General features: G+C 43.5%; 41 protein-coding genes and 2 tRNA genes (2 of these 43 cut by a window edge). 19 read left to right on the forward strand and 24 right to left on the reverse strand.

The window, feature by feature from the left end:
- A protein-coding gene (locus tag D2U88_RS04915; RefSeq protein WP_119639199.1) for a M23 family metallopeptidase crosses the window boundary here: on the reverse strand, positions 1-585 show its 5' portion. 285 nt of this gene lie to the left of the window's left edge; 585 of the gene's 870 nt are visible here — the first part of the coding sequence; the start codon lies at positions 583-585; its stop codon lies off the left edge, out of view.
- Positions 586-751: 166 nt separating this feature from the next.
- Here D2U88_RS04915 and tatA point away from each other — a divergent pair, with 166 nt between their 5' ends.
- The 3 genes from tatA (at position 752) to D2U88_RS19810 (ending at position 3,658) form a co-directional block, all read left to right on the forward strand.
- Positions 752-949: a twin-arginine translocase TatA/TatE family subunit gene (tatA, locus tag D2U88_RS04920; RefSeq protein ID WP_119639200.1), complete on the forward strand. Its 198-nt coding sequence runs from the start codon at positions 752-754 to the stop codon at positions 947-949.
- 225 nt (positions 950-1,174) lie between these two features.
- The gene (locus D2U88_RS04925; protein WP_119639201.1) at positions 1,175-3,235 is read left to right on the forward strand and encodes an OmpA family protein; all 2,061 of its coding nucleotides are present in this window, start codon (positions 1,175-1,177) and stop codon (positions 3,233-3,235) included.
- Between the two features lie 252 nt (positions 3,236-3,487).
- Positions 3,488-3,658: a DUF6747 family protein gene (locus D2U88_RS19810; RefSeq protein WP_313781659.1), complete on the forward strand. Its 171-nt coding sequence runs from the start codon at positions 3,488-3,490 to the stop codon at positions 3,656-3,658.
- A gap of 82 nt (positions 3,659-3,740) precedes the next feature.
- On the opposite strand, the gene D2U88_RS04930 is transcribed toward D2U88_RS19810, so the two are convergent.
- The 3 genes from D2U88_RS04930 to D2U88_RS04940 all read right to left on the reverse strand — a co-directional run bounded on the left by D2U88_RS04930 (position 3,741) and on the right by D2U88_RS04940 (position 7,666).
- Positions 3,741-4,742, reverse strand: a complete 1,002-nt coding sequence (locus D2U88_RS04930) for a DUF4837 family protein (protein WP_119639202.1) — start codon at positions 4,740-4,742, stop codon at positions 3,741-3,743.
- Between the two features lie 12 nt (positions 4,743-4,754).
- The gene (locus D2U88_RS04935; RefSeq protein WP_119639203.1) at positions 4,755-6,359 is read right to left on the reverse strand and encodes a lytic transglycosylase domain-containing protein; all 1,605 of its coding nucleotides are present in this window, start codon (positions 6,357-6,359) and stop codon (positions 4,755-4,757) included.
- Between the two features lie 116 nt (positions 6,360-6,475).
- Positions 6,476-7,666: a phosphoglycerate kinase gene (locus D2U88_RS04940; RefSeq protein ID WP_119639204.1), complete on the reverse strand. Its 1,191-nt coding sequence runs from the start codon at positions 7,664-7,666 to the stop codon at positions 6,476-6,478.
- A gap of 133 nt (positions 7,667-7,799) precedes the next feature.
- Between D2U88_RS04940 and D2U88_RS04945 the strand changes: the two genes are divergently transcribed.
- From D2U88_RS04945 to D2U88_RS04960, 4 genes are all read left to right on the forward strand, one after another.
- On the forward strand, positions 7,800-8,951 hold the full coding sequence (locus D2U88_RS04945; protein WP_119639205.1) for a DNA polymerase III subunit: 1,152 nt from the start codon (positions 7,800-7,802) through the stop codon (positions 8,949-8,951).
- Positions 8,952-8,965: 14 nt separating this feature from the next.
- Positions 8,966-9,361 carry a DoxX family protein gene (locus tag D2U88_RS04950; RefSeq protein WP_119639206.1) on the forward strand — a complete coding sequence of 132 codons (396 nt, stop codon included), beginning with the start codon at positions 8,966-8,968 and terminating at the stop codon, positions 9,359-9,361.
- Between the two features lie 65 nt (positions 9,362-9,426).
- The gene (locus tag D2U88_RS04955; RefSeq protein ID WP_119639207.1) at positions 9,427-10,149 is read left to right on the forward strand and encodes a YqjF family protein; all 723 of its coding nucleotides are present in this window, start codon (positions 9,427-9,429) and stop codon (positions 10,147-10,149) included.
- A gap of 31 nt (positions 10,150-10,180) precedes the next feature.
- Positions 10,181-10,756 carry a DUF7010 family protein gene (locus D2U88_RS04960; protein WP_119639208.1) on the forward strand — a complete coding sequence of 192 codons (576 nt, stop codon included), beginning with the start codon at positions 10,181-10,183 and terminating at the stop codon, positions 10,754-10,756.
- 48 nt (positions 10,757-10,804) lie between these two features.
- Here D2U88_RS04960 and D2U88_RS04965 read toward each other — a convergent pair whose 3' ends face one another.
- From D2U88_RS04965 to D2U88_RS04990, 6 genes are all read right to left on the reverse strand, one after another.
- Positions 10,805-11,311 (reverse strand): OmpH/Skp family outer membrane protein, encoded by a 507-nt coding sequence (locus D2U88_RS04965; protein WP_119639209.1) that lies wholly within the window; start codon positions 11,309-11,311, stop codon positions 10,805-10,807.
- 231 nt (positions 11,312-11,542) lie between these two features.
- Positions 11,543-12,382, reverse strand: coding sequence for a class I SAM-dependent methyltransferase (locus D2U88_RS04970; RefSeq protein ID WP_119639210.1), 840 nt, complete (start codon positions 12,380-12,382; stop codon positions 11,543-11,545).
- Positions 12,360-12,986: a hypothetical protein gene (locus D2U88_RS04975; RefSeq protein ID WP_220473485.1), complete on the reverse strand. Its 627-nt coding sequence runs from the start codon at positions 12,984-12,986 to the stop codon at positions 12,360-12,362. The genes D2U88_RS04970 and D2U88_RS04975 overlap by 23 nt, the downstream gene beginning before the upstream one ends.
- A 17-nt stretch (positions 12,987-13,003) precedes the next feature.
- On the reverse strand, positions 13,004-14,872 hold the full coding sequence (gene mnmG / locus D2U88_RS04980; protein WP_119639212.1) for a tRNA uridine-5-carboxymethylaminomethyl(34) synthesis enzyme MnmG: 1,869 nt from the start codon (positions 14,870-14,872) through the stop codon (positions 13,004-13,006).
- Positions 14,873-14,874: 2 nt separating this feature from the next.
- On the reverse strand, positions 14,875-15,294 hold the full coding sequence (ybeY, locus tag D2U88_RS04985; RefSeq protein WP_119639213.1) for an rRNA maturation RNase YbeY: 420 nt from the start codon (positions 15,292-15,294) through the stop codon (positions 14,875-14,877).
- The gene (locus D2U88_RS04990; protein WP_119639214.1) at positions 15,287-18,682 is read right to left on the reverse strand and encodes a hypothetical protein; all 3,396 of its coding nucleotides are present in this window, start codon (positions 18,680-18,682) and stop codon (positions 15,287-15,289) included. The genes ybeY and D2U88_RS04990 overlap by 8 nt, the downstream gene beginning before the upstream one ends.
- Before the next feature lie 163 nt (positions 18,683-18,845).
- Between D2U88_RS04990 and gltX the strand changes: the two genes are divergently transcribed.
- Positions 18,846-20,348 (forward strand): glutamate--tRNA ligase, encoded by a 1,503-nt coding sequence (gene gltX, locus D2U88_RS04995; protein ID WP_119639215.1) that lies wholly within the window; start codon positions 18,846-18,848, stop codon positions 20,346-20,348.
- 87 nt (positions 20,349-20,435) lie between these two features.
- Positions 20,436-21,365, forward strand: coding sequence for an SPFH domain-containing protein (locus D2U88_RS05000; protein WP_119639216.1), 930 nt, complete (start codon positions 20,436-20,438; stop codon positions 21,363-21,365).
- A gap of 64 nt (positions 21,366-21,429) precedes the next feature.
- Here D2U88_RS05000 and D2U88_RS05005 read toward each other — a convergent pair whose 3' ends face one another.
- The 4 genes from D2U88_RS05005 to D2U88_RS05025 all read right to left on the reverse strand — a co-directional run bounded on the left by D2U88_RS05005 (position 21,430) and on the right by D2U88_RS05025 (position 24,318).
- Positions 21,430-21,645 (reverse strand): DUF6327 family protein, encoded by a 216-nt coding sequence (locus D2U88_RS05005; RefSeq protein ID WP_119639217.1) that lies wholly within the window; start codon positions 21,643-21,645, stop codon positions 21,430-21,432.
- Positions 21,642-21,992, reverse strand: a complete 351-nt coding sequence (locus D2U88_RS05010) for a DUF5656 family protein (RefSeq protein ID WP_119639218.1) — start codon at positions 21,990-21,992, stop codon at positions 21,642-21,644. The genes D2U88_RS05005 and D2U88_RS05010 overlap by 4 nt, the downstream gene beginning before the upstream one ends.
- A gap of 3 nt (positions 21,993-21,995) precedes the next feature.
- Positions 21,996-22,325, reverse strand: a complete 330-nt coding sequence (locus D2U88_RS05015; protein ID WP_119639219.1) for a YtxH domain-containing protein — start codon at positions 22,323-22,325, stop codon at positions 21,996-21,998.
- A 307-nt stretch (positions 22,326-22,632) separates the two neighbouring features.
- Positions 22,633-24,318, reverse strand: a complete 1,686-nt coding sequence (locus D2U88_RS05025) for a glutamine--tRNA ligase/YqeY domain fusion protein (protein ID WP_119639264.1) — start codon at positions 24,316-24,318, stop codon at positions 22,633-22,635.
- Positions 24,319-24,583: 265 nt separating this feature from the next.
- Between D2U88_RS05025 and D2U88_RS05030 the strand changes: the two genes are divergently transcribed.
- The 7 genes from D2U88_RS05030 to D2U88_RS05060 all read left to right on the forward strand — a co-directional run bounded on the left by D2U88_RS05030 (position 24,584) and on the right by D2U88_RS05060 (position 44,820).
- On the forward strand, positions 24,584-26,845 hold the full coding sequence (locus D2U88_RS05030) for a T9SS type B sorting domain-containing protein (protein WP_119639221.1): 2,262 nt from the start codon (positions 24,584-24,586) through the stop codon (positions 26,843-26,845).
- 6 nt (positions 26,846-26,851) lie between these two features.
- Positions 26,852-28,927 (forward strand): PorP/SprF family type IX secretion system membrane protein, encoded by a 2,076-nt coding sequence (locus D2U88_RS05035; RefSeq protein WP_119639222.1) that lies wholly within the window; start codon positions 26,852-26,854, stop codon positions 28,925-28,927.
- Positions 28,928-28,937: 10 nt separating this feature from the next.
- A complete protein-coding gene (locus tag D2U88_RS05040; protein ID WP_182859104.1) occupies positions 28,938-43,148 on the forward strand; it encodes a T9SS type B sorting domain-containing protein in 14,211 nt (4,736 codons plus the stop codon).
- A gap of 19 nt (positions 43,149-43,167) precedes the next feature.
- Positions 43,168-44,118: a PorP/SprF family type IX secretion system membrane protein gene (locus D2U88_RS05045; RefSeq protein ID WP_119639223.1), complete on the forward strand. Its 951-nt coding sequence runs from the start codon at positions 43,168-43,170 to the stop codon at positions 44,116-44,118.
- 45 nt (positions 44,119-44,163) lie between these two features.
- Entirely contained in the window at positions 44,164-44,520 is a 357-nt protein-coding gene (gene folB, locus D2U88_RS05050) for a dihydroneopterin aldolase (RefSeq protein ID WP_119639224.1), read from the forward strand.
- Between the two features lie 61 nt (positions 44,521-44,581).
- A tRNA-Cys gene (locus D2U88_RS19485) sits at positions 44,582-44,653 on the forward strand.
- Between the two features lie 96 nt (positions 44,654-44,749).
- Positions 44,750-44,820: transfer RNA gene (locus D2U88_RS05060), tRNA-Cys, on the forward strand.
- A gap of 31 nt (positions 44,821-44,851) precedes the next feature.
- On the opposite strand, the gene D2U88_RS05065 is transcribed toward D2U88_RS05060, so the two are convergent.
- Genes D2U88_RS05065 through rnr form a run of 3 tightly spaced genes read right to left on the reverse strand, consistent with a single transcriptional unit; the run spans position 44,852 to position 48,433 of the window.
- On the reverse strand, positions 44,852-45,514 hold the full coding sequence (locus tag D2U88_RS05065) for a LysE family translocator (protein WP_119639226.1): 663 nt from the start codon (positions 45,512-45,514) through the stop codon (positions 44,852-44,854).
- Positions 45,515-45,516: 2 nt separating this feature from the next.
- Entirely contained in the window at positions 45,517-46,197 is a 681-nt protein-coding gene (locus D2U88_RS05070) for a head GIN domain-containing protein (RefSeq protein WP_119639227.1), read from the reverse strand.
- 52 nt (positions 46,198-46,249) lie between these two features.
- A complete protein-coding gene (rnr, locus tag D2U88_RS05075; RefSeq protein ID WP_119639228.1) occupies positions 46,250-48,433 on the reverse strand; it encodes a ribonuclease R in 2,184 nt (727 codons plus the stop codon).
- 593 nt (positions 48,434-49,026) lie between these two features.
- Between rnr and D2U88_RS05080 the strand changes: the two genes are divergently transcribed.
- From D2U88_RS05080 to D2U88_RS05090, 3 genes are read left to right on the forward strand one after another with little or no spacing between them, the layout of a single operon-like run.
- Positions 49,027-49,458: an RpiB/LacA/LacB family sugar-phosphate isomerase gene (locus D2U88_RS05080; protein WP_119639229.1), complete on the forward strand. Its 432-nt coding sequence runs from the start codon at positions 49,027-49,029 to the stop codon at positions 49,456-49,458.
- Positions 49,459-49,464: 6 nt separating this feature from the next.
- Positions 49,465-50,388, forward strand: coding sequence for a cation diffusion facilitator family transporter (locus D2U88_RS05085; RefSeq protein ID WP_119639230.1), 924 nt, complete (start codon positions 49,465-49,467; stop codon positions 50,386-50,388).
- Complete coding sequence (locus D2U88_RS05090; protein WP_119639231.1) at positions 50,388-50,828, forward strand: GNAT family N-acetyltransferase; 441 nt, start codon at positions 50,388-50,390, stop codon at positions 50,826-50,828. Before D2U88_RS05085 ends, D2U88_RS05090 begins: the two co-directional genes overlap by 1 nt.
- Here D2U88_RS05090 and D2U88_RS05095 read toward each other — a convergent pair whose 3' ends face one another.
- From D2U88_RS05095 to D2U88_RS05125, 7 genes are all read right to left on the reverse strand, one after another.
- Positions 50,829-51,305 (reverse strand): hypothetical protein, encoded by a 477-nt coding sequence (locus tag D2U88_RS05095; RefSeq protein ID WP_235855725.1) that lies wholly within the window; start codon positions 51,303-51,305, stop codon positions 50,829-50,831.
- Positions 51,306-51,420: 115 nt separating this feature from the next.
- Positions 51,421-52,662, reverse strand: a complete 1,242-nt coding sequence (gene dcm / locus D2U88_RS05100; RefSeq protein WP_119639233.1) for a DNA (cytosine-5-)-methyltransferase — start codon at positions 52,660-52,662, stop codon at positions 51,421-51,423.
- 66 nt (positions 52,663-52,728) lie between these two features.
- Positions 52,729-53,685 (reverse strand): hypothetical protein, encoded by a 957-nt coding sequence (locus D2U88_RS05105; RefSeq protein WP_119639234.1) that lies wholly within the window; start codon positions 53,683-53,685, stop codon positions 52,729-52,731.
- A 170-nt stretch (positions 53,686-53,855) separates the two neighbouring features.
- A complete protein-coding gene (locus D2U88_RS05110) occupies positions 53,856-54,344 on the reverse strand; it encodes an SMI1/KNR4 family protein (RefSeq protein WP_235855726.1) in 489 nt (162 codons plus the stop codon).
- 78 nt (positions 54,345-54,422) lie between these two features.
- Positions 54,423-56,048 (reverse strand): S41 family peptidase, encoded by a 1,626-nt coding sequence (locus tag D2U88_RS05115; protein WP_119639236.1) that lies wholly within the window; start codon positions 56,046-56,048, stop codon positions 54,423-54,425.
- The gene (rnpA, locus tag D2U88_RS05120) at positions 56,032-56,415 is read right to left on the reverse strand and encodes a ribonuclease P protein component (protein ID WP_119639237.1); all 384 of its coding nucleotides are present in this window, start codon (positions 56,413-56,415) and stop codon (positions 56,032-56,034) included. The genes D2U88_RS05115 and rnpA overlap by 17 nt, the downstream gene beginning before the upstream one ends.
- A gap of 184 nt (positions 56,416-56,599) precedes the next feature.
- On the reverse strand, positions 56,600-57,671 hold the 3' portion of the coding sequence (locus D2U88_RS05125; RefSeq protein ID WP_119639238.1) for a M1 family metallopeptidase. The gene runs 779 nt beyond the window's last position; the window shows 1,072 of its 1,851 coding nt (coding positions 780-1,851); its start codon lies beyond the right edge, outside the window — the gene reads right to left on this strand; the stop codon is at positions 56,600-56,602.

The following is a 57,671-nucleotide window of genomic DNA, read 5'->3' on the forward strand; positions in this document are numbered from 1 at the left end:
AGCCACAAGGTCAACGGCAAAATGCTTGGTCTTGGGGTCAAATCCTTGGGACAGTGTACCCGTGATCGGTGCAAAAAGAAGGGTCCCCAAGTTCTCCACGTTTCTTTCAAACAGGTTGTATTTGTCCTCCAGTTCCACTTCTTCGCGCAACAATAAATCTTCACGAATGGGTGTAAGATCCACCGATGCCGGATCTAATTTGTATTTTTCAAAAAGGGAATCCCGGTTTTGTTGGTTGTTTTCCACATCGCCCCGCAAGACCTTTCGGACATTGTCCAAATACCGGTTGGTATAGTTGAGGACGGTCACCAAGGAATCCGTTTTATAGGTAAGTTCCGTGGCCTCTCGCTTCAGTTTTGTGGAGGAATATCCTGGGATGTATTCCCGCAAGGGAGTAAAGGCAATGATCAGGGTGGTCAGTCCAATCAGCACAATGATGAACAAGGTTCCGGTAACAAAAACATTGAGCCTGCTGAGCTTGAACGATATCTTTTCCTCAAAAGTACTTTCATTGAGAATGACCAAGCGGTACTTGTGCAACAACTTCCGTCTTATCTCTTTTCTTTTCTTCTGCTCCTTTGCCATAATGAACAAAGATAATCTTAGATTTTAATATTGATGTTAAGCTTTTTAAAAAGCCCACGTAATTACAACTCGCTCTAAATGATGACAATTGCTAATTTTCGTTAATTCATCGCGCTCTTCCAGTTCTTTTTACTACTTTTATCCTTCAATTAAAGGTTTTGATGTTATGATTGCTCAAACAATATTTCTTGGTGTACTAGGTCCATGGCAGATTGTTTTGATCGTTGTGGTGGTGCTTTTGCTTTTTGGAGGCAAGAAGATTCCAGAACTGATGAGAGGACTTGGTAGTGGTATTAAAGAGTTCAAGGACGCCTCAAAAGAAGAGGAAAAATTGGAAAGCGGAAGCAAGGAATCAAAGTCCTAACGCCTACCCTATCATGGATTTTGTGACGGAATAGGCCTTTTATACAAAGGGCTTATCGACAAAGAACCACATTTTTGATTCGTACACGCCACAAATCCATCCTTTCACAACAAAAAGTTATTCGCCCCTTTACCTTATCCTATTTTAGCGGTTCAAACTAAACGTTAAGCCACCTATGCTTAACCTCCAAATGGCCCAGTGGCTATTTGTGCAGATGGAGTGGTAATGAAAAGACTGATTTTGCCTCTTATTTTATTGTTGTCGATTGGGATGAGCTCCCAAGAGGTATCCCTATTGCATTTTGATGGGGAAATCTCCGGCAATTCCAAGCAGAATCGTGCAGAATCCACCACCCCTGATGAGTCCCTAAAACATTTGGACGGCCTGAGCGACAAAAAGCTTTCCCAATATGTTCGGAAAGAAGGTATTACGGAAAGGCTCATCGAAAAAGGGGATGACTATTTTAACAAGATGTGGTATGCCGAAGCGGCAAGGATCTATGACATTGTCCTTGAAAAAAGCGAGGCGAAACATACCTTGGAACTCCTTTCCAAAGCAGGCGATTCCCATTACTACAGCGGGAATATGGAAAAATCCTATAAATGGTACAACGAGCTGTATCAATTGTACACCGATGATATTCCCGAGGAGACATTTTTTAAATATACCCAAACCTTAAAGGGTACGGGAAAATACCGTAGGGCCGCCGCCCTTACCAAATTGTTCCGACAAAAAAGGGACGAGCCCCTGAATGAATTGGAAAACTTGAAGCCGATAACCTGGAAAGGTGCATCTTCGGTCAAGATCAAGAACATGGAAATCAATTCCAAGTATTCGGATTTCTCCCCCATGTTCCACAACGGTTCCGAAATCGTATATGCCTCGGCCAAGGATTCTTCCTTTTTGACCACCAGACGCTATAGATGGACCAACCAACCCTTTTTGGACCTTTATGTGGCAAAAACCAAAAACGAGGAGGGCGACCTCGTCGGATCCAGAAAATTCTCAAAAAAAATAAACACGAAGTACCACGAGGCTTCCATGGCCTTTTCACCAGATCAAAAGACCATCTATTTTACCAGGAACAATTACGGTAAAAGACTAAAACGTGGCCAAAATGGGATCAACCATTTAAAAATATACCGTTCCCGATGGATCGATGGCGAATGGACGGAGGCGGAGGAACTGCCCTTCAACAGTGACGATTTTTCCACCGGCCACCCCACCATCAGTCCGGATGGACATAAAATGTATTTTGTTTCCGACAGGCCAGGCGGTTTTGGACAAACCGATATTTATGTTGTCAACATTATGGAAAATGGCGGCTTTTCCGAGCCTGAAAACTTAGGAAGGTCCGTGAACACCAGTGCCAAGGAAATGTTCCCATACATCACCGATAATGCCCTTTATTTTTCTTCCAACCGTCCCATGAGTCTTGGTGGGTTGGATGTATACAAATCTGATTATTCCAATGGGGTATTCAGCGTGGGCATCAATTTGGGCGAGCCCATCAACAGTAGCCGGGACGATTTCTCCTATATTATTGATGCTTCCGGTGAAAAAGGCTACTTCGCTTCCAACAGAAAGGGAGGAAAAGGTGACGACGATATTTATTCCTTTCATTATACCCTTAACTTAAATGCGGTTTCCGGCTCCGTGCAAGATGCTGCAACAGGAGAGATGATGGATGGCGCCAAAGTGTCCTTATTGGACAAAGACGGTCAGTTACTGGCCGAAACTACTACGAACGACTCGGGAAGCTACACCTTTAAAAACTTAGATCCCCTATCTGAATATGGTGTAAAAGCACAACAAGAGGGTTATTTTGACGATTTGGTTCCGTTCAGAACGAAAGAAAATGTAGACATAGCGGTATCACAGCATCTAAAAAAAATTGAAAAAATCATGGCCGGGGAAAAGGTCAAAAAGCCTTTTGAACCCAACGCCGTGCATTTTGCTTTTGATAGCTACAAAATTGGGCCCAAGGCCGCTGAAGAGCTTGATAAACTGGTGGCCGCGTTGAAAGAAAACCAAGACTTGGCCCTCAAGATAGAATCCCATACCGATGCCGTGGGGAGCAATGCTTACAACAAATATCTTTCCGATAGAAGGGCAAAGGCCACACGTGATTACCTAGTCTCGCAAGACATAGACCCCTCCAGAATACTGAGTGCCATTGGCTACGGGGAGGAGCGGTTGTTGAACGATTGCTCGGACGGCAAACATTGCCCGCCGGATATGCAGCGGTTGAATAGAAGATCGGAATTTATTCTGGTTTCCAAATAAAAGCACAAAAGCCCCGAAGATTTCGGGGCTTTTTCTTTGGGTTTTATACTGTGTAATGCATTACGTCGATTTTTTGTCCCGTCCAACCGTTCACCACAATATGCATTTCATCGATCAAAGAAATGGGTTTGCAGATGTTCAAGTTTCCTTGGTTGTTTTCACCCCTGTTTTATGACCATTTGTCCTGATGTTTTCCCTTCCATCTTGCAAAGTCAAATCTTTGTCATGTCTTTAAATCTTAAAATCTGACTTATGAAGAGACTTTTACTTGTTAAGGAAATTTATTTAGAAGGGTTCCGCAACTTGGGACACATTATTATAGAAAAATATTTTAAGGTATTTGCCTGGTTTAGCTTCGTTATGTTCTTTGTCGTGCTTTACGCCTTCGTGTACAGAATCGCTACAGGCTTTGCCTTCGATTAACTAACTCCACTAAAAGCATTTAAAGAACAGAAAAGCCCAGTGAGTACTGGGCTTTTTTGATTTCTGCTTTTTTTTGAGGGTCCTAGTCAGCTGGGGCCTGAGGTTCAAAATTCACTGTCTTAAGAATCGCCTCCAACTCGAACATATAGTCCCGCTTTTCGGTAGAAGGAGCAAAGGTGAAACCCTCCAATATCATTTTTCTGTTGTGTTCCTTGTCGTTTACAATATAGGTGAGAAATGGTCCTGCCATGGGATACCCGTGTATTTCCCAAACTCCCTTCACCTCGGCTGCTTTCTTGCCTCCTATTTCCGCTGGAAAAACATAGGGGGCAAACGCCTTTTCGGTAATCATATACGTGTTTTCGTAAGGCCCGGGAATGTATTTTTCCCCTATGGAATCGCGCATCCGAACAATATCCTGTACAAAAGTGGAATCATTCTCAAAACTGTCCCAAGGCATACTGTACGCAATTATATTCATGGTCCCCTTGGGGATTTGAATGTCCATCCACACAAAGTTCTTTTCCCTCTTGCCCACCTTATAAAGCGATGGCACATCCATGGTGATACCAAACTCTTCTTCCAAGGCCTTGTCCTTACTCAATGAGCGGCTAAAGCGTTTTTGCGCTTCGGCCAGTTCAACGGCCTTAAACTCCTTGATGGCCCTTGGCGCCAATGAATCGAGATTCTTGATCATGATCTCTTCCGTAGGACCTGTGATCACGGCAACTTTTTGGGGCTTGGAATAGGCGTCCGTGCTAATATGTGCCAAGACAGTGGAATCTTTCTCCACATACAGAATAGATCGGGAATAGGTTGTGGTCCCCTTGAACACCTTGGGAGGCAATTGGGTTATGGTGAACAAGGGCTCTATTTGGGGCAGCCCTATGATCTGTGCCGCAAATTCATCGCGAATCTTATCACCCACTGGACCCTTCCAGAGCTCGGTATCCATAACAACCATCAAGGAATTTACGGGTCCCGTGGAGGGTGGGAGAAATCTTTTGTTGGAACCTGAATCGTTACAGGCTCCCAATGCCAATACAATGCTGGCAACAAGTAGTAGTGTTCCTAATTTTTTCATCTTGTGTTAAATTTACGAAGAACAATCGCACAATTTAAGTTTTGTGCCCGGTTTTAGGTTATTCCCACTAAGACCGTTCCATTCTCTTAAATTTTCCACAGAAACGCCTGGATATTTTCTTGAAATTGTCCAAAGGGAGTCTCCTTGTTGGACCGTGTGTACCTTGGAGCCACTAGCTACCGTTCCAGAGGAACTGGAAGTGTTGCTCTTTGTGTTGGTGTTACTGGCAATATAGGGCTTTCTAGGGAAAATGGTCAACCGTTGCCCAACCCTCAGGTTATTGCTCCGTAGACCGTTCCACTGCTTTATCTGACTAACACCCACCCCATATCGCTCTGCAATCTTTCCGAGATAATCCCCGCTTTTTACTTTGTAACGGATCTGATCATTGGCCGTGATCATCTGCGGAAGTGGTTTTTCCATGGAGTCCAGTTCCTGTTTCACATAGGCATAAATCTGCTCTTCATTGGCCACAAACTTACCAATTTTGCTCTTCGGCAATCTCAGGGCATAGTTCTTCCCTTCCACTTTTGGAATGATGTTGAGCTTATACGCAGGATTCAACATTTCCAATTCCTCGGTACTGATGTCCACCAGCTTCGAGATTTGATCGAACGAGATCATGTTCTTCACTTGTACCGTATCCGTTTCAAAATAGGGGCGGTCCGCCTTTTTGTAGTGAAGGCCGTGTTCTTCTGCATATTCGAAAATATACATGGTAGCCAAAAACGCCGGAAGATATCCTGCGGTTTCACGTGGAAGAAATGGTCTGATGTTCCAATAGTTCTCATAACCACCGGAACGTCGGATGGCCTTGTTCACGTTCCCTGGTCCAGAGTTATAGGCCGCAAGGGCCAAGTCCCAGTCATTGAAAATCGCATACAGTTTCGCCAAGTACTTGCTTGCCGCTTCCGTGGCCATAATGGGGTCATGGCGTTCATCCACATAACTGCTTACATCCAGCCCGTACATTTTACCGGTGCCGTACATAAACTGCCAAAGGCCTTTGGCTCCCACCCTTGATCTTGCCTTTGGGTTGAGGGCAGATTCTATGATTGCCAAATATTTGATCTCCAGAGGAAGATCATGTTTGTCCAGTTCTTCTTCGAACAACGGAAAGTAAAACTGACTGGCCGTGATCATACGTTGCATCAAATCCCTTCTTCTGGTCAAAAACGATTTGATGACCCTTTCCAAAGAGGGATTGTAGGTAATGTTGAACGGTGTTTTTTCGTTCATCCGTGCCAAACGCGCCTTTAGGGTGTCTGTGGGAAGGTCCACCATGACGATCGAATCCTGTCCGGGGCCATTTTCCACTTCCAAAAGCATATCACTGAACAAGCTGGCACTGCTATGGAGTTCCCTCAGCCAAAGACTGTCATACTTGCGGGCCTCCTCCAAATCCTGTAATTGAAACTTTCCATTTTCCTTTTGTTCCAAGGCAACAAATTCCCCGTCGATCTTCATGTCGGACATTTGTATGGCCGGGGTTTCTTCAACGGAAAGCAAAACGGAATCCTGCTCCGTTGATGGGGTGGAATCCACTTGTTGGGCCACCATAAACGGTGCTGCGGAAAGTAGCGCTGCGCATACAGCTATTTTCAATTTTTGGTTCATTTGGACAGGGTTTGATTTTTGGGGCAAACGAAAATGGTGTTTTTTTCTGAAAAAATAAAATTCCTTAACAAAAACACCATGTTAAAAACCTTCCCCAATAACTCATAACGTGTGAGTTAGTCCAATATTGCAGCAATACCGGGAAGGGTTCTGCCCTCCAGGCTCTCCAACATGGCACCACCTCCAGTGGATACGTAACTTACCTTATCCTCAAAGCCGAATTGCTTCACGGCCGCCACGGAATCCCCGCCTCCAACAAGGGAGAAAGCGCCTTTTTGTGTGGCCTCATCTATGTAATTGCCTATGGCAATGGTGCCATTGGCGAAATTTTCCATTTCAAAAACCCCGACAGGACCGTTCCAAAGGATGGTCTTGGAGGCCAAAATCACTTGTTTGAAAATTTCCAGGGTCTTGGGTCCTGCATCCAACCCTTGCCATCCATCAGGGATTTTGTCCACATCCACAAATTTGGTATTGGCGTTGTTGTCAAAAGCATCGGCCGCCAAAACATCAACAGGTAGGTATACTTTTACGTTTTTGGCATCGGCCTGTTTCAAAATATCAAGGGCCAATTCCATTTTGTCGTCCTCGCAGATAGAATCTCCCACCTTACCGCCGTGTGCCTTAACGAAGGTGTATGTCATTCCCCCACCAATGATGAGGTTGTCGACCTTGTCCAAAATATTTTCAATGATGGTGATTTTCGAAGAAACCTTAGATCCACCCAAAATAGCGGTCACCGGCTTCTCCCCGGTTTCCATCACCTTGTCGATGGCCTTGATCTCTTTGGCCAACAAGTACCCAAAGCATTTATGGTCTGGGAAGAACTTGGCCACAATGGTAGTGGAGGCATGGGCCCTGTGAGCTGTTCCAAAGGCATCGTTTACATAGATATCGCCCAATTTGGCCAATTCCTTTGAAAAAGTCTCATCACCGGCTTCTTCCTCATTATGAAAACGAAGGTTTTCCAACAGAAGGACCTCACCATCTTGAAGATCGGCTACAGCTTTTTCAGCTTCCGGACCTACGCAGTCCTTGGCGAATTTCACCTGCACCCCAATGATTTCCGAAACCGTTTCACAAATATGGGAGAGGGACATGTCCGGGTTCACCTTGCCCTTGGGTCTTCCCAAATGGCTCATCAATACCGCAGATCCACCATCTTCCAATACTTTAAGAATGGTAGGTTTTGCCGCTTCGATCCTACTGGTATCGGTCACGTTGAAATTGCCATCCAACGGCACGTTGAAATCCACACGGATCAATGCTTTTTTTCCTTCAAAATTGAAATCGTCTATCGTCTTCATGTAATGTGTTCTTTTTAAGCGTCTCAAAAGTAAAGATTTCCTGCTTTTTGGATTGGAAGGTTTCGTTATATTTTTGGGCTTTTTCATAAAAACCTGTGAAATCCAACACCCTTAAATACCGTATCTTTGAAATATGCTTTTTAAAAATGTTTTAGGGCTCGAGCATATCAAAAACCATTTGGTGACCACCGCAGAAACCGGAAGGGTGGCCCATGCCCAACTTTTTGTCGGCCCCGAGGGTTCCGGCATTTTGCCCATGGCCTTGGCCTATGCCCAATATTTGCTCTGCAACAATACGGGGGGCGAAAACGAAGGCGGAAACCCATTGTGTAATACCAAATGTGCTTCGCTGACACATCCTGACCTGCATTTTGCCTTTCCTGTTTCCAATTCGGACAAGATAAAATCCCATGCCGTGAGCGACCATTTTTTGGAGGAATGGCGACAGTTTGTAAAAGAACAGCCGTATGGCAATCTATTTGACTGGTACCGACACATCGGAATTGAAAAAAAACAGGGACAAATAGGTGTGGACGAGGCTCAGGATGTGGTCAAAAAGCTCTCCCTGAAATCCTACGAGGGCGGGTATAAAGTGCTCATCATTTGGATGGCCGAAAAAATGAACATTTCCGCAGCCAATAAATTGTTGAAGTTGATAGAAGAGCCGCCCAACAAAACCGTTTTGTTGCTATTGGCGGAAGAGGAGGAACAGATTATCAACACCATTCGATCCCGTTGCCAAATCCTTCATTTTCCTCCTTTGGCGGAGCAAGTTATAACAGATGGGTTGATCCAACGTGGTGTAGGTGCCGCGGAGGCCCACACCATTGCACAAGAAGCCAATGGAAATTTCAACAAGGCCCTGGACCTGTTGAACAAGGATTCCGAAGATCTGGTGTTCGAGCGTTGGTTTGTACAATGGGTCCGGAGTGCCTTTAAGGCCAAAGGGAACAAAGGGGCTGTTCAAGAATTGATCTTATGGAGTGATGAAGTGGCCAAAACAGGCCGAGAAGTACAGAAGCAATTCTTGAACTATTGCCTGACCATGATGCGACAGGCCCTCCTGTTGAATTATAAGGCCGATGAACTGGTCTATACCAAGATTCATGTGCAGGGTTTTGATCTGGGAAAATTTGCGCCTTTTGTCCACGAAAACAATATTTTGGATATTGTGGAAGAGTTGGAAAGGGCCATTTTCCACGTGGAACGCAACGGAAACTCGAAACTCATTTTTACAGATCTATCGATAAAACTGACTCGGCTCTTGCACGCCAAGGCCGCATAAAAAACTTACTGACCATGGAAAATTTAATTTCAAACGCTACGGAGATTTTGCTATTGGCTTTTTTGACCATTACCTTTTTACAGAGTGGTATAGACAAAGTCATGGACTGGAAAGGGAACGTGGGCTGGTTGACCGGCCATTTTTCCAAATCGATTTTTAAGGGAGGGGTTCCCTTACTTTTGGGCATCATCATGGTTTTGGAAATGCTCTCGGGGATTCTTTGCGGGGTAGGCATCTTCCAATTTTCCATAGATGGAGAAAGCTCCATTGGGCTGTATGGGTCCATTCTTTCCGCCGTTACGCTTTTGATGCTGCTGTTAGGTCAACGTGTAGCCAAGGATTATGACGGGGCCAAAACCATTGTGATTTATTTGATTCCCACGGTTTTTTTGGTGTATTTGATGCAGTGATCCTAATTTATCTTGTGTTTGTCATTCGATTTCAATCGTTATGCCTAAAATGAGTATGTTAGCCCATGAGCATTGAAGATATTCTAGGAGGTACAAAACATCGTCCTTGGCCATTACTAAATAAAAAATGGGCCTATTATCAAGAATGGAATAATGTTTTATTCTTGCATTATCAAGTTTCGCTGTCAGAACTTGAGAAGTTTGTCCCCAAACATTTAGAAATAGATTTGTTTGCTGGAAGCCCATGGATTTCTGTCGTGGTATTTACAATGGAGAAAGTCCGACTAAAAAATTTACCATACTTCCCTCCGATTTCAAATTTTCATGAAATAAATATTCGTACCTACGTCAAATTCAATAATAAACCTGGGGTTTTCTTTCTAAGTATAGAAGGAGAAAAATTACTTTCTTGTAAAATAGCGAAAGCTATATCAAATCTTCCTTATCGCTATTCTTGTATCATAAAATCAACGACAACTTGTCAATCCAAAAATGAATTGTTCGGCGATCAATTGAAATTAACCTTTGAGATTGGGGCTCCAAAAATGTATAAAAATGATTTAGATCTGTGGTTAACTGAACGATATGCACTTTTTCAAAACACAATCAATTCAATCAATACATACGATATTCACCATTTGGAGTGGCCATTAAGTGAGCTAAAATTTCAGCAATTTGAGGTAGATTATCCAAGATATAAAAAACTGTTTCAAGAAGGCCCAGAACTAGTTCATTTTTCAAAAGGAGTTCAAGTATTGGCTTGGAAAATGAACAAAGTGTTCATATAAGTAGAATTTTCTCCTGCTAATTTCTAATATCATGAAGATAGACTCAAAAAACCGTCCCTATTTATCTCAGACAAGTATTATTGAATCCCAATCCAATATGCGGAGCGGTTATGCCAATGGCGCCTTGGGTGCGCTTGTATCGGGAACGGTTTGGCTTGTTTCTGCCGTGATCGCCCATCAGGTTTCTTCACAAACTGCCGTTTGGACCTTGTTTTTTGGTGGCATGCTCATACACCCTTTAAGTCTTTTAGTATCCAAACCTTTGGGTATTCCCGGAAAACATTCCAAAGGAAACCCGCTGGGGAATCTGGCCATGGAAGGCACCTTTTTTATGTTGTTGTGCATTCCCTTGGCCCTGCTCCTTTCCCTACAAAACCACGCTTGGTTTTTTCAGGGGATGCTGCTCATTATTGGTGGGCGTTACTTGACTTTTTCCACGCTGTACGGCTTAAAAATCTATTGGTTATTGGGCGGACTACTAGGGGTTGCGGCCTTCGCTCTCTTTGCCCTAAAAGCTGATGCTGCGCTTTCGGCATTGATCGGATCTACCATTGAACTTGGTTTCGGTATTTTGCTGTTCTTAAAATTCCGGTCCCAAAAGGTATAAAAAAACCCATTCTCTCGAATGGGCTTATTCTTCTGAATGAAGTTCACACTATTTCTTGTACTTGTCGTTCAAAATCTTCAAGATGGCTTGGGTTAGATCGTTGGCCTCTTCGCCATACAGCACGGAACCACCATCGCCCCCACCCAAAATATAGGTGTACCCGTTGGCCTTGCCATATTCCTTGATCTCTTTCTTCACCTTCTTCACCAAAGAATCCATTTCCACTTGGCTGGTAGCTTGCAACTGCTGCTCTTCTTGCTGCAATTGTTGGCCAATATACTGACCGCGTTGCTGCAGCTGGCCATATTCTTCCTGGGCACTTTGTTGTGACATTTTTTGGGCCTTTGCCTGGAACGCCTGTAGTTCCATTTGGAAGGATTGGGAAATACTGTCCCTCTTTTTGGTCATGGCATCGGCTTTTGTTTTAAAACGGGCCTCCACATCCATCTTCTCTTGGTATTCGTCCATCAACTTTACGCTGTCCACAAATCCAATCTTGTTCTGTTGACATGCCATGGCCGTAACAGCAAGGGCAAGTATCATAATTTTTTTCATCATTCACTTTTTATAGATGCGCAAAAATAGAAAAGCTTTTGGAATGGTGGTCATTATCTTTTTTGGATTGAAAAATTGATCCAAGAGAAGTTATAAATAAAATTTATAGAAAACTTCCGTTAAGATTACACATCCTTATTTTATTGGCTTGCAGAAATAAGGGTTTTTAAGCGTTTCTTTTCTTGCCAATGGCCTAGGCCGCATTGATGAAAGATTGTTTAAAAGAGGCTCTTAAACTGGCTGGTTTTTCTTTTTAAGGATGTAAATGAGCGATGAATACTCTTTGGTAACAACAGCCTTTGCATTGGACCACAATCCAACGAAGAAAGCGTTCATCCAATATAGTTTGTTGCCTTTATATTTTTCGGAGAGCATGGAAACATAAAACGCATCGAACCACATCGGCTTAATGGCGGTTACCTCCATTCCATGTGGATCAAAAAGTTTGGCAATGGATGTTTTGGAGAAATGCCAAAGGTGTCTGGGTACATCATAAGCCGCCCAGTACTTTCCATAATGACTTGCATCATATGATTTGAAATTTGGGACCGCTATCACCAAAACACCATTGCTTTTCAAAAGCGAGGTTATGGTTTTAATCTGGTCATCTAAATTGGGCAAATGTTCCAAAACGTGCCAAAGGGTCACGGCATCAAATTTTTGGTCTATGATATTTTGGATTTCTTGATGAAGAGGAATGCCCTTTTGGGAAGATAGTTGTCTGGCCTTCTCGTTGGGTTCCACACCAACCACCTCAAAACCTCTCGATTTGGCGAAAAGTAGAAAATCACCGGTCCCTGCACCGATATCCAGTAAAGATTTGGGTTTATTTATCTGATTTTCAATTAATTGAATCTTATTTTTGAGGTTTTTCCTCTTTACGACCTGATACATTTTGTCCATCAGGGACTTTTCGGCATCTGTATGGGAAATATAGTCCTCACTTTCGTAATACTTGGAGAGATTTTCAGGTTGAGGTCGGGTAACCAGCATGTCCAATTCTTCATCCTTGAACAACTCAAAGGTTTCTCCTGAAACAGAAAAGTCTTTAGTTTTTAAAAACAACTTCATTATAATTATCGGTGGCCAAATATTCGTTTTTCAGATACCGAAGATAGGGCAAAACTATATCCCTTGAAACAGAACCTTCTTTTAAACAATCTTTCTCCGTATCGCTAAAAACTTCCAAAGCGATATACCAATTTCCTGTTCGAGTTGTGTAGACCTCTTCAAAAATGGGGTCCATATCTGCCGCCTGATCTAAAATACCATCAACAACAAAAGGAATTAAATTAATCGTCTTTGTCGGAATCTCAACTTCATAAAATGAAAAGAAATACGTTTTACCTTCTACCTCAAAAGGCACTTGAACATCCACATAATAGTCGTCTAGCTGAAATTTAGTATTGATGTAATTATAAAACTCATCGGCATCCTTAGGGTCTTCAAAAACAAAGATTGTTTTTTTGGGTAATCCTCTTTTAAACCTTTTTCCCTTTGTGATTTTGTAATCTTTAATGTTTGGGGCAATCCGTAATGGGATGCAAGAACTTAAAAAAATGAAGGCGAAAAAAACGAGCAGAAACCTTTTCATGATGGCTGGATTTGAACAAAAGCAAACACAAAAATTAAGCCATATATGGAGTGAAAAAGAAAATTTTAATTCATGTTCCACGTGGAACAAAGCATGTGTTATCGGCCCAAATACACCAACAAAACACTAATGTCTGCTGGAGAAACCCCACTGATTCTTGAAGCCTGGGATATGGTCACGGGGCGAATGGATTCCAGTTTTTCCCGTGCCTCGAACGAAAGTGATTTTAACTGGGAATAATCAAAATGGTCGGGTATGCGGACATTTTCCAATCGATGTAGCTTGTCCGCATTGTTCTTCTCCTTTTCAATATATCCGGAATATTTCACCAAGATCTCAGCTTGTTCCATCACCTCAGCGTCCAGTTCGTTTTCCAGAACATATCCCGAAACATCGTTTAATTGCAACATATGATCCATGGTCACTTTTGGTCTAGAAAAGACCTTAAAGAGTTTGTCCGATTGACGAACCGTGGCTGAATCCACTGATTCTAAAATCGGATTCATCTCTTCTGGATCGAAACTGGTTTTTCTGAAAAAGTCCACAAACTTTTCGGATTTATCCAGCTTCTCCTCCATTCTACGCATACGCTCCTCTTTGGCCAAACCGATTTCAAATCCTTTGGGTGTAAGTCTCAAATCAGCGTTGTCCTGTCGCAAAAGTGTTCGGTATTCGGCCCTGGAAGTGAACATACGATAGGGCTCTTCTGTGCCTTTTGTGATGAGATCATCTATCAAAACCCCAATATACGCTTCATCCCTTTTGAGGATAAAAGGTTCCTTTTCATTGATTTTTAAATGGGCATTGATACCTGCCATCAACCCTTGGGAAGCAGCTTCCTCATATCCCGTAGTTCCGTTAATCTGTCCCGCAAAATACAGGTTGTTCACCAGCTTTGTTTCGAGTGTATGCTTGAGCTGTGTAGGCGGAAAATAATCGTACTCAATGGCGTATCCAGGTCTAAAAAACTTCACGTGTTCAAACCCTTTTACCGATTTCAACGCCTTGTACTGAACATCCTCGGGCAATGAAGTAGAAAAACCGTTTACATAAACTTCGACCGTATTCCAGCCCTCTGGTTCGACAAAAATCTGGTGGGAATCCTTATCTGCAAATCGATTTATTTTGTCCTCAATGGACGGGCAATATCGAGGTCCTAAACTTTTGATTCTACCATTGAACATAGGAGAACGATCAAACCCTTCCCTTAAAAGATCATGTACCAAAGCACTGGTGTGCGTCATGTGACAATCCCTTTGCTCTTTTAAAACAGGGATATTTAAATAGGAGAATTTCTCGGGCTTTTCATCCCCGGGCTGTGGAATCATTTTGGCATAATCCAACGAACGGCCATCTACACGAGGAGGTGTTCCCGTCTTCATTCTACCACTATCAAAACCCAGTTCAACCAGTTGTTCTGTAATTCCTGTAGCCGCTTTTTCTCCTGCTCTTCCCCCACCAAATTGTTTCTCACCAATGTGGATGAGTCCATTCAAAAATGTCCCGTTGGTCAATATCACGGCCTTTGATCGGATCTCGATCCCTAGACTGGTTCTTACCCCAACAACCTTGTCGCCATCCACCAATATTCCGGAAACCATCTCTTGATAGAAATCCGCATTGGGGGTGTTTTCCAAAGCCATTCGCCATTCCTCAGCGAAACGCATCCGATCATTCTGGGCCCTTGGACTCCACATAGCCGGGCCTTTGCTTTTGTTGAGCATCTTGAACTGTATCGCGGATTTATCCGTGACGATTCCACTGTAGCCCCCTAGCGCATCAATCTCACGAACAATCTGCCCCTTTGCAATACCTCCCATGGCGGGGTTACAAGACATTTGTCCAATGGTCTGAAGGTTCATGGTAACCAATAAAGTGCTTGACCCCATATTGGCGGCAGCTGCTGTTGCCTCAGCGCCAGCATGACCTCCTCCTACTACAATAACATCATATTCCTTCTCAAACATAACTATGGTTCCACGTGGAACATTTTCATTTTTTCTTCCTCCTTCGCGCGCATTATTTTCTTGTCCTCTTCCGACTTATCGCCATATCCCATAAGGTGTAAAACACCATGGCTCATCACCCGCAACAACTCTTCGTGGAAGTCCACCTCAAAACTTTTGGCGTTCTCTTGGACCCTTTCCGTGGAAATAAAAATATCTCCGGAAATAGTCCTTCCGTTGGTATAATCAAATGTGATAATATCCGTAAACGTATCGTGATTTAAATACTCTTGATTGAGTTTCAAAAGATAATCGTCCGTACAAAATATATAGTCGATTTGTCCTAGTAAGAAGTTTTCAGATTCCAATATTCTATTTACCCAATCGGAAAAATCGGATTTATTCTCCAACAACAAATCAGACCTAAAATGAAACTCAATCATTATTGAAATATACCTTTACTTTCTTTTCAAAATTTTGCCGCAAAGGTAAAGCTTGTCTATTTAATATTTCAATGTCGTTATGGTAATCTTTTAATAGCTCGGGTTTTGTGGTAATGGGGTTCGTAAAAGTATTCTTGTTGGTCTCACTTTCACGCTCCTTTTTCTCGCCTTGTTCCAAGCTGGCATTTTCCAATTTCATCAATTGATGTTGGATGTTGTTCGCCTTGCTCATGGTTCTATTGGTAATGCCATTCTCTAGAAGGTCATTCTCAAAATCCTCCATTTGTTGGATCAGCTTTTTGGTGAGGTCCTGATCAGACTTCTTAATCATATCATTCAATTGCTCCTCCAACTTTTCCCGAAGAAACTGTTGCTCCTTGTAAATCTCATAAACTTCATTCAGGCTCATCTCTTCAAGACCATTGCCGGTTTGACCTCCTGTAGATCCATTATCACCATTCTGTCCTTCTCCCTGTTCCTTGCCTGAACCCTGTGAACCCTTCTCGCCCTGTTGCCCTTTTCCATCGTTCCCCTTCTGTTCCCCTTCCTGCTGTGATGGTTTACCTTCCTGACCTGAACCCTGCATTTTATCTTGAATATCTTGCTGCCCTTTGATGATATCCGGCAACTGGAAATTGGACCCTTGACCATTTCCCTGACTTGGGTTCATGTTCTGTTGCATATTGTCCAAAACATTGGCCAAAAAATCTGCAAGCGAATTCGTGGCATTCATCACATACTGCTGATAAGAGGCCCCTTGATAAATTTGGTTTTCAGCAATACTTTCCAGGGATTTATCGATGTTATAATAGACCTCCGTGATCTGTTCATTTACAAATTCGGACAATTCTGCCCTTCTCAAGGACAGGGCAAATAAACTGTCATCCACATGTTCAAATAACCTCCGTAGATTCTGTTGGTCTTTGACCGTTTTGGAAAATTGGGAAATATCCACATCCGCGGTTTGAAGGTTATCGAACAGGTTCTCTTGTTTGAAAGAAAACGTGACCAAGTTATCCAAAATCTGTCGCAACATTTCGGCATCTTCGGAATCCGTTTCGCCACCTCCCATAGAACTTTGCTGCATGGCCTGGCTCAATTCCCGCATCTTCTGTGCTGCTGACTTTTGTTTTTTGGACGCATTATTTCCAGCTTCTTGCTTTTGTATACTTTGGGAAGATTCATCCATTCCCTGCTGTTTGTTGATTTCCTCCAAAGCATCCTTTTGGTCTTCCTTTATATCATCGGTCTTCTTTTTATCTGTGTCCAACTCCAACGGCTTTTGTAACTTCTGATTATCCTTTTCCAATTCTCGGATGTCCTTCTCCAAACCATCAAAGTTTTCATTAAGCTTTTTTTGCTCTTTGTCACTAAAATCCTGTCCCAATTTAAGTTCAGAGAGTACCTCTTGCTTCTCGGCTAGTTTCTCTAATTCAATTGCCAACTGCGAAGCCTTTTCAGTGACATAGTAGCGTTTGGTCAATTCCAAGATCTGCTCTAGGTTCCTGGTATTTTTGCCTTGGTTTTTACCCAGTTCCTCAAGTCGCTTTTGCAATTCTTCCTTATCAATCTTATCAGCAATCTTGTTGAGTTCCTCCAAAAGCTCAGCATTCTTTTTGGCCTCCAATTCTTGTCGTTCCAAACGTTCCTGCAACATCTTTTTTAGCTCACTATCCTCGCTCCCCTTGTCGATACTCTCATTCAACTCCCTACTGAACTTTTTCATCAGGGCTTCCTGCTGCTCTTGCTTCTTCAAAAAGTTTCTGATTTCCCCCTTGTCCTCATAAGAAAGCGTTTTTTCCTCCTTCTGACTCTCAGTAATTTTAGAGAGCTCTTGCTTTTGTTCCTTAAATGCTTTCAAGGATTCATTCATCTTGTTCAGAGTAGCGTCTTGAAACTGTAACTCCTTGTTTATCAGTTCATTATTATCGTATAGCGTAGCGTTGAAAATAGGGCTTTTGGTAACTTTTCCGCCTCTAATACCATCATTATCAACCACTTCGAAAAACAACTTATAGCTCCTGCCTTCCTCCAATTGCAGTCCAGATGGAAAAGTGTAATAGAAACGATACACATTGGTATTGGGGGTTTCCAGATCCAACCGTTGAATAGCCTTGGCATCATCCGAAGGATAACAGACCAAGCGTATCCTACTTATCCCATAATCATCAGTGGTCTGACCAGTGTAGAAAGATTGGTTAGGATTCAAGGAATCCAAAAATTGTTCCACGTGGACCGTGGCATTGGCATCCTTTACAACATCCAATTGATAACCAAGTTTTTCAAAATTCTTCACATGGGAATTTGAGGTGTTCAACTCATAGGCAAAATCATTGTACAGCCTACTTTGGTATGTAAAAGAATTACCGTCTTCGTGAAACTCATAAATAGAATCCTTTGAAGACAGTTGTATGCCTTCTACATTAACTCCCTCTATCTGCCAGGTTACCCGAGTCCCTTCAGGTATCACCGCGTTACCCGTGCCCGATATCATCTCTGGTGACTTATTAAGGTATTTGGGATACAGCATCTGCATTTTAAAATCAACCAATGCGGGTGTGGCATAACTTTTAACGGAGTAGCTTCTGGAGTTCCAACCATTGGCCATTAGATAAAATGAGCTTTCCGTCACCGGTGCTTCAAAAGTATAGGTGTACTCACTACCAATCTGCTTCATCAACAATTCCTCACCATTTACTACAATACTCATATTTTCTGGCCGAATAGACCCTTCTGTGGTGGCCCTGATCGTGAGCGGTTCGTTGTCCAAAACGTCCAGCTTATCGTTCAAAAGATGAAAAGTAAACGGTGCCGGTTTTTCATAGGCCAGGTCATAATGCAACACCCTTTCATGGGAATTGAAGAACGAAACAATGTTGCCAGAAATCCAAATAAAAGCAAGAAGCACCACCGGAATCACGACATACTTGGCATAGGAATAACTTTGTTTAAAATCCACCGCCTGTGCAAAAGGTATGGGTTTTAGACTGCTAGCCCTTTGTTCAATACTGGCCAACAAAAGGTCGGTCTTCTCATTGGAATCCGAAAGTTCCAAAAGGTTCAGCAGTTTATCATCAACATTAGGAAAATGCTTCCCGATCAATACAGACGCTTCCCTGTTGGTGATTCCGCCTCGAATTCGAAATGAATATAAAAGGGGTACAACAATGAACCTATAAAATAAGAACAATTCAATCAAAACAAAGAGGATGAACAGGGTCAACCGCCAACCTTGGTTCAACCACAACAAAAACTCCAAAGATGTTATGGCAATCCAAAAAAGCATGCCGAGAGCCAAGAAAAGTAAACCTCCCTTGATCAATTTCTGGGTGTAGTACTTTTTGATGAAAGCACTCAATTTGTTCAATATTTCCTCGTAATTGCCCAATTGCTGAATTTATCTTCTACCAAAATACCTGATCCTTAACAAATCAGGAGAAAATTTTTGTTAAACCTTGACGAACAACACACCAAGAAACACAGGAAACGCATCCATCAATCCTTTTCTAATCGTAAAGCGGAGCGTATCTTTGCGCCATAAGCATAATGCCATGAGTGAAAAAGTAAGGGTCCGATTTGCGCCCAGCCCAACGGGGCCATTACACATTGGCGGTCTCCGCACTGCGCTGTTCAACTATCTCTTCGCCAAGAAAAATGGCGGTGATTTTCTGTTACGAATCGAGGATACCGATCAAAACCGTTATGTGGAAGGGGCCGAAGAATACATTATCGAAGCCCTGAACTGGTGCGGAATTCCTTTTGATGAAGGACCCGGTAAAGAAGGTGCATTTGGGCCATACCGCCAAAGTGAACGCAAAAACCTGTACAAAGCCTATGCCCTTCAGCTTATCAAAAATGGAAATGCGTATTACGCCTTTGATTCTGCCGAAAGTTTGGATTTTCACAGAAAGGACCACGAGGAAAAAGGCAAAACGTTCATTTACAACTGGCATAACCGATTAAAACTATCCAATGCACTTTCACTGTCCAAAAAAGAAGTGGATGCCAAATTGAAAGCGGGCGAAGATTATGTTATCCGTTTTAAGTCGCCACAGGATGAACAGCTTATCTTGAACGATATCATTCGGGGTGAGATAACCATCGACACCAACATTTTGGATGATAAAGTCTTGTTCAAAAGCGATGGCATGCCCACATACCATTTGGCCAACATTGTGGACGACCATTTGATGAAAATTACCCACGTCATCCGCGGTGAAGAATGGTTGCCGTCTTTAGCATTGCACCAATTGCTCTACCAAGCCTTTGGATGGGATGCCCCTAAGTTTGCACACCTGCCACTCATCATGAAACCTGTTGGAAAAGGGAAGTTGAGCAAACGCGATGGTGAAAAAGGAGGTTTCCCTGTATTTCCCCTTTCATGGAATGAATCAACGGGCTACCGCGAAGCCGGTTTCTTCCCGGAGGCTGTGGTCAATTTTTTAGCCCTATTGGGTTGGAACCCAGGAACGGAACAGGAAATATTCTCCCGGGATGAACTGGTACAGATTTTCAGTTTGGAACGCGTGAACAAATCCGGGGCACGATTCGACCCAGAAAAAAACAATTGGTATAATCAGCAGTGGCTCCAAAGAAAAACGGATGATGAATTGGCTGAAATATTTATCAAAGACATACAAGAGAGACAAATTAAAGTCGACTTTGCAAAGGTGAAAAGGGTGGTTTCCCTGATCAAGGAAAGAGCTGTTTTTGTTTCGGATTTCTGGAATTTGAGCGATTACTTTTTCCAAACACCAACCAGCTATGAGGAAAAAGCGGTAAAAAAACAGTGGAAAGAAGACACTCCCCAAATCATGGAGGAAGTTTCGGAAGTACTGTCCGGCATTACAGAATTTGAATCTTCTAATATTGAGACCCTAGTAAAGGAATGGATCTCCAAAAAAGAACTTTCCTTTGGGAAGGTAATGCCTCCATTGCGTCTTATCATTGTCGGCGACATGAAAGGACCCCATTTGTTCGACATCTTGGAACTGATTGGAAAAGAAGAAAGTATACAGCGGATCAAAACCGCCATTACTACCTTATCCAATTGACGGATCTGTAACAAAACTTGATCGATGGCGACCTATGGTGTGCAAGAGTTTCGTAAATTCCATTTCTAACATAAAAATCTAAACACTATGGGCAATTATTTCATAATACCTATCATATTTTTTGCGCTTGTCATTTTTTTCAAGTTCTTCTTTATCGTAAAGCAACAAACCGCCGTCATCATAGAACGGTTTGGTAAGTTCCATAGCATTCGCCAATCGGGACTACAGATGAAAATTCCGTTGGTGGACCGAATAGTCACCCGAGTAGGTTTGAAAATTCAACAGCTGGATGTTATTGTGGAAACCAAAACGCTTGACGATGTATTCGTGAAATTGAAAGTTTCTGTTCAATATGTGGTCATCAAGGATAAAGTATATGAGGCGTTCTACAAACTTGAATATCCCCATGATCAAATCACTTCCTACGTATTCGATGTGGTCCGTGCGGAAGTGCCCAAAATGAAATTGGATGATGTTTTTGTGAAAAAAGATGACATCGCCATCGCCGTAAAGGCCGAATTGCAAGATGCTATGTTGGAATACGGATATGATATCATCAAAACATTGGTGACCGATATCGATCCTGATGCCCAGGTAAAAGCGGCCATGAACCGTATCAATGCTGCGGAACGTGAAAAAATCGCCGCCCAGTTTGAAGGAGATGCCCAACGGATCTTGATTGTGGAAAAAGCGAAGGCTGAAGCCGAAAGCAAAAGATTGCAAGGTCAAGGTATAGCCGATCAGCGTAGGGAAATTGCAAGAGGATTGGAAGAATCCGTGGAAGTATTGAACAAGGTGGGCATCAACTCACAAGAGGCTTCCGCTTTGATCGTGGTGACCCAACATTATGACACCCTACAGGCCATTGGCGAAGAGACCAATACCAACTTGATTTTGTTGCCCAACTCCCCACAGGCCGGTAGCGACATGCTGAACAATATGGTAGCTTCCTTCACGGCGAGCAACCAAATTGGGGAGGCCATGAAGAAACAGAACAACAAGAAAAATGGTGACTAAAAACCATTAATACCCATAAAAAAAGGCTCCCATGTGGAGCCTTTTCTGTTTTTAAGATATTGGTCTAACCAATCTTTTTCAAAATTTTCTTGGCAACTATTGAAATGGCCACCTTTTGGATAATGGGTGTAAGCCCTCCCAAAATATTCACGGGATAAAGCTCCTTCTTGGTGTTTTGAAGTGCCAATTTCAATTGTTCCTCGTCTATCTGTCTTTCCAACTTCAAGATTTTAAGATCTTGATCTATGGCCTCAAAGGATGTATATTGCTTTTGTATCATAGTTCATCAAAATAAAATTTAGAAAACTTCTCCAGTAGCGGTCTTTCCAATCTTTGCCTGAAGACGAATATGATTATACCTATCAGTACATAAAATCCTCCGACCAACAAAAACCCCAAGGCGTTACTATCCAGTGAGCTTCCGATCCAAAAAGCAGCGCTTATCGAAAGGAACAAAAGGGCCATGGCCACCATTGATCCAATCAGGATGACCTTAGCGCCCATGGTAATACCCTGCATCATGGACTTAAAGCTTTTCAACCTATAAAAGTCGATGCTGTTGTTTACATAGGACTTGGCACTATGTTCCGCCTCGGAAAACTGCTCTTTGATGTCTTCGAAAGCCATGTACTATTTTTGAAGTTCTGCGTTCTTCTCTCTCAAGTCTTCCAACTTTCTTTCCAAGGCCACGATAATATCATCGGCCTTATAACTCATGTTGGAAAGCGTGTCCTCCAATTTTTCCTCGAACTCCATTTTTTTGGCTTCAGCCGTTTTATGGAATTCGTTCTTGGCATTGGATATGGTATCGGCCAAATCATTTTTTGCCTTTACGGCACTTTTTTTAATTTTCTTCCTGGTCTTGGTTCCCTTGTCGGGAGCATAAAGAATTCCGACTCCGGCTCCCACAATGGCACCGGTCAATAATGCTGTTAAAATGTTTCCTGTATCATTAGACATAATTTCTAGGTTTTAAGATTAAACTTTAGTGAAGTATCCATCGAACGTCATATCATCTTTCAAAATCATACCGTCCCATCGATACAATGCTAAGATACCCTAGTATAAAGGGGAAGCTTGATGCAATCCATATAAAGATTGACTCTTACGATGAAAAAAGGAAAATAAGAGGGTTTTATAGGGCTTTATCCCTTTGGTCGGTCAATTGGGTTCCCCAAATAAAAAAGGGCGCCAAAAAGCGCCCAATGGATTCGTTTTCTATAAAATAAACTGATTGTTATTTTTTATTCAATAAGAGATAGCTATACTAGTCTTTTTGTTCTAATTTTGCCCAAGTATCCCTTAAAGTAACCGTTCGGTTAAAAACCATTTTCTCCTTGGTCGAGTCCTTGTCCACATTAAAATATCCCATGCGTTGAAACTGGAATTGATCTCCTACTTGAGCTTCCTTTAAACTAGGTTCCAAATAGCCGGTAATTTTTTCCAAAGAATCAGGATTCACAAAATCCATGAAATCTTTGTCCTTGTGTCCATCTGGTGTGGGATCCGTAAACAGTCGATCATAAAGTCTTACTTCTGCGGTCATCGCATGTGGTATGGAAACCCAATGCAGGGTACCCTTTACTTTTCGAAGGCTTTCTTCTGTACCTGAACCGCTCTTACTTTTGGGGTCATAAGTGCATTGTACTTCTATCACATTGCCTTCACTGTCCTTGGTGCAGCTATTGGCCTGGATGATGTAACCGTTCTTCAAACGAACTTCTCCACCGAGTTTTAACCTAAAGAACTTTCTGTTGGCATCTTCCCTAAAATCCTCTTGTTCAATATATAACTCTCTAGAAAAAGGAACTTTTCTAAAGCCGGCCGATTCATCCTCTGGATTATTTTCAGCATCGAGCCACTCTTCTTTCCCTTCCTCATAATTGGTGATGACCAACTTTAAAGGATTGAGTACGGCCATGACCCGTGGCGCGATTTTGTTCAAATGTTCCCTGACATGGAATTCCAACAAGGAAACATCCACCACGTTCTCGCGTTTGGCAATTCCGATGGTGTCCGCAAAATTCTTGATGGATTCCGGGGTATAGCCCCTTCTTCTCAAACCTGAAATGGTGGGCATCCTAGGATCGTCCCAACCAGCCACCACTCCACTGGTCACCAATTGCAGTAACTTCCGTTTGCTCACCACCGTATGGCTTAAATTCCTACGGGCAAATTCACGTTGTTTTGGGCGTAGTTTATCAGTAGATACCAATTGGTCCAAAAACCAATCGTATAGTTCCCTATGTGGTAAAAACTCAAGTGTACAAAGGGAATGCGACACTTGTTCGATATAATCGCTCTCACCGTGTGTCCAATCGTACATAGGATAAATACACCAATCGGTATTTGTTCTGTGGTGGGCTTTGTGCAATATGCGGTACATGACGGGGTCGCGCATCAACATATTGGAAGAGGCCATATTAATCTTGGCTCGAAGCACGTGCTCACCTTCCTTGAATTCCCCATTTTTCATTCCTTCAAACAGCTTCAGGTTTTCCTCCGCGGAACGATCTCGATAAGGGCTAGGCTTTCCAGGCTCCGTTGGTGTCCCTTTCTGGCTGGCAATCTGCTCCGAAGTCTGACTGTCAACATAGGCTTTGCCCTGCTTTATCAACTCAACGGCCCAATTGTACAATTGTTGAAAATAGTCAGATGCATAGCATTCCGTATCCCATTCATAACCCAGCCAAGCGACATCTTTTTTGATGGCCTCCACATACTCCTTTTCCTCCTTTGCGGGATTCGTGTCGTCAAAGCGAAGATTGACAGGGGCATTGTACTTTAATCCCAACCCAAAGTTGAGGCAAATGGAACTTGCATGACCAATGTGAAGATACCCATTTGGTTCGGGGGGGAAACGGAACCTCAACTGATCCGATCCATACCCTGTTTTCAGGTCTTCCTCAATGATGTGCTCTATAAAATTCAGCGATTTAACTTCTTCCGCCATACCCAAAATTTGAAGCGCAAATGTAGCAAAATCAACCATTCCTAGCTATTATTTGCACTTTAGTGTATACAAAGTACGCGATTTCACAACACTTTTTCTGTCCCCTACAACAATATCTTTCCGTTCGACGAAATTAACAACATATTTGTTATTGGAATACTATATGAAATCGAGGCGCCTGAGAACCGCCACGAAGAACAAACACATTTAAGGGGCACAAACTAACAGGGCATTATTGCCCATAACCTCTTAAAAACTAACGGTGATGAAGAAAAGAAGTTCAACCTATGGTATTCCGTTCTTGGCCTTGGCCCTTATGCTCCTTTTTGCCTCTGGAGCCAATGCCCAGGTATTGTACAAACCTACTCCGGCGGATAACCCCAACCTTGCGGGAAATTCGGCTTGGACAGCAGCGTGTGCCTCAGCTAGTTTTAACGAATACTTTGTCAACTTTACCTGGAATCTTCCTTTAGTGGCCTCAAACAACGAGTTCATCCTAGAGCTATCAGATGCCAATGGCTACTTTAGCAATCCTGTGGAGCTTGATCGGGTAAGCGATAAGAACACGGTTTTTGATTTCGAATTTCAGTTCGCATTGCCCACGGACACTCGTGGCGAAAACTATAAGTTCAGGGTCAGGAGTACCAATCCTGCCAAGACAAGTCCTGCATCGGATGCCTTTTCGATGTATTATATCGATTACAACTCACCCTTGCTGATAAGTCAAAATGGTAGCGGTACCATTCCTTCGGGTGGAATCATCCAAATATGCGGAGGAGGTTCCGTAACCCTAAAACCCCATAACATACCCAATGCAAGCACCTATCTGTACAACTGGTACCGCAGTGGAACGCTCTTGGCAGAAAAATCGGAAAGCATCACCGTATCCGAGCCGGGAATGTACTACGTGGAACTGGATTATGGATCCGTGTGTTCGGGTTCCGCCAACACATTGTCCAATACTATTGAGATAAGTACAGGAACCAGCGCGGGTATTGCCATTACAGGTGATAGCGCTATAGCGGTTTGTCCAGGCTCCTCCCAAATACTGGAGGCCAACATCACTGGAATGGGCTATTTGTATACTTGGTATAAAGACGGTTCAAAAATTAGCGGCCCCACAGTTGAGGGAAGCACATATACCGTAAACGCCACTACTGCTGGTTTTGAAGGTTCCTATACAGTAGAAATCAGCGGAAGCGGTGTCTGTGTGGAACAATCTGCTCCTGTAACCATTACCAGCGCAGGTGATTTTGAGGTGGCTCTTCAAAGTGCAGAAAATATTGTTTTGTTGCCTTCGCAATCCAAAACCTTGTCCGTTACCACTACTGCTTCCTCACCAACCTATCAATGGTTTAAAGATGGTGTTGCCATAACCAACGCAACAAATAGTTCTTTGGTTATCAATGGAATAGGAGAGTACTATGTAGAAGTGACCGAAAACGGAGGTCCCTGCACCTCGGCTCCAAAAAACTCGGCCGTTACCACTGTGGTTGCCCCAGATTCTTTTGAGTTCGTTGTTGACTTTGTCGGTACGTATTCCTCATGTGAAAACACCGATGCCACATTAAGCCTTACCACCATCAATGCGGTAAGCGATAACGGAGCAAAGACCGATGTAACCTCTGATCTACAATCATCCTTTGCTTATCAATGGAAATTGAACGGTGCCAATATTACTGGTGAAACGGCAAAAACCATTACGGTTACTGACCAAGCCAAAAATGGAACATACACATTGACCGGAACCATTGATGCTTTCAATGCCGGTTCCAACAACCTTGAAGTTAAACTGGCTTCCAATCAAACTTTACAGATTACCGCTAATGGGACGGTGTATTGTGAAGGTGGGGATACAATCGTACTGGAAAGCTCCATGGACCTTAGTAACGAAACCTTTGAATGGAAAAAAGACGGTGCCTTAGTAAATAGTTCATCAGCCAGCCTGACCGTAGGTCAACCTGGTGTATATCAATTGGTTATTACCACGAACGATTGCCCAATTGTTTCCAACCAAGTGACCATCAATCCGTTTGATGCTTCCTTGCTTGTTCTGGACAAACCAAGCGACCTCATCATCATAGAAGGGGAGACCGGGACCATTACGGCAAGTGGTGCGGATTCCTATGAATGGTACGATGCTGGAAACAATCTGATATCAACACAAAACTCCTATGGCTTCCAAGAAGAAGGCGAATACCTTTTGGTGGCCAGCTTTGGTACTTGTACCGTAAGCAAAGTCATCACCGTAACCTTTAGGGATATGTTCGCCATACCCAACGTAATCACGGCCAACGGTGACGGTATCAATGATCTATGGGTATTGCCCAATACCTATTCAAGAGACCCTAACGTTCTCGTTACCATTTTCAACGAAAGGGGAGAACAGGTATTTAGCCAAGCAGGCTATGAGAACAACTGGCCACAATCCACCACAAGTTTCAATAAACAGAGCATGATCTTCTACTACAAGATCACAAGGGGTGGAAAAAGCCTGAAACAAGGAACCATCACTGTTATCAAATAAACAGCAATGCAAACCAAAAAACCTCTACTACTTACATTCATCTTGCTACTTGTCTTCTCCGGAATGCGCGGACAGGAAGAGGATCCTTATGTACCCTATAACGTCCCTTCCCAAAACTTGTTGAAATTCAACAGGTTCTTGATCAACCCGACGTTTTCCACGGTTCGTGAGGACAAATCCTATATCAATTTGTTCCACAGGAACCAATCGGTATCTTTTGATGACAACAATCAAGTCTACTTCTTGAGCTATAGTGGTAGGGTAAGTGATAGGAGTGGTGTAGGGGTAAGCCTTTTTACCAACAGGGAAGGGGTTTTCAACAACTTTGGTGTCCATGCCAACTATGCCTACGGGGTACGTTTAAGCCCTAAGAGCACTTTCACCTTTGGTGCCAATGTAAGTTATTACCAAAGTGCCCTTAACCAGGACCGTATCAACTCTGTTGATGTGGATCCCTACTTGAGTACGCTGGAAAGCAGTTCTTTGGTTAGTTTTCAACCTGGTTTTAATTTCTCCTTTGGGAATTTTGATATCGGTGGATTTGCCGAAAACCTGTTTGATTACAATCTAAAAACCAGCGAATCGGTTACCGATTTTACAGAAAAAACTTATTCTGGGCACCTACAATATACCCATCAGTTTAAAAATGGCGCGGGCATTATGGAAAAAGCCCGTTTAATGCCTTTGGCCAGGGTGAGAAAAGTGGGCGACCAGAACTTGGTGCTCGGAGGAAACCTTATCCTTGACCTTCCCAAATTGGGTTGGGTACAAGCAGGTTATGATGATTATTACGGTGCTTCAGCAGGACTTGGTTTCAACCTGACCAAGAACATCTCCTTGGGTTACACCTTAGAAAAAGGGTTATCCAACGATTTTGAAAACTTTGGGGTCACCCATGAGATTTCACTGGCCTATTCCTTCACCCCGAACCTTACAGAGGACCGCGTAATGCTTGAAAAAGACAATGAGGACTTGGTTTCCAATGAAGAGGAGGTTCCCCAAGACAGCCTTAACATTACCGACAAAGATCTGGAAATTGCCCAACTGAAGGACAAATTGGCCGAAAACGATGCCATTTTGGATGAACTTCTGATGCGTCAGGATTCCTTGGAGACCAACAGAAGGCAAGACTTGGAAAAGCGTTTTGAAACCGTTATGAAAATGGTGCAACGCGAGACCAGGGGACAGAACCCAGCTTTGGAAGAAAAAGCCAAAGAGGTCTATTTCGCCAATATGGACAGCACCGATATTGTGACCAGAAAAACACAGCCTTTGTCCAACCATGGGTTGACCAATAACACCTCCACCAAAAAAGTCATCAAAATAAACGAAAACAAGAACAACGGTCGATTGGCACAAACACCTGTCAATAAAGACAATACGTATAGGACTACCGCAACCAAAAGCAATAGGGCCTACTTCAAATCGCATAGCGTTCCCAATGTGGAAAGTGGACATTACTTGATTGCCAATGTGTTCAAGGATCCACACAACGTAGATCAGTTTGTTGAAAAACTTAGGGCACAAGGTATTGATGCCGACTATTTTGAAAATCCAAAGAACGGTCTCAACTATGTTTACCTAGGCGATTTCGAAAACAAAAAAGAAGCCTTAAATGCCTATCACTCCAAAATGGATGGCAAATACCAAGGGGATGCCTGGATCATGAATGTGAACGGCAGTCATGACAAAATTGGTGGGTTGGGCAATACATTGGCCAGCAATTCCGGTTCCAAATATGATAATTCGGTACTGTCCAAAAATGTGGCGAATACCGTATTGGGCCATGGAAAAATGAATATGGCCGTAAAGACTGCTTCCATAGATGGGCTTCCTTCCGGCTTTTACATCATAGCCAGTGTATTTGAAAGCTCCTCCAATGCTAGATATTTTGTAAAAGAACTGAATGCCAGAGGATTGAACGCAAGCTATTTTGTTAATCCTAATGATGGTCTACGCTATGTATACCTCAAAAAACATGAAACTTGGGGCAACGCCCTAACCTCATACTACTCCAAACTAAACGCCTCGTATGAAGACGACATGTGGATCATGCGAGTAAAACCAAACACAACCGCATAGAACCAAACCTATGAAACAATCTCTACTCAGATGGGGCATTGCCGCCTGTATTCTCTTGTTTTACTTTACAGGTGAGGCTCAGGTTAAGAACAACTTTGAGGTTCGTTATGAAAACAAACTCAAGGGCGATCTTACTTTTATTGCCAACAATATCGTCAACAGGGATGGCAGTACAACAGACCCAGAAGATCCCTATAATTCCACGGGAAGCTCATCGTCCTACAATGATGACCTCAATATGCAATATATTGATATTGATGGGGATTCGAATACCTTTAGCTCCAGTAGCGCCACCTTATCCGTACCAGACCCGGACTGTTCACTTATCCGGTATGCGGGACTTTATTGGTCCGCTGTTTATAAAGGAAGTAATCGAAGTGATTTCAATCAGGTAAAATTCCAAGTGCCCGGAGGCTCCTATGTGGATTTGACTGCTGATGAAATCCTTTTTGATGGATACAATGATTCCGACTTTGGAAACTATAGCCCTTATGCCTGTTATAAAGACGTAACTTCCTTATTGACGGCGCTCCCCAATCCTGATGGGGAGTATTTTGTAGCCAATGTTCGTGCCAGTTCCGGTAGTAGTATTACCGGGGGTATATCCGGTGGTTGGACACTTATTGTGGTATACGAAAACCCTACGTTACCCGGCAAATACATCACCACTTTTGATGGATATGCAGGTATTAAGTCCGGTCAGACCGTGGATATTCCCTTTAGCGGTTTCACAACCTTGCCCTCTCCTTTCCCTGTAAATGCAAAATTAGGTGTTGCAGCTTTGGAAGGGGACAACAAAATCTCAGGAGACCAGTTGGCCATCAAGGCCGACAGCAATGGGTCTTTTACCACATTGTCCAACACGGTTAATCCATCCAACAACTTTTTCAACAGTAATATCACCATTGAAGGTTCCATTGTAACCACAAGAAACCCTAACAGTACCAATACATTGGGCTGGGATGTGGATCTATTTACGATACCCAACCCCAACCAGACGGTTATTCCCAATGACGAGACCGGGGCGACCCTTCGGGCGTCCTCTACACAGGATAAATATGATATTTTCTTCACCTCTTTGGATGTGGAGATCATTGAGCCTTTGATGAACTTGGCCAAAACCGTCGAGGACATTGGGGGTAATGACATTACGGGACAAGGAGTACATCTAGGTCAATACCTAGACTATGTACTGAGGTTCCAAAATGTGGGGAACGATGATGCCGTGAACTACACCATCAAGGACGTACTTCCCATAAATGTGACTCTAGACGAGGCCAGTATAACCATGCCTGCAGGGGTTACCTACACTTATGATCCCTTAACCCGGACCATTGAATTCACCATACCCGACAGTATTGTTGAAGAAGGTGATCCCGCCGCAACTATTCGTATGCGGGTACAAGTGGCAGAAAACTGTTTCGACTTCATCGATGCCTGTACGGATATCATACAAAACTTGGCCTATTCCACCTATCGAGGGGCCATCAACACGGCACAAATTACGGACGACCCCAGTGTCTCCGATTTTGACGGCTGTGGATTTGGTACCCCAGGTGCCACCAACTTTTTGTTGGACGACCTAAGTGCCTGTAACTTCAGTAGAACTGTGCAGCTCTGTGGTGATGATGTTTTGTTGGATGCCGGGGATAATTTTGACAATTACATCTGGTACCGTGACGAGAACGGCAACAACCAAATCGACATTGGCACGGACACTGTGATTACCGATGCCAACTCCGATGGTGATCCAAGTACCATGTTGGTTTCTGAGGTAGGAACTTATTTGGTGGACAAACAAGTGGCCGACCCTTGTAAGGATTTTATGGAAATCATTGTAGTGGAATTGTTCGGTTCGGTGCAATCCAATCCCATAACTGCTTTGATCAATGATACTTCCAACACCATTGATGGTGATGTGATCGTTTGTCCTAATGACGGTAGTGAAACTCCGGAAATTTTCCTGTGTGGTTTGAACGACACCGAATTGATCCAAATCAACATTCCTGATGCCACCAGTATTGTGTGGGAACAATTGGACGAAGCCAGCTGCCCAGCGGTAACCGATGGTTGTGCCAACACCAATGCAGGTTGTACATGGAACACCGTTGATACTGGCAATGACTTTTTGGCCTCCAATTCAGGTCAATATCGATTGGTGATCAACTACCAAAACGGATGTTTTAGCAGGTTTTACTTCAACATTTATAAAAACCCGCTAGATCCCCAATATACCTCTAGTGACATCATTTGTAACACTCCCGGTAACATTACGGTGACCAACATGCCGTTGACCTATGAGTTCCAATTGGTGAACCAAACTACAGGTACTGTTTTGGTTCCTTACCAATCCAACCCAAGTTTTGATATCGCTACCAATGGTGCTTACATGGTGGAAATGAGACAACAGGGCGTAACCGACGGTTGTGTGTTTGTTTTGGACAACATCGGAATCTTGGATAGGGATTTTCAAGTGGATGTAACCACAAAGGACACCGATTGTAACGGTTTGGGTGAAATTTCAATTTCCATTCTCAATGTTGAGCCCCAATATTATTATGAGGTTTCTTTGGGCGGAACGGTAGTCGATACCTATGGTCCTTCAACAGACAACAATTATACGTTTGAAAACTTGAACGATGGGGTATATGACATTTCCGTATCCACTGATGATGGTTGTACCTACACCCAACAGGTAACCATCAACGATTTTACCGATCTGGAGCTAACGGCAAGGGTATCACAACACATTACCTGTAAAGAAGGTAATATTCTCATGGAATCCACAGGGGGTAAAACACCTCACACCTATGCTATTTGGTCTTATGTGGATGAAGGTGGAAACACGGTTATTTCCTATCCTTCGGTTACGGACGTACCCGCTTCTGCATTCCAGACCAGCCAAATTTTTGACATCTACGATCCGGGACAATACACCTTTATTGTGGTGGACAGGAACAACTGTTATGACATTTCCAATACTGTTACGATTGAGTTTAGACCCGCTGCCGACTTTAATGCAACCTCAACAACAGATGTGTTGTGTTATGGTGAAGCAACCGGAACTATAAATTTCAATTTGGTAAACAGCAATGGATACCAACTTACCTATTATTTATTTGATGCCACAGGTTTCGATGAGAACAATTATAACTATGCCAATGCTTTGGCAACCAATGCCTCTGGAAACTTCCCTGGATTGACCAGTGGTGACTACGTGGTGGTGATCAACCAAAGAAAAGGAAGTGCTTCCTGTGATTATTTTGAATATCATACCATATCTGCCCCTTCTTTTGCTTTGGACGCGGATGCTGTTTTGATTCAGGGGTATACCTGTTTGCAAGATGGCATTATTGAAGCCCAGAATGTGACAGGAGGAACCTCCCCTTACCAATATAGTATTGATGGTGTCACCTTTGGTGCCTCCCCAACGTTCCCTAACTTGACCGATGGAACGTATTCCATCACCGTTAGGGATGATAATGGATGTACCTTTGTTACCAACTCCATCACTATCGATCCTTTGGATCCGCCAACCGATTTGAGCTTTTCTGCCACCAATCCACTTTGTCCTACTTTCGTTTCGGATGTAACGGTAACACCTACTGGTGGTACCCCTGGCTTGGTTTACGAGATCATTTCTCCTGCCGGAAGCGCAGTGAACAATGGAAACAATGCAACCTTTGCCGGTTTGTCCCCAGGAACGTATCTGTTCAGGGTTACCGATGCAAACGGTTGTGTTTATGACGAATCATTCACCATAGACCCAGTTACCGAAATCTCGGTGGTGGGCCAATTGGTGAGCAATATTACCTGCTTTGGGGCAAGTGATGGGGAAATCCTATACACCGTAGCCAGCTTTAATACTGATTATGACTACACGGTAACCGGTCCGGCCAACTTCTCAGGAAGTGCACAGACCAATGGAACCATTTCTTTGACCGGTTTGGCCGAAGGGACCTATACCATTAGCGTTACCGATAACTTTACCAACTGTACCGACACAACCAATGTAACCATTGCGGCTCCACCAGCGGCTATTACGGCTCCTGTAACCGTGAACCAGCCAACGTGTTTGGCCAATGGCGATGCCACTATTGTGGCCTCGGGAGGATGGGGAAGTTACACCTATGAAATCACATCGGCTCCAGCCGGTTACGTGCTTACAGGACCGCAATCCAATGGATTGTTTGCTAATTTGAATATTGGAGGAACCTATACCTTCACCGTTACCGATGCCAATGGATGTGTGCTCACGGATACCTTTGATATTGTTCCGGCCGTGGCTCCTGTGTTGGCCATTGTTCCCAATGATATTTGTTATGATGATGCTGTTGGATTGACCCTTACTGCCAATGTAACTTCAGGAGGTGATGGCAATTATGAATACAGCTTGAATGGTGGTCCGTATGGAAGCAGTAATGTGTTCACAGGACTAGGACCTGGCACCTACACCATCGCCGTTAGGGATGGCAATGACTGTACCGATACCGAAACCATTACCATTGATCCCGAGTTAAGTGTGGTAGCGTCTGCTCCAAATATTACCGCTTGCACCACCGATACCGATGTGACCATTACCGCCGCTGGTGGCGATGGAAACTATGTATACGCTGTAGTGGCCAATGGGGTTACGCCTGTTGCAGGTGACTTTTCAACCACCAACCCAATATCAGTTACTGGTGCAGGTGATTATGATGTATATGTTAGGGATAATGGCGGTGCTTCAGGGTATTGCGAAGCCTCCTATGATATCACCATTACGCAAGATCCTCCTCTGGTGATTTCCGTTACCGATACGGGTATTCTTTGTAGTGGTGAATCCCAAGCACAGATTACCATTACGGCATCTGGCGGAGAGGCCCCATATATGTACAGCATCAACAATGGTGCTACCTATCAACCTTCCAATACGTTTGTGAACCAGCCTGCTGGCAGCTACAATATCAGGGTCAGGGATGCCAACAACTGTGAGGTAACCCAAATCTATACCATTACAGAACCTTTGACGCTATCGGCTTCCGCCGCAGTGACCGCTCTTGCGGAATGTTACCCTGGTATGGGCGCCGAGGTGAGGATTACCAATGCTATTGGGGGTACCGCTCCTTACGAATACAGTTTTGATGGTGGTTCCACCTATGGTGCTAGTTCCATTGGGTACCTGCTTCCTGGTACACACACCCTTTACATTAGGGATGCCAATCTGTGTAGTTATCCTATGACGGTAACCATTGACCCGGAACCAACCCCTCCAACTGCTACTACTTCTATTGACTATGAGTGTGATGGCGAAGGAACCATTACGGTGACTCCAAGCAGCACCGATTTCGATTACACATACGAAATAGATGGCAACCCCAACACGCCCGACACATCCAATATTTTTTCTGATGTGGCTGTTGGCAGCCATACCATTACAGTAAACTATACCAGCAATATAGCACCATCACCCAGTGTGTTGTTATTGGAAACCTTTGGAACCGGTCCAAATACCAGTATCCCAGAGGTAGATCCCGCCTATTGCTACGAACCTCAAAATGGTGCCGTGAACTCATGTGGTTGGGGTATTGACACCCACATTCAGGATGGCGAATATTCCGTGACCCAGACCATTGTAAATCCTTATGGTACCTGGAGGAATCCAAATGATCACTCTGGCTTGGCCAACGGTCGATTCTTGGCTATGAACGTGGGCGGTGCTGTGGGCCCCAATGGAATCATTTACGCCAAAAGAAATATTGAAGTGGTTCCCAACAGGGACATTACTATTTCCCTTTGGGCATTCAACTTACTAAGAACGGGAACCAGTGGTGCCGATCCTGATATCGACATTCAATTGGTAGATGGTGGCGGAACCGTTATTGCGAGCACTACCACAGGAAATGTTCCCAAAAACAACGATGCCAACGATTGGCAAAACTACACAGTGACCCTTAACCCGGGAGCCAATAACAATCTTGACATCGTAATAAGAACCAATTCTGCCGTAACGGGTGGAAACGATATCGCCATAGATGATATTGAAGCTTTCCAAACCCCAGAAGTTTGTACAGATTCTTTGACTCTGAACGTAACCGTGGAAGATGGTCATGCTTTTGATGCTGCCATTACCAACTTCACCAATCTTACTTGTAACGGTGCGGCTGATGGTTCAATCACTTTTGAAGCTGAAAACTTTGATCCGGCCACCGGATTTACCTATCAAGTGGATGGAGGTGCTGTTTCTACGGCTCAATTTGCCAGCCCTATTACGGTAAATGGTCTTGCCGCCGGCAACCATACCATCACCATTGTAGATCTTAGAGATCCTGCGTGTTCCGTGGTGCTCAACCAAACGTTGACCGAACCTGCGGTATTGGATGTTACGGCCTCCATTACTACCCAACTGACCTGTACCAACGGAGGAGCTGTCATTACGGCTGCTGCCACAGGGGGTACGCCAACCTATCAATACCAATTGGAAGATGGTGTTGGCGGTATTTTGGTGGCCTTCCAATCATCAACCGTTTTCAACGGCCTTACTGCAGGTGATTATGTGGTAAGGGCAAGGGATACCAATCTGTGCGAGGATGTTATGACTGTGATGACCGTAGTGGCCCCGACACCCATCGTGTTCACATCGACCCCAACAGCATGTTATAGCGGGAATAATGACGGAAGCATTCAAGTGGATGTGACCAGTGGAAACGGAAACTATCAATTTAGCTTGAACGGAGGCCCTTGGATGACCCCAACGCCTGCAACCGGAACCACTTATACTTTCGGAAATCTGACTGCTGGCACTTACACCATAGATGTTCGTGATCAATACGGATGTCTTGGTGTACAACAGAACGTGACCATCGTGGATGCGTTGGTTGCCCAAGTGCAAGTAGTGGACGTTTCCTCTTGTGCGGATGGAAGCATCACTGTAACTGCTTCAGGTGGATCGCCCACTTTGCAATACGCATTTGTATTGACGGGAGGTGACCCGACCGGTTTGTTTGCCGCATCCAACGTATATGCCGTAACTACTGGTAATGATGGTACCTATGATGTGTACGTAAGGGATAATTCGGCCACTAGTCCCTATTGTGAATATATGGAAACGGTGACCGTTAATCCTGGAGTGCCATTGACCATGACGGCCACACCAACAGATCCGCAGTGTCATGACGGTACAGGCTCTATTTTTGTGGACATCACATCAGGTTTGGCTCCATACACTATCCAGATTATCGATTTGGACAATGGTGGTGCGTCCAACCAAACCAATACCAATGTACTGGCTTCAACCAGAACGTATTACAACCTAATGCCGGGCAACTATACCATTAATGTTACCGATGCTGCTGGTTGTACCGTGACCGATACACAAACCATCAATAATCCCGATGAACTTACAGGTGTGGTTTCTGGAATTACACCCCCAACCTGTACTGGCTTAGCAAGTGATTTTGGTTTTGGCTTCTCCGGATACCCTACAACTTTAGGCACCATTGAGTTTAGTGCTGATGGTGGTACCACTTGGATCGGGGATAATTCCAATCCTGGTGTATCCGATCAATTCACAGGTTATAATTCAGGTGATACCGTATATCCTTCCATGAGAACCGTGGACGGATTGGGTAACACGCTCTGTCAAACGGATTTGCCTCCATTCATCATTCCATATCCATTGGATGATCTGGACATTACCATTTCTGCTTTGGTGGTAAATTGTAATGAACTACAGGTAACCGTACAAGGTTCTGAAGGTTCTCCCGGATATGATTATGCCTACTCGGATGATCCGGCAAACTTTAACCCTGCAACCGCAACCTGGTTTGCCGGTGGAAGTGTTGACAATTTGGGCAACCCAGTTACCGCAGGATATGGTATGTATCAATGGACAGGCTTGGTTCCCGGGAGAACATATGTTTTCTACGTAAGGGATAGTGGCGGTTGTGTTAGACAAAGTAATGTGAATGTCAATGATTTGATTACCGTTCCTTTGGAAATCACCTCGACCATCACTCCAAGTTGTTTTGGTTTGAGCAACGGAAGCATTACCTATACCGTAACCGATAACCAAGCTCCATTTGAAACACAATTCAGATGGAACTTCTACGATATGAGTTCTGGTTCCCCTGTTTTGGTAAGCAGTAGTGGCATTGTTCCCTATGCTTCCCCACAAGATATTACCCTAACAGGACTACCTGCAGGAAACTACTATATTGAAGTAATTGAGGTTGATGGAAGCAATGTTGACAGTTGTGTGGGAGCCACTGAAAATGAACTATTGGAGGAATTGGACCCATTATCTGGAACACCTATGGTCCTACAGAATATTAGTTGTAATGCCCCTGGTCTGATTCAAATCCAAAACCCACTTGGCGGTGGAGGCATTTATACCTACACCGTAACTGGGCCTGCCGGATTTACTACCATAACCGCAACTACCGACAACCCTATTGAGATACCTGCCAATTCACCTGCCGGAAACTATGATGTGACCATGCAAGACCAATTTGGTTGTGGGGTGAATTTGGGCACGGTTCCATTGACCTTGACCCCAAATCCAACTATTGACAGCGTTGTAATTGACAATTGTGCCACTCCGATCACGGTGACCATCAATGCCACCAGCGCCGCTGCCCAAATCTTCTATTCTTTGGATGGTGGGGCTACTTATGTGGACAATGGCGGGGTATTCAATAATGTGGCCCCAGGCTCCTACAATGTTGCTATCATCGACAGCAACGGATGTATGGATACGGATACCATTGTAGTACATGCTCCATTGGAGTTCACTGCGATCCAAACCGTTGCATTGGATTGTGAGCCAGGCTCCGCTGCCAATGCTGAAATTGAAATAACCGTAATTGCCGGATCAGGAAATTACGAGTACATGATTGATGGTCCGGGAACGAACGATCAGGCTAGGACTGTGCTTCCATCCAATCCATTTACGTGGACGAATGCCGCCGCCGCCGGTAGCTATAGCGTTATCGTATTTGATATGGGAACCGCTCCACCAAACTGTTCCAAGACCATTACCATTGACGTACCCGATGCACCCCTACCTTCCTTTACGGAAACCCATATGGACGTTACCTGTAATGGAGGAAGCGATGGTAGTATCACCCTGCACGAAGTGGATAATGGTGTAGGTCCACTGACATTTACCTTAAGTCCAATGCCAGCGGGGGCTGTATTGAACGGTACCACTTTTGAAAACCTTCCTGCGGGCACTTATAGTGTTCGCGGTGTGGGCACCAATAGCTGTTTTGATGATATTTTCAATATCATCATTGGCGAGCCTGCAACTATTGTGGTTCCTGCTCCAACGGTTGTTGAATTCGGATGTACTGCCGGGAACAATACCAACAACGCCACGATTACTGTGGATACTGCTTCCATCACTGGAGGTAGTGGAACTTATGTCATCTATGAGTTTATCAACGATGCCGGTTCTGTGGTAGTGCAGTCAGGAAGCAACCCTGTTTATACGGAAACCAACATCAATGGTGGCAGCTATACCATCAATGTATATGATGAAAATGGCTGTTTGGGCACAACTACAGCGGTAATTGCTCCGTTTGATAGTTTGGATTCTGCCAATATTGTTGTGGATGCCGTTGCTACTTGTGTAACGGGTGAAGATATTACCATTACGGCCATCGGTTCCATCACCAACTCAACTACGGACCCTGCAAATTATGAGTTCAGGGAGTTGCCTTCTGGCACTTTCCAGGCATCTGGAAGCTTTACGGGTCTATCTGTTGGTGTTCATACCTTTGAGGTGAGAAACACGGTTACAGGATGTATCCTTACCGTTTCCCACGAAGTGGCCGACCCAGAAATACTGGATCTACTCGTTGTGGGTACCACCAACATCACTTGTTATGGTGATACGGATGGCACCGTGGAATTGAACTTGGTGGATGCATCCAATGTGACCTACCCAAGCGCAACCAGCTATACCTTGTATTACGACATTAACCATACGCCGACCAACTTGGCCGATGACGTAGTGACCACTGGATCTGATGCCGATGGAAGCTTTACCATCACCGGTCTTGCGGCAGGTACGTATTATATAGAAGTAACCGATACCAACCCTCCGGGTTCTGCTTGTGTGTACAGCGAATCGTTCAACATTGCCGGTCCTGCTGCGGCCATTGCCGGTGCAAGGGTAGTAACCGATATTACCTGTGTGGGTAACGATGGGGCTATCCAGGTGACCAATGTAACTGGAGGATGGGGTGGATATTCCTACTATGTCGGTACCAGCAGTCCAACAGGTCCTGGCGACTATGTGGCCAGCCCTAGCTTTACAGGATTGGCAGCGGGAACTTATGAGATATGGGTTATTGATTCAAGTGGATGTGAGCAGTTGATAGACACTGTTTCCTTGGCCAATCCAACCCCGATTACCGCTACATTACAGATCAACCAAGAAAATTGTACCAATCTTCAAGGTGAAATCGAAGTGGTAGGAACCGCAGGTGGTCAAGGTAGTAACTATACCTATCAGTTGATCCGAAATGGTTCCAATGTGGGATCCCCACAGACTAGCCCCACATTCTCAGGTTTGGGTGCTGGATCTTATGAAGTATTGATTGCCGATCAGTGGACTTGTACCACCACCATTGGACCTGTAGTGCTGACGAACGCCATGACGGCCAATGCCACCGTGGTCAAACCTATTGATTGTACCGTAAACCCAGGTGGACAGATTACCATCAATGTCAGTGGAGGTTCTTCAAACTTGACCTTTGATGTGGTTTACCCCGATGGGGTCACTACCGCTAGCAATGCTACTGGAGTGTTCACCGGACTTATCCAGCCAGGTGTTTATACCTTCACCATTACGGACAATGATACGGCTACGCCTTGTACCTTTGTGGTTACCCAAGAATTGGATGACAAGGTTGATCCTATAATCGATGACGTACTAATTGATGATGTAAACTGTAATGGCGGTTCTGACGGAAGTTTGACCGTAGTATTGGATCCTGCCACCATAGTAGATCCCGTATACACCTATGAGCTTTACAGAATGTCAAATCTAGGAACACCATACCGATTTGCACAGTCCAGCCCAGTGTTCGATAATCTTCCTGCGGACAGCTACCGCGTAAGGGTGATTTCATCCAGGGCCTGTGAGGATACCTTCGATGTTACTGTGGGACAACCCGCCCCATTGACAGCTTCTGCGGTGGCCACGGACTTTGTTTGTAATCCAAACAATGCAGTAAACACTTCAACCATTACCATTAGCCCGGTTGGTGGAACAGGACCTTATTTCTACAGTAGGGATAATGTGAATTTCCAATCCTCAAACTCGATTCCTGTAGTGGATACGGGCGTTGATCAAAACATTACCCTATATGTGAGGGATAGCAATGGTTGTACTACCACAACCTCTGTGATGATACCGACCATCAACAAATTTAGTGTTGCGGTAACCCAGACTACAGCGATCAGTTGTGCCAATTTTGAAGAAGTGTTGTTAACTGTTACGGATAATGGTGATGTGACCAATACCTACACCTTTGAGTTGTTGCCTGTTGGTAATACCTATGGAACATTGACCGGAACTCCTACGAGTACTACGGCCACCTTCGAGTTGAATGCGCCTGGAACCTATACGTTCAGGGTTACGGATAATACTACGGGTTGTTACGTAACAACAGTTGCCTATACCATTCCACCTTACGATACCATAGACGTTACAGCAACGGCTACTTCTCCTGCCATGTGTTTTGGAGATGCGGGTACTTTGGAAATCAATATTACCGGTTATACAGGTGCTTATGACTATGAAGTGTTCATGGCCAATGGAACCACAACAGGTATTGTTGGAAGTGGAAATACCTCTACCAACCCATTGAGCATCACAGACCCTGCGTTGGTAGGTGGAAACTACTTTGTACGTGTAACCGAAACCGGTTATCCATTCTGTGCCGAGGATTCCAATACTATTACCATTGTGTCACCGAGCAGCCCATTGGCATTTGTTCCACAACAAGTGGCCAGTGTAACCTGTACCAATGACCAAGGTGAGATATTGGTGGCCCCAACAGGTGGATATGCCCCTTATGACATCATATTGACCAATACCTCAACAACCCAAGTATACACGGCGAACAATGTGAGCAGCTATGTTTTTACAGGGCTTGCTGCCGGCGCATATGAAGTTAGGGTTACCGATAATGGTGGTTGTGAAGTAGTTGACAACTCACTTACATTGTTCTTGCCAACACCCATAACTGCCGATATTGATGCCGCTCCGATTGACTTGACCTGTTACGGAGACGAAAGTGCCTCTGTATGGGCCTACAATGTTGCGGGAGGTGAAGGTTCTTATGTATATCAGTTGAACATCTATGATGCAACAGGAACCAACATTGTCTTCACAACAGGAGAGCAAGGCAACAATACCTTTACTGGGTTGGGTGCTGGTATTTACAGCATCACCGTATCCGATGGATGGAACTGCGGTGTGGAAACCCCACAGGTCACCATCAATGAGCCAACTGAAGTTATGGCTTCTTTGGTACAGGTTACTGAAATGACTTGTCTTAATGATGCCGAAATTCGATTGACCGCCGGAGGAGGAAATGGTTCCTACGAATACAGTAGCGACAACATCAACTTTACACCGATGGGTGGTAATTCCGTTACCCTTACCGTTGGAGCTGGTGTATACCAATTCTATGTACGTGACACCAACGGTTGTGAGGCTGAAATTTCCAATCAGGTGAGTATAGATCCTATTCCACCATTGACTTTGAATATTGACGAATCTGCAGCCATAATCAATTGTATGGGTGAAGCATCGGCAACCATCATTGCATCGGCAACTGGTGGTCTGGGTAACTACAACTATGAACTGTTCTCCGATGCTGCATTGACAAACTTGTTGGCCGGACCACAAACCAGTGGCACCTTCAACATGTTATCGGCTGGCAGCTATTATGTTCGAGTAACCAGTGAGGACTGTGTGGAGGTTTCTCCAGAAATTGTAATCGTGGACCCAGCTCCATTACAGGTTGATAATCAAGATTTCTCCAATGTTACCTGTTCCGGAATGGACGATGGTACCATTACTGTGGAAGTTTCCGGAGGTACTGGACAGATTCTTTATGCCATTTCTCCAAACTTGGATCAATTCGATACTGAAAATACCTTTACCGATTTGGCTCCTGGTATCTATGATGTGATTGCACAGGATGTGAACGGATGTTTCATCACCTTCCAATTCGAAATCACTCAACCAGAACCTATTCAGGCCGAAGCAGTGAACATTATGCACGAAGTATGCTACAACAGTGCCGATGGTTCGTTTGAATTGCAGATCACTGGAGGAACTGCACCTTATGAAACCAGTCTGGACTCCAATGCAGATGCAGATTTTGTACAAGACCAGTTCTTGTTCCAAAACCTTTCTGCAGGTACCCATGTGGTCTTTATTAGGGATGCCCAAGGTTGTGATACCAATGTGTTTGTAGAAATTGAACCCGGAGTGAACCTTGCTGCTACCGTTACCCCAATGTACGAGTGTACTGGTAATATTCCTGATAACTATCTGGATATTGTGTTCGAAGATCCTTCGGTTTCGGCAGACGTATTGTATGCTTTGGATTCCACCGATCCCGCTGATATGCAATTGACCGCAGATTATAGAAACATGGCACCTGGTGACCATTATATCACCATTGCACATGCTAATGGATGTATGGTAACCTATGACTTTACCATTGAAGGCTACGAGCCGCTTACCTTGGTATTGGAGAACAATATCATCAACCAGATTTCTGCCGTTGCAAACGGTGGTGTGGAAGAATATACCTTCTATTTCAACGATCACAACAATGGTAGTGATAACATCTTCTACATTAACCGAACTGACACATACACGGTTACCGTGATTGATCAGAACGGTTGTGAGGTGCAGGCACAGATATTTATGGAATTTATAGATGTGGAATTCCCTAGTTTCTTTACACCAGATGGTGATGGATTGAACGATACCTGGATTCCAGATCATTTAGAAGGCTTCCCCAATGCACTAATTAAGATTTACGATCGTTATGGTAGAGTAGTGGAAGAGATGACCCGCGATACCCAAGGTTGGGATGGTGATTATGACGGAAAACCATTGCCAACGGGTGACTACTGGTATGTAGTTAAATTGAAAGGTGATCTTGACGATCGTGAGTTCGTGGGCCACTTCACCCTATATCGACAATAACGCTTAACCTGCTGACCCCATGTTCAAAAAAGTATATTCAACTGTCTTCCTTTTTTTGTTGGCGCTTTGTGCCAGTGGACAGGAGTTGACCATACCACAACTATCACAATATATTGCAGATAACCCCTTTATCATGTCCCCGACCTATGCAGGTATCGGGGACCACATAAAGGTTCGTCTCAATGGTCTTACTCAATGGGTGGGCATCAAGGACGCTCCGGACACCCAGACCTTGGCAGCTGATGCCAGGATAGGAAACCGCTCCGGTGTTGGTATGTTGTTATATAACGATAGTAACGGGGAAACCAAACAAAGGGGGGCAAGGGTTTCTTTTGCACACCACCTTACTTTGGACAGGTATGATGATATCTTTCTTTCTTTTGGTATCTCGTACAACTTTAACCAGTTCCGCATCGATGTGGAGAACTTTAATGCCAACAATGGCCAGCTTCCCACAGACGATAAGGCGACAACCAACCACAACTTTGATCTTGGTGTTTTGTACCGATACGATAAGTTCTATTTCAGTCTGAATGCCTCCAACGTGCTCAACAAAAATTTAGAGCGGTTCAATCCCACTTTTGAGCCCAATACCTTAAGGAACTATTATGTGTACACAGGTTATAGTATCTCCAAGAGCAAGAACAGTAAATTGGAGATAGAGCCTTCCGTTTTCTTTCAATGGTTTGAAAGCGATGGTCGTTCCGTAACCGATCTTAACGCCAAGTTCCGCTTTCACGATTTTGAGGATTATTACTATGTTGGGCTTACCTATCGCTTTTTGAACGATCAGTTGGGAGAACCTCTTTACATTGCCCCAATTGCCGGGTTTAAAAAGAACAATTTTTATTTTGGATACTCCTATCAGATCATTACCAACGAAATTTTGGGATATAGTACTGGTACACACGTTCTTACGGTAGGGATGGATCTCTTCCAAGGAATCAGTAACTGTAGGTGTATGTATTGATTTAGCCCGTTTTATCCTATTTTTGCCGTTCTTAAAGGCATCTCTGTGGGAAAAATTAAGCTAAAGAACATCCGTATCCACTCCAACCATGGTTGTTTAAAGGAAGAAATGCTCATCGGTAGCGACTATCGGGTAGACCTTGAAGTGACCGCCGATCTTGCCCGACCTGCTTTATCTGACAAGCTAGACGAAACAGTAGACTATGTGCACCTCAACAACATTGTAAAAGAAGAAATGTCCGTGCGTTCCAACCTGTTGGAACATGTTGCCAAACGTATCATTGATCGCATTCTTGAGGAGATTTTGGAAGTGACCGAAGTTGAGGTTGAGGTAGCAAAAATAAATCCGCCCATAGGCGGAGATGTGGAGAGTGTTTCGGTGAAACTCGGATTTACTCGATGAAACGCAGCTTTTTAAAAGCTGGTAATGTTAAACTTTTTTTAATTTTGTCTACAACTAAAACGGCATTGTGGTCGAATTGGATAGACAAGGTCCCGCAAGGATTTTTATGGTGGTTCGAGTCCACCCGATGCCTCAAAGATAAACTTTTTATTAAAGTTATCCCTCTACTTATTTAGATAATTTACAGTCTAAAAATTCATAAAATATTTATAGCTTTGCCAACCTAATTGGCATCGTGGCCGAGTGGCTAGGCAGAGCTCTGCAAAAGCTTGTACAGCGGTTCGAATCCGCTCGATGCCTCAAAACCCAGTACTTTGTGCTGGGTTTTTTGTTATATCTTTTCTATTTTCTCTATTTCGTCCTTGATGTCGAACCTGTCCTTTGGAAGAAAACCTTTGGTAATCAATACAATACCACAGATAATCAAAATGATACCGAGTCCTTTTTTGATGAGTACGATCCGTTCCTGGGTAAGATAACGTTTCAATTGTTTCGCCAAAATAATCTTTAAAAGATCTGTCCCGAAATACACCAAAATCACCGTACTGAAGAAGACGAACATCCTATTGGGGTCATTATCCAAACTTGGACCAACAACTATTATCAACCCCAACCAAAAGGCCAAAACCCCAATATTGATGAAATTCAATAAAAATCCCTTGGCTAAAAGACCCAGATACGTTCCTTTAGTTGCCTTTACATTGGCCCTTTTCTTTGCTTTTTTCACAAAAAGGAAGATGCCATATACCAGAAGGATCATACCACCGAAAACAAAGAGCCCAGGTTGGTTACTCAAATTTTCCAACAGTTGAAAACTACTGAAATAGGCAATGGTCAAAAAAACAATATCCGCTATAATTACTCCTATATCCAAACTTACCCCAGCCCTAAATCCTTTTGTGGCACTGGTCTCCAGCAATACAAAAAACACCGGGCCTATCATAAAGCTCAACAAAAATCCCAGAGGGATTGCTGTTTGGATATCTTCAATCATTTTTAATGTACTCTTTTTACTTTTCCGCCAAATAAAGTCTGTTCATCCATTTTTTTTGGGTCTCCATAGACCAACACCTCACCACCCGCCTTTACATTGGCCTTAACATAATCCGTGGCATAAATTTCAGCACTCCCCCCTGCATTTACGCTGATGGTGGTGAACTTCGTCTTAAAAGTCTTTCCTGTATAAATACCACCAGTGTTGATGATGACATCTTGCGTATTGGAAAAACCACCGGTCAATATCTTACCTCCTGAAACTGCTTTTATCAACAATTGGTCCACTTGGCAGTTGATTTCCAATTCTCCTCCTTCCTGTGCCTTAAGTTCTAAAATTTCATGCACATAGGTACCATCCGAGGAAATTCTGGCATCTTCGTTCACATCGATTACTACCAGTTCTTCTGTGTGATACAAATCCACATAGGTACGGTACCCACTAAAGATTTTGTCTATTTCCATCCGGATTTTGAGCACCCCATCATTGTTCACAATGGCCACTTTATCTGTGTTGGCTCCCGTAATCACCGCTTTGTTTTCTTTTCCTTTGATAAGATTTATGGAAAGTCCATCAAAACCTTTTACCTCCGTAAACTTTTGTAGGTTCTTTGTTACGGTTGCTTCCTGTGCCTGCACACAGGAAAAGATTAGGAACAACATAACAAGTGTAATTTGTTTCATGTTATAAAAATTTGGTTCTCAATAGGATAACAAATTTTATTCCAAAATAGTATCATTCCCTTTTACCAATCAACGAAAAGTCGAGGTGTCTTTTCAACAAATCGGTATCCTTCACCATAACATACACCTCGTCTCCCAACTGGTACATGCGCTTGGTCCGTTCCCCGATAATGGCATATTGGCGTTCATCAAAAATGTAATAATCATCCCGAATATCCCTAATCCTGACCATTCCCTCACATTTGTTTTCAATGATTTCCACATAAATGCCCCATTCGGTCACTCCGGAAATAACACCCAAAAACTCTTGATCCTTATGGTCCTGCATAAACTTGATCTGCATGTATTTTACAGAATCACGTTCCGCGTTGGCTGCCAACAGTTCCATATCGGAGGAATGCTTGCATTTTTCTTCATAAATCACGGCCTTGGGTTGTTGGCCTCCATCCAAATAATGCTGCAATAATCGGTGCACCATCACATCCGGATACCTTCTGATGGGTGAAGTAAAATGCGTGTAATAATCAAAGCCCAGACCGTAATGGCCAATGTTCTCCGTGGCATAGATGGCTTTGCTCATACTGCGGATGGCCAAAGTATCCACCAAGTTTTGTTCCTTCTTGCCCTTAACATCCTCCAATAACTGGTTCAGGGACTTATTGATGCTCTTTCTATCCTTCAGGTTGATACTATGTCCGAATCTGGAAATAACACCGTTCAAAGCCATTAATTTTTCCTCATCTGGCTTGTCGTGCACCCTGTAGACAAACGTTTTTTTCTGCTTTCCGATGAATTCGGCCACCTTTCTATTCGCCAATAGCATAAATTCCTCTATCAACTTATTGGCATCCTTCGCTTCTTTGAAATACACACTTTCAGGCTCGCCGTTTTCGGAGAGGTTGAATTTTACCTCGATTTTATCAAAAGAAATGGCCCCTGCATCCATACGTGCCTTGCGCATAATCTTGGCCAATCTATCAAAAGTGAGGATGGCATCCACGATTTCATTCGAAACTGAATAGGCATTGCCCCGGATGGAAATTTCTTCCGGAATCCGGGCACCACCGGTTTCTATGATATGCTGTGCCTCTTCATAAGCAAACCGTTCATTGGAATTGATAACGGTCCGTCCGAACCACTGGTCCACCACTTTGCCTTTTTCGTCCATTTCAAAAACAGCGGAAAATGTATATTTTTCTTCGTTTGGCCTAAGCGAACAAGCCAAATTTGACAAAACCTCTGGCAACATGGGAACCACTCTATCCACCAAATACACCGAAGTGGCCCTTTCATAAGCTTCTTCTTCCAACACGGTACCCAATTCTACATAATGGGAAACATCGGCAATGTGGATCCCTATTTCGTAATGACCATTTTCCATTTTCTGAAAGGAAAGGGCATCATCAAAATCCTTGGCATCCTTGGGATCTATGGTAAAGGTGAGTACCTCGCGCATGTCCCTTCGTTTGGCAATTTCAGATGCCTTGATAGAGGTATCCAACGTTTTAGCAAACTGTTCCACTTCATATGGGAACTCATAAGGCAGCCCATATTCCGCTAAAATCGCGTGGATTTCCGTATTGTGTTCTCCTGGTTTGCCCAATACTTCCACTATTTCCCCGTATGGAGATTCGGCGTCATCTGGCCAATCGCCAAGGTTAACCAACACTTTATCGCCATCTTCGGCTTTCTTGAGCTTTTCCAAGGGTACGAAAATGTCCGTATACATCCGGGAATCGGTTGGTCTTACAAAAGCAAAGCGCTTCTGTTTATCCACAATACCCACATAGGAACTCTTTTTACGCTCCAATACTTTTGATATTTCACCTTCTGGCTTTTTGCCCTTTCGACTAGGTTTCAGGAACACTTCCACGGTATCACCATGGAAAGCCTTGTTCAATCTATTGTTTGGAATAAAGATGTCCTGATCCAGCTCATCAACGATTACATAGGCATTTCCGCTGGAGGTCAAATCCACCTTTCCCGTAAAATACGTATGCAAGGTGGGTTTCTTTTGATACTTGCCGCGTTCCACTTCCACTATGCGATCGGTAGCCTTCAGCTGGCCCAAACGCTTGATCAGTTCGTTTCTATCCTGGGTATCTGTAATATCTAATTTTGATGCTATTTGCTTGTAATTGAAGCTTTTTGAAGGTTCCTTTTCCAGAACCGTGAAAATGCCTTTCGTTATCTCATTCTTCCTCTGACCTTTGGCCCTCTTCTTTTTCTTTGACATTTACGTCCTTATTTTTTTGAAAAATACGAATTATAATTCTTGGCCCACAAGGATTGATACAGGAATCACAAACAATACGTTCTTATCAACAATTATCAATAGTATCTTTTTTCTTCTTTCTTTAAATTTTAAAAAATGATGATGATGATGTATTGTTGAAATGTGGAATAAAATTTTGAACCAAATATTGCTTTGAACAGTGAAAAAAGTTTGTTCACAATTTTTCAGACCGAAAGAAATATAAGAATCAAGCCTTTAGAAATGTTATCCACGATTTTTAATAAGCGTTTTCAACATCAATTTATTGAAAAGTAAATGTATCCTTAATGTTAATTAGAGGGATAAAATGTTTCATATAGGTTGATTAATTTTTAATGGAATATCGGCTCAACATTAAGAATTTATTTTAAGTGATCCATTTTTTGTAAAATCAAAATATAGTTACTGATATTTTTCTTTAAAAAATGAACAAAAAAGGCAGATTGTTAATAGGTTGTTTTTTAATGGAATATCAACTTTTGGTGATTTTTATGAACACCCTCACATAAGAAAGATATTGTACCTTTGTTAAGTATCCTCAAAATACTAAAACCATGAAAATTTCTATAGGAAATGACCACGCCGGAACTGATTATAAACTGGCCATAGTGGGGCTTTTAAAATCAAAGGGAATAGAGGTAATCAACTACGGAACCGATGGTACCGATAGTGTGGATTATCCTGATTTTACCCATCCCGTTGCTACTGATGTGGAAGAAGGTAGGGTAGATTATGGTATCGTAATCTGTGGAAGCGGTAACGGTGCCACCATGACCATCAACAAACATCAAAAAGTAAGGGGAGCTCTTTGTTGGACCAAGGAAATTACCCAATTGGCACGGGAACATAATGATGCCAATATTTTGAGTCTTCCTGCGCGTTTTATTGCATTGCCACAGGCATTGGACATGGTGGAAACTTTCTTGAACACCGAATTTGCCGGCGGCAGACATGAACGTAGGATAGAGAAAATTCCCTGCAGTTAAAAAACTATGGCACACCACCATCATCACAATCATAGCCATTCACATGCCCATCCCGATCTAAAGGGAAGGAACCTGCTTATTTCCATCTTTTTGAACATCGCCATTACGGTGTCGCAAATTGTGGGCGGACTTATTTCAGGTAGTTTGGCTTTATTGTCGGATGCCTTGCACAATTTTAGTGATGTACTCTCCTTGGTCATCAGTTATGCGGCTACCAAACTGGGGAAAAAGAAAGCCTGCAAAGAGAAGACATTTGGTTATAAACGAGCCGAGATCATGGCCGCTTTCGTGAATGCCGCGACTTTGGTGGTTGTGGCCATCATTTTGATGAAGGAAGCCGTGGAACGACTCTTTCAACCACAACCTATCGAATCCAATCTGGTCATCTGGCTTTCCTTGATTGCCATTGCGGGTAACGGTTTCAGTGTGCTGTTGTTAAAAAAGGATTCGGAGCACAATATGAACATGAAGTCGGCCTATCTACATTTACTGACCGACATGATGGCTTCGGTAGCGGTATTGGTCGGTGGTATTTTGATGAAATTCTATCAAATTTATTGGGTGGATGCCGTATTGACCATGGCCATTGGCGTTTATCTGATTTATATGGGGTATGATCTGTTGAAGGAATCCACCCAGGTATTGATGCTCTTTACCCCTAGGACCATTATCATCCAAGATTTGGTAGAATCGATCTGTACCATAGACCGAGTGAAAAACGTACATCATGTGCATATTTGGCAACTCAATGAAGATGAGGTACATATGGAAGCCCATATTGATTTTGTAGAGGATATCAAACTTTCGCAGTTCGATGCTATTTTGGAGGAAATCGAAGAACATCTGTACCACAAACACGGCATCAACCATGTCAACATTCAGCCAGAATTTGATAAGTGCGATTCCAAGAGCGTAATTGTGCAGGATTGATGGAAATCAGCGTAAAGACCTTTGATGAACTTTCCAATACGGAGCTGTACCAATTGTTAAGGCTTCGCAGCGAGATTTTTGTGGTGGAACAGGATTGTGTATACCTGGATTTGGATAACAAAGATCAAAAGGCCCTTCATATTTTTGGAACAAAGAATAATGTAGTGGTAGCCTATACCCGTGTTTTTAAACCAGGGGATTATTTTAAAAACGCTAGTATTGGCAGGGTAGTGGTGGCTCAGGACCAGCGAAAGTTTGGATATGGAAAAATTATCATGCAAGCTTCCATTGCAGCTGTTGAAGAAAGGTTTCCGAATACTTCCATAGAAATTTCAGCCCAATCCTATCTTTTGAAATTTTATTCCGATTTGGGATTTGTGGCCTTTGGTGAAGAATATCTCGAAGACGGCATTCCGCACACCCGCATGCTGAAGAAGTAATTATGCCAATCGCTTTGCTACCCCTATTTTCTCCAAAAACTCCAATTTTAGGATAAGGTTGATGGGTTTTTCAGCCTTGTTTTGGGTAGAAAAGAACAGATAACCCTCCTTTTTGGGATGGAGTTCTTCCAATTCCATTTTACCATGAACCTCTTTATGTACCATGGAAATCTCTTTCAAAAATTTTTGGGTAAGCCCCTTCTGGGATAAATGCGCAATCAATTTTTCCCGGTTCACAAAAGTGATGTTGCACGAAGTGAACGTGTCTTCCTCATCAGAAAAAATGCTGGTCACCAAGGCATAAAAATGGGTCTTTTTGGATTCGTCAAGGAACCAACCTTCATTGATTTTTCCATTTTTCCGATAAAACAATTCAAAAGCAAAAGTGGGCAAGCATTCGTTCACATAATCCAACTGGGCCTTTTCATCCACGTAGTATTTTGTGTTGTTTCTGAGGTCGGTTAATATAAGGTCCACGCCCGTTTTTTGTAATCTCAGGTCAGAAATACGCTCAAAACCATAGTGTTTCAAGCGATTTTTGTAATAGTGATCCAATAAGGGGGTTAATTTTTTTTCTTTGGATAAGTCTGCTTTAAAATGACTCTTCAATTTGGGATAGTTTCCGGAACAAGGTGGAACCTATCCGCTCCACAATGCCCACTACCAAGGCGTTTCCCATAAAAAATGCGCGTTTGGCATCTGGGATTCCCTCCAATAAGGTGTGATTGTCCGGAAACATGTTCAACCGTTCCAATTCAATGGGTGTAAGTCTTCGGAGTCCCTTGGAGGTTTGGACTACGTGTTTGAACCGGGAAGGCGATTTACCGCCCTCACCGGTTATGATCGTTCTGGAAGGTTGATCGAGCGCATCGGGAAACACCATGCCCCCCTCGCTATAATGGTACTCAAAACCGGCAACGGTCTTGCGAATTTCTTTTTTGGCCCCTTTTAGATATGCCCATTTTTCCAATTCGGTGTCGTCAATGAACAGCTCTGGGTCGATGTTATCCTTTTCCAAAATATGGGAAAGCAATGTTCTTGCACCGTCGTAGGACGGGGTGGTTTTGAAGGTAGTAACGTTACCATCCACACAAACACCTGTATTTTGAAAGGGAGAAAGCCCCTTTTTATCATTGAAATGCTGTGAAATGGAAACCAAATCCTTATCGAGAGTAAAGTGTTGAAGGTTTTCAGTCGTTTCTCCTACCGGAAAGGCCGTTGCAATAGTTCCATCCATCAAAAGCCAATCTTTTGGTCCTGTTTTTTGGATGCTTTTGAACAATTGGGTCGACTTATGATACGCCAGAAAAAAAACGCGCCTTCGGCGCTGAGGCATTCCATACTCGGCCGCATTAATCACGCGCCATTCCACGGCATAGCCCAAATCCGAAAGACTGCGGAGCATAATCGCAAAATCTCGCCCCCGTTGGTTGGATGGGGATTTTAACAGGCGATCCACATTTTCCAAAAAGAGATATTTGGGCTTGTTCTTTTTTTCGGTAAGGATGCGGTGAATGGACCACCAAAGCACCCCTTTTTTACCCAAAAGCCCCTTGGAATTTTTAAGGCTGGTGGCCACAGAATAATCCTGACACGGAAAACCACCGACCAAAATATCGTGGTCAGGTATTTCGTCGGTTGGGACCTCTTCAATGTTGTGGTTGGAGTGGTTGTCGGAACCAAATCGGGCCTCATACACCAAAGAGGCATGCTGCGTTTTGGTGGAGGGTTCCCATTGGTTGCTCCACACTACTTTGTAGTGGTCTGTACTTTCAAGCCCCAAACGGAAACCACCGACTCCGGCAAAAAGTTCACACACCTTTAGTTTTTGCATGCCCAAAAATAGGATTAATCTTTCTTTTTTAGGTGGTCTTTGCTTTTGTCGTCATCAGGGTATGGCCTATCCAAAAATGTAATGACAAAACAAGCCAATAAGAATGCTCGAAAAAAGGAACATCACAATATGAAAGACCGTGTTCGTGTATTTGGAAATGTCGGGAGATTCCAAGTTTTCGGTCAATCGGGAAACAAAAGGATTGTCTGGCAGGTACATGATTTCCAGCGTATCGTTTTCTATAAACGAAACCTTTTCCAAATGTTCGGTAGTTTTGTCCGCCCCTTCAAAAATCTGTCCTCTTTCATCCGTAAAGACATAATCGACCTGAACGATGCGACGACCTTGTATCTTGGTCCCGGTATCCTTTTGTCCTTTTATTTGGGCCATGGTCCCTTTTCCATGATACAGCAGATCCCAGTTTTGTGAACGGGTTCTTCCCGTTTCCAACAGCCCAATTTTTTTCAACAGAAAGTGTACAAGTAGGGCCACACCCAACAAAATCAGGAATATCTCTAGCATCTCGGATTCCTTAAAAACGCTTTCATAAAAATCAGGGCTTTCCCAAATCCTTTTGAGTGTTTCCCCCATCAAGATGTAGCATCCGGTTACGTAAACAATAATTTTTAAACAACAGAGCAATACCACGGCAAAGGAAATACTGCATGCTCCCAAAGCGAGAAAAACAGGGTCCCGCGGTCTTTTTGCCGTGTTCAATCCGATGGGGATTTTGTCATCGGGATGGAACCTGTTTAAAAGTGGTTTACTGTCCCATACCCGGATTTTCCTTTGAATGGGATATCCTGAAAAATTTTCGAAGACGAGCAGGAGCTCCAAAAGGGGTCGCTTTCCGCTTTTTATGGTATTGATGGATAAGATGGTGGCCTCTTTTGGGACAATAGTGCCATTTTTCTGGCTTTTCCAAATGCAAAACGACCTGCAAAAGCAGTTACACATCAATTTATAAAGCCAGAACAGAAGGATGATGCCAACCAAGAACAGGGTGACGAGGGTGTAGGTCATTTGGGCGTTTTCGGTTAAAATACTAACCGGAAAAGTTTCCTAGACCCAAAACTTGACCGTTACGGAATATGGATTGACCAAAGGGCCGTATGGTTTGTTTTGGTTGAGAAGGGTTACTATGAAAAAGGAAAAGGGATTATTTAAACTTTGATGCAGCTTTATGTGTTGTCTTATTTATGCGAGGCTATTAGTTGATTCAAAAAATCTAAAACACTCTCAAAATAATTGTTCAGACTTGTATACTCTTCCTCACCAGGAATCCAACTTGCAAACTTCCAATATCTCCATTTTGGATTCTTGGAATCCGGAGGTAAAATGAGAAAATATTGTTCCTCCATAACACCTCCCACAACAATGCTCTTCGACAATTGTTCTCCAATTTCGGGTATTCCATCCCTGGTCCAAATTTCAATTAGTTCATTATCCAATTTTTTTAGATAATCAACTTCTTCTATTGGCAGAAAGGCTGGCTCAATATCATTTGTCGCGGCAAACCCATTTGAAATTAACAGAAATTCTTTATAGTCATTTGGAAGTTGAACATTAAGCTTACTTTCTACCTCCAATATTTTAGATTCTTCGACCGGCTCATTTCCCAGCCATTGATTATCTCTATGACTCTTAGAAAACTCGATATCTCCCAATTTCAAGGCAATCACTGATATTTGATTTAGAAGACTTAACATTGTTCGTTTAGCTTTATTTTGAACATTCTCCCAATCTCCTATCAGCCATGGCTATTTCAAAATACTGGCATACTTTGAATTATCGGCCAACAGTTCCTTGGCCGTCAAAATGGCATCGTCATGGGCTAAAAAGTATTGGTAAAGCCCTTCGCGATAGAAGTAACGCGTTATGATTTCGTCTTCCAACAGCTTTTTGATTTCGTTTTTATAGGAGTCCAAGGCGGAAATCTTGCCCCGGTTCACGGCCAAGAGCAGGTCCTTGTATTTTTCCTGCACCTCTGCGCCCAAAAGGGAATCATCCGCATTTATGGATTGCTCCAACAGCTCCTCCGTTTTGGTCTGAAAAGTAAAATTTTGTTCCTGCACGTACTTTTTAAAGGCATTGTAATCAGCATCGGAAAAAGCAAAATCATCCACGTTGGCAAAGGAATGATCGTAGAAATAGTTTGTGGCAAAATCGAAGACCACATTATTGTCCTGAAGGGCATCAATGAGCGTGTTGGTCTTCAGCGACTTGATGGCCACATCGGGCATCACGCCCCCGCCGTCCCACACCTTGCGGCCGTTTTTGGTGGTGTATTCCTTAAAATCGGTATTTCTTACGGCCTTGCCCTCGGCATCCCTGTGCCAATAGTCCAGTGCCTGGATACACCTTCCGGATGGGGTGTAATAACGGGAAATGGTTACTTTTAACTGGGTGCCATAGGTGAGTTTAAGGGGTCTTTGCACCAATCCCTTCCCGAAACTTCTGGCCCCTATGATTACGGCACGATCCAGATCTTGCAATCCGCCGGAAACTATCTCGCTGGCCGAGGCACTTTTGCCATCCACCAAAACCACCAGAGGAATGTTTTCATCTTCAGGTTGGTTGCGGGTGCGGTATTCTTGGTTGAACTTTTTCACCTTGGATTTAGTGGTCACGATCAGTTGTCCTTTCGGAACGAATAAATTGGTAACGTTGATGGCTTCGGAAAGCAATCCGCCGGGATTTCCCCTTAGATCCAACACCAATCGTTCTGCCCCCCTACCTTTTAGATCTTGAATGGCAGATTTGGTCTGGCCCGAAGCCTTTTCATTGAATCGAGAAAGCACGATGTAACCTGTTTTGGCATCGATCATATCATAAAAAGGAACGGCATCCACTTCCACACCTTCACGGGTGATGGTAGCGGTCTTGGTCTGGCCTTGGCGGACATATGTCACTTCTACTGAGGTGTTGTTGGCGCCTTTCAGCAGCTCGCTGGCATTGTCGTCAAAGTCGGCCACTTTGGTCTCCCCGATTTTGATGATTTCATCCCCGGCCTTAAGGCCGGCCTTATCGGCGGCATAGCCTTTGTAGGGTTCCACGATCACCAATTTGCTTTCGTAGGAACGTACCAAGGCCCCAATTCCTGAATACTCCCCTGAATTATTGATTTTGTAGGCCTCTACATCCTGCTCGTTCAAAAAACGGGTGTAGGGGTCCAGTTCGTCCAACATGTTTTTTATGGCAGAATCCATCAGTTCTCCCGGATTGGTTTCGTCCACATAGTTCATGTTCAACTCCTTGAACAAGGTGGTGAAGATTTCTATCTGCTTTGCAATTTCAAAAAAATCACTTTTAAAACTACTGGCCGTCACCAATAGGGCGACTGCCAAAATGGGCACCCATATTTTTTTCTTAACCGACGCTTTCATCACATTCTTTTTTTAGGAAGGCTTCCAACAATTGCTTCATGGCTGTGTCCACCTCTTCAAAAGAGGGCACTTTATGACCAAGGTATAAAAATAAGAACGCATAGTTTCCTTCAATGTTGTTAAAAATAAGGGACTTATTGAGCCGGTAGGATTCCCGTAGCAACCGTTTGATGCCGTTTCGGTCCACTGCTTTTTTGAACTTTTTTTTGGGCGCCACCACTCCCACTTTTATGTGGGCCCCATCCTCAAATGGGGTTTTGAGATATATCAACTTTATGGGAAATTCGCGAAGGTTCTTTCCTTCGGCAAAGAGTGCCTCGATTGTTTTTTTGCTCTTGAGCTTTTCAATTTTGGGAAATGTCGACATAGGAAAGCCCTTTCGCAACGGGCGTACTTTTTACCGCACCAAGTTACTCAAATTATATTTTGATGAAGGAACGACCCATCAGGGGATTTTCCGCGAATTTTGGATTGAAGGTCAAAAAAGTTTTAAAAAAGAAGGGCGGGCCATTCGGCCCGCCCTAAAACCTTTTTAGTGTTTGAAAATCCAATTACGGATTGGCTTGGTATACATTGTTTTCGCCGTCCACATCCGCCATGAGTTGGGATGGGTCGATTACGATGGCCTTCACTTTTTCCAAGGGCATGTCCAATGTAAATTCATAGGTAGGGTATGCCCAGGCCCAGTTGTCCAAAACGGTTCTTTTAAGGGTTGGATAAGGATTATCCTTTTCCCCGAACATCATGCGCAACGGAATATAATAGGTTTCTTGGGTTCCGTCTTCACCCACCACCAAAATATCGATAGGCATGGGCATTTCGCCAATGCGCTCCAAGGAAACTCTTGTTTTATTGCCCTCAGCTTCTACACTTTTGATGCCGTAATCAATGGTATTGGTGGTCATGGTCCAATCGGTCAAGTACCAGTTCAGCTCCATACCCGATACCTTTTCTGCCGTTCTTTTGATGTCGTTAGGGGTAGGGTGTTTAAACTTGAAATCGTCAAAGTATTTATGGATGGTTTCCATTAATTTATCCTGTCCGATGACATAGCCCAATTGTGATAAAAAGATTGACCCCTTGCTATAGGCTGCAATACTATAGGCAAAGTTGGTGGTGTAACGGTCGGCATGGGTGGTCTGTGGCATTTCCAATCCGGAATTGACCAAGGCATAATATCCTTTGTACGAGCCCTCGAACGGATTTTGTTTTTCCTGATCCATAATCTCGTTCATGCACAGACTGCTGATGAAAGAGGTAAAACCTTCGTCCATCCAAGCGTGCTCGGACTCATTGGTGGCCAATATATGCTGGAACCAGGAGTGCGCCATTTCGTGTGCCATAACACCCACCAAACTACCATATTCGCGGCCTCCGGTAATCAAGGTGCTCATGGCATATTCCATACCGCCATCGCCACCCTGGATCACAGAGTACTGATCATATGGATATTTCCCAACATTCTTGCTGTAGAAACGCATGGCCTCGGCCGTTGTGGGCTGAAATTTTTTCCAATTTTCTATGAAATCAGGGTTGTTCTTATAAAGAAAATGAAGGGTAGGTCCATCTTCCATGGGCAGGACATCGTGAATGTAATCGGGATCGGCGGCCCACATAAAGTCA

This window comes from Flagellimonas aequoris (genome assembly GCF_003584165.1).
GTDB lineage: Bacteria > Bacteroidota > Bacteroidia > Flavobacteriales > Flavobacteriaceae > Flagellimonas > Flagellimonas aequoris.

Coding starts and splice junctions, on each gene's coding strand:
- tatA (WP_119639200.1), top strand. CDS start 752: ATGATTGCTCAAACAATATTTCTTGGTGTACTAGGTCCATGGCAGATT.
- D2U88_RS04925 (WP_119639201.1), top strand. CDS start 1,175: ATGAAAAGACTGATTTTGCCTCTTATTTTATTGTTGTCGATTGGGATG.
- D2U88_RS19810 (WP_313781659.1), top strand. CDS start 3,488: ATGAAGAGACTTTTACTTGTTAAGGAAATTTATTTAGAAGGGTTCCGC.
- D2U88_RS04930 (WP_119639202.1), bottom strand. CDS start 4,742: ATGAAAAAATTAGGAACACTACTACTTGTTGCCAGCATTGTATTGGCA.
- D2U88_RS04935 (WP_119639203.1), bottom strand. CDS start 6,359: ATGAACCAAAAATTGAAAATAGCTGTATGCGCAGCGCTACTTTCCGCA.
- D2U88_RS04940 (WP_119639204.1), bottom strand. CDS start 7,666: ATGAAGACGATAGACGATTTCAATTTTGAAGGAAAAAAAGCATTGATC.
- D2U88_RS04945 (WP_119639205.1), top strand. CDS start 7,800: ATGCTTTTTAAAAATGTTTTAGGGCTCGAGCATATCAAAAACCATTTG.
- D2U88_RS04950 (WP_119639206.1), top strand. CDS start 8,966: ATGGAAAATTTAATTTCAAACGCTACGGAGATTTTGCTATTGGCTTTT.
- D2U88_RS04955 (WP_119639207.1), top strand. CDS start 9,427: ATGAGCATTGAAGATATTCTAGGAGGTACAAAACATCGTCCTTGGCCA.
- D2U88_RS04960 (WP_119639208.1), top strand. CDS start 10,181: ATGAAGATAGACTCAAAAAACCGTCCCTATTTATCTCAGACAAGTATT.
- D2U88_RS04965 (WP_119639209.1), bottom strand. CDS start 11,311: ATGAAAAAAATTATGATACTTGCCCTTGCTGTTACGGCCATGGCATGT.
- D2U88_RS04970 (WP_119639210.1), bottom strand. CDS start 12,382: ATGAAGTTGTTTTTAAAAACTAAAGACTTTTCTGTTTCAGGAGAAACC.
- mnmG (WP_119639212.1), bottom strand. CDS start 14,872: ATGTTTGAGAAGGAATATGATGTTATTGTAGTAGGAGGAGGTCATGCT.
- ybeY (WP_119639213.1), bottom strand. CDS start 15,294: ATGATTGAGTTTCATTTTAGGTCTGATTTGTTGTTGGAGAATAAATCC.
- gltX (WP_119639215.1), top strand. CDS start 18,846: ATGAGTGAAAAAGTAAGGGTCCGATTTGCGCCCAGCCCAACGGGGCCA.
- D2U88_RS05000 (WP_119639216.1), top strand. CDS start 20,436: ATGGGCAATTATTTCATAATACCTATCATATTTTTTGCGCTTGTCATT.
- D2U88_RS05005 (WP_119639217.1), bottom strand. CDS start 21,645: ATGATACAAAAGCAATATACATCCTTTGAGGCCATAGATCAAGATCTT.
- D2U88_RS05010 (WP_119639218.1), bottom strand. CDS start 21,992: ATGGCTTTCGAAGACATCAAAGAGCAGTTTTCCGAGGCGGAACATAGT.
- D2U88_RS05015 (WP_119639219.1), bottom strand. CDS start 22,325: ATGTCTAATGATACAGGAAACATTTTAACAGCATTATTGACCGGTGCC.
- D2U88_RS05025 (WP_119639264.1), bottom strand. CDS start 24,318: ATGGCGGAAGAAGTTAAATCGCTGAATTTTATAGAGCACATCATTGAG.
- D2U88_RS05030 (WP_119639221.1), top strand. CDS start 24,584: ATGAAGAAAAGAAGTTCAACCTATGGTATTCCGTTCTTGGCCTTGGCC.
- D2U88_RS05035 (WP_119639222.1), top strand. CDS start 26,852: ATGCAAACCAAAAAACCTCTACTACTTACATTCATCTTGCTACTTGTC.
- D2U88_RS05040 (WP_182859104.1), top strand. CDS start 28,938: ATGAAACAATCTCTACTCAGATGGGGCATTGCCGCCTGTATTCTCTTG.
- D2U88_RS05045 (WP_119639223.1), top strand. CDS start 43,168: ATGTTCAAAAAAGTATATTCAACTGTCTTCCTTTTTTTGTTGGCGCTT.
- D2U88_RS05065 (WP_119639226.1), bottom strand. CDS start 45,514: ATGATTGAAGATATCCAAACAGCAATCCCTCTGGGATTTTTGTTGAGC.
- D2U88_RS05070 (WP_119639227.1), bottom strand. CDS start 46,197: ATGAAACAAATTACACTTGTTATGTTGTTCCTAATCTTTTCCTGTGTG.
- rnr (WP_119639228.1), bottom strand. CDS start 48,433: ATGTCAAAGAAAAAGAAGAGGGCCAAAGGTCAGAGGAAGAATGAGATA.
- D2U88_RS05080 (WP_119639229.1), top strand. CDS start 49,027: ATGAAAATTTCTATAGGAAATGACCACGCCGGAACTGATTATAAACTG.
- D2U88_RS05085 (WP_119639230.1), top strand. CDS start 49,465: ATGGCACACCACCATCATCACAATCATAGCCATTCACATGCCCATCCC.
- D2U88_RS05090 (WP_119639231.1), top strand. CDS start 50,388: ATGGAAATCAGCGTAAAGACCTTTGATGAACTTTCCAATACGGAGCTG.
- dcm (WP_119639233.1), bottom strand. CDS start 52,662: ATGCAAAAACTAAAGGTGTGTGAACTTTTTGCCGGAGTCGGTGGTTTC.
- D2U88_RS05105 (WP_119639234.1), bottom strand. CDS start 53,685: ATGACCTACACCCTCGTCACCCTGTTCTTGGTTGGCATCATCCTTCTG.
- D2U88_RS05115 (WP_119639236.1), bottom strand. CDS start 56,048: ATGAAAGCGTCGGTTAAGAAAAAAATATGGGTGCCCATTTTGGCAGTC.
- rnpA (WP_119639237.1), bottom strand. CDS start 56,415: ATGTCGACATTTCCCAAAATTGAAAAGCTCAAGAGCAAAAAAACAATC.